Annotated in this window: 42 protein-coding genes and 1 tRNA gene (1 of these 43 cut by a window edge); 30 read left to right on the forward strand and 13 right to left on the reverse strand. The window is 70.0% G+C overall.

Annotated elements, in window-relative coordinates; all coding sequences use genetic code 11:
• Positions 1-506: the 3' end of a primary-amine oxidase gene (locus SD455_RS06545; RefSeq protein ID WP_445507592.1), read on the forward strand. Its footprint begins 1,486 nt before the window's first position; the window shows 506 of its 1,992 coding nt (coding positions 1,487-1,992); the start codon falls outside the window, past its left edge; its stop codon occupies positions 504-506.
• Here the strand turns inward: SD455_RS06545 and SD455_RS06550 are convergent.
• Together SD455_RS06550 and SD455_RS06555 are read right to left on the reverse strand one after the other, a co-directional pair.
• The gene (locus SD455_RS06550; RefSeq protein WP_070158929.1) at positions 434-1,105 is read right to left on the reverse strand and encodes a TetR/AcrR family transcriptional regulator; all 672 of its coding nucleotides are present in this window, start codon (positions 1,103-1,105) and stop codon (positions 434-436) included. The genes SD455_RS06545 and SD455_RS06550 overlap by 73 nt on opposite strands.
• Before the next feature lie 88 nt (positions 1,106-1,193).
• Entirely contained in the window at positions 1,194-2,609 is a 1,416-nt protein-coding gene (locus SD455_RS06555) for an FAD-binding oxidoreductase (protein ID WP_085437389.1), read from the reverse strand.
• A gap of 214 nt (positions 2,610-2,823) precedes the next feature.
• Between SD455_RS06555 and SD455_RS06560 the strand changes: the two genes are divergently transcribed.
• Positions 2,824-4,071 (forward strand): helix-turn-helix transcriptional regulator, encoded by a 1,248-nt coding sequence (locus SD455_RS06560; protein WP_070158927.1) that lies wholly within the window; start codon positions 2,824-2,826, stop codon positions 4,069-4,071.
• On the opposite strand, the gene SD455_RS06565 is transcribed toward SD455_RS06560, so the two are convergent.
• Entirely contained in the window at positions 3,995-4,981 is a 987-nt protein-coding gene (locus SD455_RS06565; protein WP_070158926.1) for an AraC-like ligand-binding domain-containing protein, read from the reverse strand. The genes SD455_RS06560 and SD455_RS06565 overlap by 77 nt on opposite strands.
• Positions 4,982-5,240: 259 nt before the next feature.
• Here SD455_RS06565 and SD455_RS06570 point away from each other — a divergent pair, with 259 nt between their 5' ends.
• The 8 genes from SD455_RS06570 to SD455_RS06605 all read left to right on the forward strand — a co-directional run bounded on the left by SD455_RS06570 (position 5,241) and on the right by SD455_RS06605 (position 15,311).
• Positions 5,241-6,740: an APC family permease gene (locus SD455_RS06570; RefSeq protein ID WP_085437391.1), complete on the forward strand. Its 1,500-nt coding sequence runs from the start codon at positions 5,241-5,243 to the stop codon at positions 6,738-6,740.
• Positions 6,741-6,949: 209 nt separating this feature from the next.
• The gene (locus SD455_RS06575) at positions 6,950-8,425 is read left to right on the forward strand and encodes a fumarylacetoacetate hydrolase family protein (protein WP_445507608.1); all 1,476 of its coding nucleotides are present in this window, start codon (positions 6,950-6,952) and stop codon (positions 8,423-8,425) included.
• A complete protein-coding gene (locus SD455_RS06580) occupies positions 8,422-9,108 on the forward strand; it encodes a GntR family transcriptional regulator (protein ID WP_070158925.1) in 687 nt (228 codons plus the stop codon). The genes SD455_RS06575 and SD455_RS06580 overlap by 4 nt, the downstream gene beginning before the upstream one ends.
• Positions 9,109-9,119: 11 nt before the next feature.
• On the forward strand, positions 9,120-10,661 hold the full coding sequence (hpaE, locus tag SD455_RS06585) for a 5-carboxymethyl-2-hydroxymuconate semialdehyde dehydrogenase (protein WP_445507593.1): 1,542 nt from the start codon (positions 9,120-9,122) through the stop codon (positions 10,659-10,661).
• A gap of 51 nt (positions 10,662-10,712) precedes the next feature.
• Positions 10,713-11,822 (forward strand): 3,4-dihydroxyphenylacetate 2,3-dioxygenase, encoded by a 1,110-nt coding sequence (gene hpaD / locus SD455_RS06590; protein ID WP_344682571.1) that lies wholly within the window; start codon positions 10,713-10,715, stop codon positions 11,820-11,822.
• Between the two features lie 11 nt (positions 11,823-11,833).
• Positions 11,834-12,634 carry a fumarylacetoacetate hydrolase family protein gene (locus SD455_RS06595; RefSeq protein ID WP_085437393.1) on the forward strand — a complete coding sequence of 267 codons (801 nt, stop codon included), beginning with the start codon at positions 11,834-11,836 and terminating at the stop codon, positions 12,632-12,634.
• Positions 12,619-13,410, forward strand: coding sequence for an HpcH/HpaI aldolase family protein (locus SD455_RS06600; protein WP_445507594.1), 792 nt, complete (start codon positions 12,619-12,621; stop codon positions 13,408-13,410). Before SD455_RS06595 ends, SD455_RS06600 begins: the two co-directional genes overlap by 16 nt.
• A gap of 2 nt (positions 13,411-13,412) precedes the next feature.
• Positions 13,413-15,311, forward strand: a complete 1,899-nt coding sequence (locus SD455_RS06605; RefSeq protein WP_445507595.1) for an FAD-binding monooxygenase — start codon at positions 13,413-13,415, stop codon at positions 15,309-15,311.
• 101 nt (positions 15,312-15,412) lie between these two features.
• On the opposite strand, the gene SD455_RS06610 is transcribed toward SD455_RS06605, so the two are convergent.
• Complete coding sequence (locus SD455_RS06610; RefSeq protein ID WP_085437395.1) at positions 15,413-17,383, reverse strand: FAD/NAD(P)-binding protein; 1,971 nt, start codon at positions 17,381-17,383, stop codon at positions 15,413-15,415.
• A 166-nt stretch (positions 17,384-17,549) separates the two neighbouring features.
• On the opposite strand from SD455_RS06610, the gene SD455_RS06615 reads away from it, so the two are divergent.
• Positions 17,550-17,641 (forward strand) — tRNA-Ser (locus SD455_RS06615).
• Between the two features lie 254 nt (positions 17,642-17,895).
• Here the strand turns inward: SD455_RS06615 and SD455_RS06620 are convergent.
• A complete protein-coding gene (locus tag SD455_RS06620; protein WP_139827659.1) occupies positions 17,896-18,222 on the reverse strand; it encodes a hypothetical protein in 327 nt (108 codons plus the stop codon).
• A 495-nt stretch (positions 18,223-18,717) separates the two neighbouring features.
• On the opposite strand from SD455_RS06620, the gene SD455_RS06625 reads away from it, so the two are divergent.
• The gene (locus SD455_RS06625; RefSeq protein ID WP_170922616.1) at positions 18,718-19,176 is read left to right on the forward strand and encodes a 23S rRNA (pseudouridine(1915)-N(3))-methyltransferase RlmH; all 459 of its coding nucleotides are present in this window, start codon (positions 18,718-18,720) and stop codon (positions 19,174-19,176) included.
• Entirely contained in the window at positions 19,169-19,930 is a 762-nt protein-coding gene (locus tag SD455_RS06630) for an NADPH-dependent F420 reductase (RefSeq protein WP_083277192.1), read from the forward strand. Before SD455_RS06625 ends, SD455_RS06630 begins: the two co-directional genes overlap by 8 nt.
• A gap of 78 nt (positions 19,931-20,008) precedes the next feature.
• Here the strand turns inward: SD455_RS06630 and SD455_RS06635 are convergent, their stop codons facing one another.
• Complete coding sequence (locus tag SD455_RS06635; protein ID WP_070158385.1) at positions 20,009-20,422, reverse strand: hypothetical protein; 414 nt, start codon at positions 20,420-20,422, stop codon at positions 20,009-20,011.
• A gap of 126 nt (positions 20,423-20,548) precedes the next feature.
• On the opposite strand from SD455_RS06635, the gene SD455_RS06640 reads away from it, so the two are divergent.
• The 16 genes from SD455_RS06640 to SD455_RS06715 all read left to right on the forward strand — a co-directional run bounded on the left by SD455_RS06640 (position 20,549) and on the right by SD455_RS06715 (position 43,779).
• Positions 20,549-21,154, forward strand: a complete 606-nt coding sequence (locus SD455_RS06640) for a hypothetical protein (protein WP_070158386.1) — start codon at positions 20,549-20,551, stop codon at positions 21,152-21,154.
• A gap of 73 nt (positions 21,155-21,227) precedes the next feature.
• On the forward strand, positions 21,228-26,309 hold the full coding sequence (locus tag SD455_RS06645) for an ATP-dependent helicase (RefSeq protein ID WP_445507596.1): 5,082 nt from the start codon (positions 21,228-21,230) through the stop codon (positions 26,307-26,309).
• Between the two features lie 9 nt (positions 26,310-26,318).
• The gene (locus SD455_RS06650; RefSeq protein ID WP_083277810.1) at positions 26,319-27,041 is read left to right on the forward strand and encodes a VOC family protein; all 723 of its coding nucleotides are present in this window, start codon (positions 26,319-26,321) and stop codon (positions 27,039-27,041) included.
• A gap of 77 nt (positions 27,042-27,118) precedes the next feature.
• The gene (locus tag SD455_RS06655; protein ID WP_070162631.1) at positions 27,119-28,201 is read left to right on the forward strand and encodes a pseudouridine synthase; all 1,083 of its coding nucleotides are present in this window, start codon (positions 27,119-27,121) and stop codon (positions 28,199-28,201) included.
• Positions 28,189-28,821 carry a DedA family protein gene (locus SD455_RS06660; protein WP_139827731.1) on the forward strand — a complete coding sequence of 211 codons (633 nt, stop codon included), beginning with the start codon at positions 28,189-28,191 and terminating at the stop codon, positions 28,819-28,821. The genes SD455_RS06655 and SD455_RS06660 overlap by 13 nt, the downstream gene beginning before the upstream one ends.
• 96 nt (positions 28,822-28,917) lie before the next feature.
• The gene (locus SD455_RS06665) at positions 28,918-31,236 is read left to right on the forward strand and encodes a hypothetical protein (RefSeq protein ID WP_445507597.1); all 2,319 of its coding nucleotides are present in this window, start codon (positions 28,918-28,920) and stop codon (positions 31,234-31,236) included.
• Between the two features lie 78 nt (positions 31,237-31,314).
• The gene (locus SD455_RS06670) at positions 31,315-31,854 is read left to right on the forward strand and encodes an NUDIX hydrolase family protein (protein WP_070162639.1); all 540 of its coding nucleotides are present in this window, start codon (positions 31,315-31,317) and stop codon (positions 31,852-31,854) included.
• Positions 31,855-32,126: 272 nt separating this feature from the next.
• Positions 32,127-33,086 (forward strand): sugar phosphate isomerase/epimerase family protein, encoded by a 960-nt coding sequence (locus tag SD455_RS06675; RefSeq protein WP_311025732.1) that lies wholly within the window; start codon positions 32,127-32,129, stop codon positions 33,084-33,086.
• Between the two features lie 107 nt (positions 33,087-33,193).
• Entirely contained in the window at positions 33,194-34,180 is a 987-nt protein-coding gene (gene iolC / locus SD455_RS06680) for a 5-dehydro-2-deoxygluconokinase (RefSeq protein ID WP_311025731.1), read from the forward strand.
• A complete protein-coding gene (locus SD455_RS06685; RefSeq protein ID WP_445507598.1) occupies positions 34,177-35,238 on the forward strand; it encodes a Cgl0159 family (beta/alpha)8-fold protein in 1,062 nt (353 codons plus the stop codon). The genes iolC and SD455_RS06685 overlap by 4 nt, the downstream gene beginning before the upstream one ends.
• Positions 35,235-37,223, forward strand: a complete 1,989-nt coding sequence (iolD, locus tag SD455_RS06690) for a 3D-(3,5/4)-trihydroxycyclohexane-1,2-dione acylhydrolase (decyclizing) (protein WP_170922659.1) — start codon at positions 35,235-35,237, stop codon at positions 37,221-37,223. Before SD455_RS06685 ends, iolD begins: the two co-directional genes overlap by 4 nt.
• Positions 37,223-38,770 (forward strand): CoA-acylating methylmalonate-semialdehyde dehydrogenase, encoded by a 1,548-nt coding sequence (locus SD455_RS06695; protein WP_445507599.1) that lies wholly within the window; start codon positions 37,223-37,225, stop codon positions 38,768-38,770. Before iolD ends, SD455_RS06695 begins: the two co-directional genes overlap by 1 nt.
• A gap of 198 nt (positions 38,771-38,968) precedes the next feature.
• Entirely contained in the window at positions 38,969-40,030 is a 1,062-nt protein-coding gene (locus tag SD455_RS06700) for a Gfo/Idh/MocA family protein (protein WP_445507600.1), read from the forward strand.
• Between the two features lie 48 nt (positions 40,031-40,078).
• A complete protein-coding gene (locus SD455_RS06705) occupies positions 40,079-40,954 on the forward strand; it encodes a sugar phosphate isomerase/epimerase family protein (protein WP_311025726.1) in 876 nt (291 codons plus the stop codon).
• A gap of 118 nt (positions 40,955-41,072) precedes the next feature.
• Complete coding sequence (locus SD455_RS06710) at positions 41,073-42,509, forward strand: sugar porter family MFS transporter (RefSeq protein WP_085437636.1); 1,437 nt, start codon at positions 41,073-41,075, stop codon at positions 42,507-42,509.
• A 34-nt stretch (positions 42,510-42,543) separates the two neighbouring features.
• Positions 42,544-43,779, forward strand: coding sequence for a Gfo/Idh/MocA family protein (locus SD455_RS06715; protein ID WP_445507601.1), 1,236 nt, complete (start codon positions 42,544-42,546; stop codon positions 43,777-43,779).
• Between the two features lie 36 nt (positions 43,780-43,815).
• On the opposite strand, the gene SD455_RS06720 is transcribed toward SD455_RS06715, so the two are convergent.
• Positions 43,816-44,610 (reverse strand): TIM barrel protein, encoded by a 795-nt coding sequence (locus tag SD455_RS06720; protein ID WP_445507602.1) that lies wholly within the window; start codon positions 44,608-44,610, stop codon positions 43,816-43,818.
• Positions 44,607-45,704: a Gfo/Idh/MocA family oxidoreductase gene (locus tag SD455_RS06725; protein WP_445507603.1), complete on the reverse strand. Its 1,098-nt coding sequence runs from the start codon at positions 45,702-45,704 to the stop codon at positions 44,607-44,609. The genes SD455_RS06720 and SD455_RS06725 overlap by 4 nt, the downstream gene beginning before the upstream one ends.
• A 57-nt stretch (positions 45,705-45,761) precedes the next feature.
• Between SD455_RS06725 and SD455_RS06730 the strand changes: the two genes are divergently transcribed.
• Positions 45,762-46,778 (forward strand): LacI family DNA-binding transcriptional regulator, encoded by a 1,017-nt coding sequence (locus SD455_RS06730; protein WP_445507604.1) that lies wholly within the window; start codon positions 45,762-45,764, stop codon positions 46,776-46,778.
• A gap of 21 nt (positions 46,779-46,799) precedes the next feature.
• Here the strand turns inward: SD455_RS06730 and SD455_RS06735 are convergent, their stop codons facing one another.
• From SD455_RS06735 to SD455_RS06755, 5 genes are all read right to left on the reverse strand, one after another.
• Complete coding sequence (locus SD455_RS06735; RefSeq protein ID WP_070158611.1) at positions 46,800-47,126, reverse strand: nuclear transport factor 2 family protein; 327 nt, start codon at positions 47,124-47,126, stop codon at positions 46,800-46,802.
• Positions 47,127-47,207: 81 nt separating this feature from the next.
• Complete coding sequence (locus SD455_RS06740) at positions 47,208-48,206, reverse strand: sugar phosphate isomerase/epimerase family protein (RefSeq protein WP_070158610.1); 999 nt, start codon at positions 48,204-48,206, stop codon at positions 47,208-47,210.
• 130 nt (positions 48,207-48,336) lie between these two features.
• A complete protein-coding gene (locus SD455_RS06745; protein ID WP_070158609.1) occupies positions 48,337-49,236 on the reverse strand; it encodes an ATP-binding cassette domain-containing protein in 900 nt (299 codons plus the stop codon).
• Between the two features lie 8 nt (positions 49,237-49,244).
• Positions 49,245-50,315: an ABC transporter permease gene (locus tag SD455_RS06750; protein WP_070158608.1), complete on the reverse strand. Its 1,071-nt coding sequence runs from the start codon at positions 50,313-50,315 to the stop codon at positions 49,245-49,247.
• A gap of 20 nt (positions 50,316-50,335) precedes the next feature.
• Positions 50,336-51,427: a substrate-binding domain-containing protein gene (locus SD455_RS06755; protein ID WP_445507605.1), complete on the reverse strand. Its 1,092-nt coding sequence runs from the start codon at positions 51,425-51,427 to the stop codon at positions 50,336-50,338.
• Between the last annotated feature and the right edge of the window lie 240 nt (positions 51,428-51,667).

Raw genomic sequence — 51,667 nt, forward strand, 5'->3', positions numbered from 1 at the left:
GCTCCTCAGGTCGCCTCTGGCGCATCAGCAGCACCGAGGGCACCAACCGCCTGGGGCAGCCGACCGCCTACGTGCTCCACGCGGAGGATTCACCCACGCTGCTGGCGGCCGACGATTCCCCGATCCGGCGTCGCGCGGCCTTCGCCGCGCATCACCTGTGGGTGACCCGGTACGACGCCGAGGAGCTGTACCCCGCCGGCCGGCTCGTCAACCTCAACCCCGGCGACGACGGCCTCCCCCGGTATGCGGCGCAGGACCGAGCACTCGACGGGGAGGACGTGGTGCTCTGGCACACCTTCGGCCTCACCCATTTCCCCCGCACCGAGGACTGGCCGATCATGCCGGTGGACTACGCGGGATTCCGCATGACGCCGAACGGGTTCTTCGACCGCAACCCCACCCTGGACGTCCCGCCGGAGTCCGGTGGGCACTGTCAGGCCTCGGGCGCGCCGGAAGCCTCCCCCTCCGGCGCATCACCCCAGGACGACGGCGGCTGCCACTGCTGAGCCGCCTGCTCGGTCATCCAGGGGGCCAGGTGGTGGCGCACGATCTGCCAGAGCCTGGCCTCTTGGCCCAGGCGCGTGCCGAGCACTCGTTCGAACTGTGAGGCGGTGACCAGGTACAGCAGCGCATCGGCGATGTCCTCCACCGGCGCCTCCGGGTGCAGCTCCTCCGCATCGACCGCCTCCCTGAGGTATCCGGCCATCTGCCGGCGCCATTGGTGCTCGACCGCGACCTGCAGGCTGCCCACACTGGGGTTCGCCGCGACGCGCCCCCAGAAGCTGACCACCACATAGGCCTCATCGCGGGGGACGCCGCCGATCGGCAGGACCTCTTCGAGCATGGCGCGCAGCGCGTCCAGCCCGGCGGAGTCGTCCACCCGCCGGGCGATGCGTGCGTCGGTGCGCTGGAAGATCATCTCGAAGGCCTGGGAGAGCACCTCGTCGAAGCCGGAGAAGTAGTGCCACAGGGACCCGACGGCGACGCCGAGCTCGGCGGCCAGGGCCCGCGTGGTGGCGGCCTCCATGCCGTCCCGGGCGGCGATCTTCAGGTAGGTGCGGACGATCTCTTCTCGGCGTGCGCGGCGGTCGACCTTCTTCGGCATGGGGCTGATTCTGCCGCATCGGACCATCCGGGACGGGGACGACGCCCGGACCACCCGTCACGCGTCGACCCCACACCTCCTCCGGCCCTCAGGCGAGGGGCGGCCCGCCGAGCGGAATCCCCCGGCGGAACACGTCCTGCGGGTCGTACCGGTCTTTGACCGCGCGGAGCCGCTTCGCCGTGCCGGCGTCGAAGGCCTGCCGGGCGATCTGGATCTTCTCGTGTCCCTCGACGAAGTTCAGATAGCCCGGCAGCGCCGCAAGCCGGGAGTCCACCCGCCGCCAGGTCTCGGAGAAGCGCCGTGCGAGCTCGGTGTCAGACTCCGGGCTGGTGATCAGTCCGACGAGTTCGAGCATCCGACCACCCTCTCGTGCGGCGAAGCTGACCTCCGGTCGACGCCGGCTGATGGCACCTCCTGCGTGACGGGTCTCGGCGAACAGGACGGGGGACGCCGCGCCGCCCGCGACGACGGCGTCACGCATCGCCTCGAAGACCCCTCGGTCCAGTCGGTCGAGCCACCGGCCGCTGCTGGCCGCCGGCAGGGGATCCACCGGATCCATGGAGATCTCGGCCGCCCGGGAGAACGGGATGCTGGCCCACGTGTCCATCAGGGGTCTGCGCCAGGCGCGCCATCGGTCGACGAGCCGTCGTCCCTCGCTGGGCCCCGCTTCCTCCGTGCCGGCGAAGCAGCCGCGGACGAGCACGAAGGTCTTCCCTCGCAGGGGCTCCGGGACGATCTCCAGCGGCGGGAACGCCGTGATGTTGAACGCGCTGGTGAGCTCCTCCGGGCAGCCCTCGGACCAGTCCACATAGCGGTCGAAGACCTGCTCCGCGTCCTCCACGGGGTAGAACAGGTTCCCGGCGTAGACCATGTCGACCGGCACCAGGTCCACCGTCATCTCCACGACGACGCCGAGCCCGCTGCCTGCGGTACCGCACAGCGCCCAGAACAGGTCAGGCTCGGCAGAGGGCGAGGTCGTCACGAGCCGTCCCCCGGCGACCACGACGGTCAGGGAGCGGACGGCGTCGACGGCGAGCCCGTACTTCCGCGCGAGCCAGCCGAAGCCTCCCCCAAGACTGAATCCGACGGTGCCGACATGCGGAGCCGAGCCGAGCAGCGGCGCGAGGCCGTACCGCTGTGCGGCCTCCAGAACGGGCGTCCACGTCGTGCCTCCACCGAGTGTGGCCTGCTGGGACTCGACATCGATGGCCACGCCGTCCAGCCCGCGCGTCAGGATGAGCAGCGTCTCGTCATCGGCCGGGATCGTCACTCCGTGGCCGGTGTTCTGCACCGAGACGGCCAACCCGTGAGTCTCGGCGAAACGGACGGCGTGGACGACGTCGTCGACGGTGGAGGCCGCCACGGCGATCCCCGGACGCTGGGTCCACGCCAGGTTCCATCCGGCACAGGCGCCGGAGTACGGCGGGTCGTGAGGGAGGAGAACGGCCCCGGTGCATGCCGTGCGGAGGGCGTCGACGCCCGGGAGGGAGGTCTGGATGGACATGATCGTCTCCTTGAGGATCTCCGCCGAGGCCGTTCATCGGGCGCCTGGGTCCTTCGGCAGTCCTCCGCGGGTCTCCAGCGTCCTGCGCGGAGGCTCCGCTCACCATCCCCCGGCCGGGGCATCTTCCGGTCCGACTCCCCCTCACCTGGGGGATCTTGGACAGGGGGACCCGCAACCGTTGACTCTGTCCCCGGGTGGGACGAGCATCAGGGTCATGGTGCCTTCAGGCTCGCCTCCGGTGATCCGGCGCCGACGGAGCAGGAGCGGCGCCGCCGGACGCGTCGCCGAGGTCTGCACCGATGCCGGGAGCACTGCCGAGCTCGTGGAGGGGCTGCGCGAACCGCTCCACGACGCCCTGGGGATGTCCGGGATGGTGCTCAGCGCCACTGACCCTGACACGCTCCTGTTCTCCACTGCTGCCGTGATCGAGGACCTCCCGGAGGAGATGTGCGCACCGTGGATGCACAACGAGTTCCTCGAGCAGGACTTCAACAAGTTCGCCGATCTGCATCGCACCGGGGCAGCCGCCTCGACGTTGCACCGCGTCACCCAGGGCCATCCGCAGCTGAGCCCTCGGCACGAGCGCCTGTACCGGCCCTCGGGATTCGGCCCCGAACTGCGGACGACCTTCTCGATCAACGGGGCATGCTGGGGCATGGGCAGTTTCCTCCGAGAAGACCGTGAGGAGGATTTCGACGACGGAGCCCTGGCGTGGCTGGACCAGGTCCGTCCGCTGATCGCCGCCGGATTCCAGCGGTGCACGGTCTCGTCGGTGCGTGCCGAGGCCGAGGGCTGGGTCGCAGGCGTCGTCTCCCTCGATCCGCTCGGGCAGGTCGTGTCCATGACGGAGTCTGCCGTGCAGTGGCTCGGTGACCTGTGGGCTCATCCCATCCGTGCGGGTCAGCACACGGTGCTGCCGGGCGAGGCCTATATGGTCGCCACCCGGGCCCGGGCCCGGGCGGAGGACGCGGACGGCGGCCTGGCCCCGATGACGCGGCTGCATGGTCGGTCCGGACGCTGGCTGACGATCACGGGAGACTGCACGCTGGCCAGCGACGGGAGCCTCTCCGGAATCGTCCTGGTCATCGAGCCGTCTCGCCCCACGGATGTCATGCCGATGGTGGTCTCCGCCTATGGGCTCACGGCGCGGGAGCAGGAGGTGCTCGCCGAACTCTCCCAGGGGCGGCGCACCGCGGACATCGCGACCCGACTCTTCATCTCCGAGCACACGGTGCGCGACCACATCAAGTCGACCCTGGCCAAGACCTGCACCACCTCACGCGGCGAGCTGATGAGCATGCTGTTCCATCGGCACGCGCGCCCGATGACGCAGGTCACGCACTGCAGAGCGTGCACCGCGCCGGCCGCCGCGTCGGGCCGGGCGATCATCCCGCCAGAGACAGGGCGGGCGCCTGATGCCGCCGGCGGTAGGCGCTGGGCGACTCGCCGAACTCTGCCTTGAACACTCGGGAGAAGTGGGCAGCGTCATGGAGCCCCCATCGCCCGGCCACGGCTGAGATCGGGCGATCAGCCAGCAGCGGGTCGGCGAGATCCCGCCGGATGTGCTCCAGTCGCCGTGAGCGGATCCAGGCGGAGACGGTCTGACCCTCCGCGGAGAAGATGGTGTACAGGTGACGCACCGAGATGTAATGGGCTGCGGCGATCGAGGCCGGTGACAGGTCCTCGTCGCCCAGATGCCGCAGGATGTGCTCCCTGATCTCACGGCCCAGATGCCGGGACGAGGACGCCTCAGCGGCGTGACGCTCATCCAGCTCCTGGGAGAGCATGGTGACCATCAGGTCCAGCGCCAGATGCACCAGACGCGCCGAGTAGGTGCTGGAGAGCTGGTCGAGATCCCGCCCCAGCTCCATGAAGAACGGGTTGATCATGCGCCCGAACCCGCGATCCTGGGGAAAGCAGCTCGCCGTGACCTGGGCGACCTCCTCCGGCGCGAGGTCGACCATCTCCTGGGGGAAGATCATCACCATCGCCTGGCTCGGCTCCGCGAAATGCAGCCGGTAGGGCCTGTGCGTGTCATAGATGGCGAGGTCGCCCGGCCCGAGGCTCGCCCGACGCCCGTCCTGCTCCAGGATGCCGCGCCCGGCCAGCTGCAGGCTGATCTTGTAGAACCGGGCGTCGTCGGCGGAGATCAGCCCGGGGGTTCGGGTCACGCGGTGCGGCGTGGTGACCAGCTGGAAGAGCCCGACGTCGTCCACGGTGGAGCTGCGCAGGTGGCCACGGAAGGGAATGCCACCTTCGGCCTGGATGTCCAGGGGCACCACCGAGGATCCGATGGCGGCCCGCCAGGAGGGCAGATCGAGGCCGGACCGGGGCAGGTCCAGGACTGCTCCGTTGTCACACTGCTGATTCATGGCCCCTCCTGGGACATCTGCGGAACACCTCTGATTCTTGAGCGATTGCTCAATAACGATGGCAGAAGGTGCCCGCGTCCTGACGACGACGTCTCCAGAAGTGTGACACCGCTCATATCCGATGGCAAGGTTCAGCGCACCGCTCCCGGCACCGCCCACCGCACGGACCAGGACAACGTGTGTGCACGCTGACACAAGACGCGCCCCACCATGAGGCGGAGACTGAGGCCATCCACCCCAAGACCGCACGGAGCACATCATGAGCAGACACTCCCCCACCGCCCCGACGCCCACCCCCGACGACGTCCGCACCCCTGAGGAGACAGCCCTCGCCCGGCGGACGCTCGGCGTCCCAGCCCTGGTCTTCCTGATCATCGCCGCTTCCGCACCGCTGACCGTCCTGGCCGGGGGAGCCACCACCAGCTTCGCGGTCACCGGAGAGCTCGGCGTGCCGGTCGGCTATCTCCTGCTGGGCCTCGTCCTGATCTTCTTCGCCATCGGCTACGGCAGGATGAGCGCGCTGATCCAGAATGCGGGAGCCTTCTACGCCTATGTGGCCGCGGGGCTCGGCATCCGGGCGGGCATCGGCACCTCCTTCCTCGCACTGGTGACCTACAACGCCATGCAGATCGGCCTCTACGGGGTCTTCGGATTCACTGCATCCTCCGTCCTGGGAGAGCTCACCGGGCTCGAGGCCCCCTGGTGGCTGTGCGCCCTGGCGGGATGGCTGATCGTCGGCGCGCTGGGAGTCAACACGGTGGACCTCAACGCCAAGGTGCTCGCCGTGATCGTGGCGCTCGAATTCGTCATCGTCATCGCCGTCAGCGCACTCTCCTTCTCCGTGGCACCTGAAGGCATCAGCGCGGAGGCTTTCCTCCCGGAGCACTGGCTGACCGGGAGCTTCGGGGCGCTGTTGGCCTTCGGCATCGCCGCCTTCATGGGCTTCGAGTCTGGCGCCATCTACTCCGAGGAGGCCAAGGACCCTCGGCGCTCCGTCGCCACGGCGACCTACATCGCCGTCGGCATCATCGCGGCGTTCTACGCCTTCTCGGCCTGGGCGTTCTCACTGGGCGTCGGAACCTCGCAGATGGTGGAGCAGTCGCAGCGGTGGGGGCCGGACCTGATGTTCGTCTTCCTGGGCCAGCATGTGCCGGCGATGGCCTCGAACATGGCGGCCCTGCTCTTCCTGACCAGCATCCTGGCTGCCATGATCGCCTTCCACAACGCCGCGGCCCGATACTTCTTCTCCATGGGCCGAGCCCGAGTCCTCCCCCAGGCGCTGGGGAGGACCGGACCCCGCAACGGCGCTCCCGTGGCCGGGTCGCTGACACAGTCTTCGCTGGGCCTGCTCTTCATCCTCCTCTTCACCGTGGCCGGGGCCGGCTCGGACCTCGGAGCCCTGTATCCGGTACTGACGATGTTCCCCTGGCTGACCAACGCCGCAGGGTTCGGCATGGTGATCCTGCTGTGCGTGACCTCCGTGGCGATCATGCGTCGCCTCGGCGAGGACCCCGACCAGCACCCGTTCTTCGTGCGCAGGGTGGCGCCGCTGGTCGCCGCGATCGGTTTCGGCATCATCGCGCTGCTCATCATGGCCAACTTCGACACCATGATCGAGGCCGACGGCTTCTCCGCCCTGGTGATCGTCATCCCGGGCACCATCGTCGCCTCCGGGGCGATCGGCCTCGCCTGGGCCTCGTATCTGCAGCGACGCCGGCCGGAGATCTACGAGCATGCGCGGCAGGCGAACATCGGCTGACGCCTCCTCCCGCCCCGCCCTGACCGCCAGCACAGACCTCTTGTGTCGCAGGACACGGATAATATACGATCCTCGATATGATCTGATGTCGGCATTCAGTGCCCGGCGCAGACCCGACGACGCCGCCACGCACGGCCCATGTACGGAGCGAAGGAGCTTCTTTGGACACCTCCAGCGACCTGGACACCCCCAGCACCTCGCAGGACCTCATGAGGGTCCACGCGGGCAAGGTCATCGCCGTCCACATCAGCTACGCCTCTCGGGCCGAGCAGCGCGGACGCCGCCCCGCGGCCCCGTCCTACTTCTTCAAGCCGGCCAGCTCACTGGCGCCGACCGAGGCCGCCGTCGAGCGCCCGGCCGGTACGGAGCTGCTGGGCTTCGAGGGGGAGATCGCCCTGGTCATCGGGCGCCGCGCCCGCCGCCTCGCCCGGGATGAGGCGTGGGCGCATGTCGGTTGGATCACCGCCGCCGACGACCTCGGCCTGTATGACCTGCGCGGCAACGACAAAGGCTCCAACGTCCGCAACAAGGGGCGGGACGGCTACACCCCGCTCGCCCCGCAGCTGATCCCCGCCGCCGACGTCGACCCCTCCGCCCTGCGCATCCGCACCTGGAAGAACGGCCACCTCGTCCAAGAGGACACGTCGGCCGGCATGATCTTCCCCCTCCCCCAGCTCGTGGCGGACCTCTCCCAGCATCTGACCTTGGAGCCCGGAGACATCATCCTCACCGGCACCCCCGCCGGCGCCTCGGTGGCTCAGCCCGGCGACGTCGTCGAGGTGGAGGTCGACGTCGTGGGAGACCCCGAGCAGGCCCCGCGCTCCAGCGGCCGACTGCGCACCCCGATCGTCAAAGGGCCCGGAGACTTCGATCCCGACCTCGGGAGCCTGCCGCGCGTGGACGACCTCCAGCGCGAGGAGGCCTGGGGATCGCGCCAGGCTGCCGGGCTGCCGGAGCACACCACCGGGGTCGCTGAGGCCCTGCGGGAGAAGCTGGAGTCTGCTCCGGTGGCGGGCCTGACCCAGGAGATGCGCCGCCGCGGCTACAACACCGTCACCATCGACGGTCTGCGCCCCACCCGTGCGGGACGGAAGATGGTCGGCACTGCACGCACTCTGCGCTTCATCCCGGCACGCGAAGACCTGTTCCGCAGCCACGGCGGCGGCTACAACGCGCAGAAACGCGTCTTCGACGACGTCGGCGCCGGTGAGGTGATCGTCATCGAGGCCCGCGGGGAGACCGGCTCAGGCACCCTGGGCGACATCCTCGCTCTGCGCGCCCAGGCCCGCGGTGCCGCCGGTGTCGTCACCGACGGCGGGGTCCGGGACCACGCGACCGTCGCCGAGATCGACCTCCCCGTGTTCTGCCAGGGGCCCCACCCCGCCGTGCTCGGGCGCCGACATGTCCCCTGGGACGTGGACGTCACCATCGCCTGCGGCGGGGCCGCCGTCCAGCCCGGTGATGTCATCGTCGGCGACGACGACGGCGTCGTCGTCCTGCCCCCGGAGATCGCCGAGGAGGTCGCCGACGCCGCCCTGGCCAAGGAGGCCGAAGACGCTTGGGTCGCCGAGCAGGTCACCTCCGGCCACCCGGTGGACGGCCTGTTCCCCATGAACGCGCAGTGGCGGGCCCGCTACGAGGCCGAGACGGCCGGCGGGGCGACCGTGACGCAGGACCAGGCATGAGCACCCTGCGCATCGACGAGCAGGCCTCCAAGTCGGAGAAGACCTACCGCTGGATCCGGGAGCGCATCATCGCCCGGGACTTCAACCCGGGCTACCGCCTGGTGCTGGGCACCATCGCCAAGGAGCTCGGCGTCAGCACGGTCCCGGTCCGGGAGGCTGTGCGGCGCCTGGAGGCCGAGGGACTCGTCGAGTTCGAACGCAACATCGGCGCCCGGGTGGCCATGGTGGACCAGAGCGAGTACATCGACACCATGCAGACCCTCGGCGTGCTCGAGGGCGCGGCCACCTCGCTGTCCCTCGGACGCCTGACCGAGGCTGACATCGCCCGGGCCGAGTCCATCAACGAGCAGATGCGCGCGCTGCTGGACCACTTCGAGCCCACCGTGTTCACCGCGCTGAACGAGAAGTTCCACCGCGCCCTGGTGCACCGCTGCCCGAACCCGCACATCGCCGATCTGGTGGACCGCGGCTGGAACCGACTCTCCGGGCTGCGCAGCTCCACCTTCAGCTTCGTGCCGGAACGGGCCCCGCTCTCCGTGGCCGAGCACGAGGAGATCCTGGCGCTGATCCGGGCCCAGGCAGACCCGGTGGAGATCGAGATGGCGGTCCGCCGCCACAAATGGCGCACCGTGGAGGCCTACCGCAGCCACGAGCAGAACCTGACCCCTGACACCCCGCAGTGAGAGGACGCCCGATGAACTCCCTCGAGACCCAGACCTCGACCCCCGGCACCGACGCCGACGCCCACCGCCTGCCGGAGGATCTGCCGCAGAGCATCCAGCACTACATCGACGGCCAGTTCGTGGACTCCGCCGACGGCGACACCTTCGACGTGCTCGACCCGGTCACCAACGAGACCTACATCCAGGCCGCCTCCGGCAAGGCCGCCGACGTCGACCATGCCGTGGCCGCCGCACGGCGCGCCTTCACCGAAGGGCCCTGGCCGCGCATGCTCCCCCGCGAGCGCTCCCGGGTGCTGCACCGCATCGCGGACCTGGTGGAGACCCGCGGAGATCGGCTCGCCGAGCTGGAGTCCTTCGACTCCGGCCTGCCGATCACCCAGGCTCTCGGTCAGGCCCGCCGGGCCGCCGAGAACTTCCGGTTCTTCGCGGACCTGATCGTCGCGCAGGCCGACGACGTCTACAAGGTGCCCGGCCGGCAGGTGAACTATGTGAACCGCAAGCCCATCGGCGTCGCCGGTCTCATCACCCCCTGGAACACCCCGTTCATGCTGGAGAGCTGGAAGCTCGCCCCGGCCATCGCGGCCGGTAACACGGTGGTGCTCAAGCCGGCGGAGTTCACCCCGCTCTCCGCCGGCCTGTGGGCCGGCATCTTCGAGGAGGCCGGGCTGCCGCAGGGCGTGTTCAACCTGGTCAACGGCTTCGGTGAGCAGGCCGGCGACGCCCTCGTCAAGCACCCGGAGGTCCCGCTGATCTCCTTCACCGGCGAGTCCGCCACCGGTCAGCTGATCTTCGCCAACGCGGCCCCGTACCTGAAGGGCCTGTCCATGGAGCTGGGAGGGAAGTCCCCGGCGATCGTCTTCGCCGACGCCGACCTGGAGGCCGCTGTCAACGCCACCATCTTCGGGGTGTTCTCCCTCAACGGGGAGCGCTGCACCGCCGGTTCGCGGATCCTCGTCCAGCGGGAGGTCTACGACGAGTTCGTGGAGCGCTACGCCGCCCAGGCGAAGCGGGTGAAGGTCGGGCTGCCGCACCAGAAGACCACCGAGGTGGGCGCCCTGGTGCACCCGGAGCACTACGAGAAGGTCATGAGCTACGTGGAGCTGGGCAAGACCGAGGGACGCCTGGTGGCCGGCGGCGATCGCCCCGAGGGCTTCGAGACCGGGAACTTCGTCGCCCCCACCGTCTTCGCCGACGTGCCGCCCACCGCGCGGATCTTCCAGGAGGAGATCTTCGGTCCGGTCGTCGCCATCACCCCCTTCGACACGGAGGAGGAGGCGCTCGCTCTGGCCAATGACACCCGCTACGGGCTGGCCGCCTACATCTGGACCAACGACCTCAAGCGGTCCCACAACATCGCCCAGGCCGTGGAGGCCGGCATGGTGTGGCTGAACTCCAACAACGTCCGAGACCTGCGCACCCCCTTCGGCGGGGTCAAGGCCTCCGGGCTCGGCCACGAGGGCGGGTACCGCTCCCTGGACTTCTACACGGACCAGCAGGCGGTCCACATCAACCTCGGTGAGGTCCACAACCCGGTCTTCGGCAAGGCCGACTGACCCCACCCTGCCCATCCCCTCTCACCCTCATCAGCAGCAAGGACGCTCAGCATGACAGACACGAACCCGAACCCCCTCCCGACGCCCTCCACTCCGCCGCCGGACATCCTGCGGTGCGCCTCCATGGAGCTGGTGGTCACCGATCTGCAGCGCTCGCGTGACTTCTACGTGGACGTGCTGGACCTGGTGGTCACCGAGGAGGACGAGGACGCCATCTACCTGCGCTCCATGGAGGAGTTCATCCACCACAACCTGATCCTCCGGAAGGGAGACGAGGCCGCCGTCGCCGCCTTCTCCTACCGGGTGCGCAGCCCGGAGGACCTGGACCGCGCCGAGGCCTTCTACCGGGAGCTGGGCTGCCCGGTGAAGAGGAACCCCGAGGGCTTCGTGAAGGGGCTGGGCGACTCGGTCAGGGTGCAGGACCCGCTGGGCTTCCCCTACGAGTTCTTCCATGAGGTGGAGCATGTGGAGCGGCTCGCCTGGCGCTACGACCTCTACTCCCCCGGAGCGCTGGTCCGCATCGACCATTTCAACCAGGTCACCCCGGATGTGCCGCGGGCCGTGGGCTACATGGAGACCCTGGGCTTCCGCGTCACCGAGGACATCCAGGACGACGCCGGCACCACCTACGCCGCCTGGATGCGCCGCAAGCCCACGGTGCACGACACCGCCATGACCGGCGGGGCGGGCCCGCGGATGCACCACGTCGCCTTCGCCACCCATGAGAAGCACAACATCCTGGCCATCTGCGACAAGCTGGGTGCGCTGCGGCTCTCCGACCACATCGAGCGCGGCCCCGGCCGGCACGGCGTCTCCAACGCGTTCTACCTGTACCTGCGCGACCCCGACGGGCACCGCATCGAGGTCTACACCCAGGACTACTACACCGGCGACCCGGACAACCCGCGTGTGACCTGGGACGTCCACGACAACCAGCGCCGCGACTGGTGGGGCAACCCGGTGGTCCCCTCCTGGTACACCGATGCCTCCACCGTCCTCGACCTCGAGGGCCGTCCGGTGCCCACCACCGAGCGCACCGACGACTCCGAGATGGAGGTCACCATCGGCGCCGATGGGTTCTCCTACACCCGCGCCGAAGAGGGCGAGGAGTCCATGCCCAGCTGGAAACAGGGCGAGTACAAGCTGGGCCACCAGCTCTGAGGGAGGAACCCATGCTCACCGAGACACAGATCGGCCAGATCGCCGACGAGCTCGCCGACGCCGAGCGGGACCGCACCATGGTGCCGCTGCTGACCGCCCGTCACCCGGAGATGACCGTGGAGGACTCCTACGCGGTCCAGAACGAGTGGCGGCGTCGCGGCATCGCCGCCGGGCGACGCCCCACAGGACGCAAGATCGGCCTGACCTCCAAGGTCATGCAGGCCGCCACCGGCATCACCGAACCCGACTACGGCACGATCTTCGCCGACATGGTCCATGAGACCGGTGCGGTGCTTCAGCACGGGGACTTCACCGGGGTCAGGGTGGAGGTGGAGCTCGCCTTCGTGCTCGGCCGCGACCTCGCCGGTGCAGGGCTGACCGGCCGTGAGACCACGATCTTCGACGTCCTGGACGCCACCGACTACGTGGTCCCCGCTGTCGAGATCCTCTCCAGCCGCATCGAGATGGAGGGGCGCACCATCGTGGACACCATCAGCGACAACGCCGCGATGGGTGCCATGGTCCACGGCGGTCGGCCCGTGCGGCCCCACGACGTCGACCTCCGCTGGGTCTCCGCGCTGCTGTACCGCAACGAGACCATCGAGGAGTCCGGGGTGGCCGCCGCCGTGCTGGGCCACCCCGCCCGCGGGGTCGCCTGGCTGGCCGACCGGCTCGCCGGACACGGGGACCGGCTCGAGGCCGGAGAGATCATCCTGGCCGGGTCCTTCACCCGGCCGATGTGGGTCCACCCCGGCGACACCGTCCACTGCGACTACGGAGACCTGGGAGCCGTGACATGCCGATTCATCTGACCCCCACGCTCCGCGAGCGCCTCGCCGCGGCCGACCGGCCCCTGATGGGCGGGTGGGTCTGCTCCGGATCCCCGATCATGGCCGAGGTCATGGCCGGCGGCGGGCTCGACGTGCTGCTGATCGACATGGAGCACGCCCCCAACGGGCTGGAGTCCGTGCTGGCCCAGCTGCATGCCGCCTCCGGCTATGAGGTCACCCCGATCGTCCGGGTGCCCTCCGCGGACCCGGTGATCATCAAGCAGGTGCTGGACCTGGGAGCGCAGAACATCCTGGTGCCGATGGTCTCCACCGCGCAGGAGGCCCGCGACGTGGCAGCGGCCGCGCAGTACCCGCCGGCGGGCCGCCGCGGGATCGGCAGCGCCCTGGCCCGCTCCGGCCGATGGAGCCGGGTTCCCGGGTATCTGGCCCGCGGCGCCGAGCATGTCTCGGTGTTCGTCCAGATCGAGACCGTCGAGGGCGTGGAGAACGCCGAGACGATCGCCGGCGTGGACGGCATCGACGGCATCTTCCTGGGACCCTCCGATCTGTCCGCCTCCCTGGGGCTGCTCGGCCAGCAGACCCACCCGGACGTCGTCGCCGCCGTCGAGCGGTCCTTCGCCGCCGGACGCGCCGCCGGAGTGCCGGTCGGCGTCAACGCCTTCGACCCGGACGTCGCCAGGGGCTACGTGGCCGCGGGCGCCGACTGGATCCTGGTGGGCGCCGACGTCTCCCTGGCCGCCCGCGGCGTCGAACGTCTCGCCGCCGAGTTCATCCCGTCCTCACCCGCAGGAGCATGACGATGCAGTTTCACCACCATGGCTACGTGTCCACGGATCCGCGCGTCCTCCCCGCGGAGGGGATCGGCCTGGACCGTCCCGACGAGCTGCCTGACGAGATGGACGTGCTCATCGTGGGCACCGGACCGGCCGGCATGATCGCCGCCGCCCAGCTCTCGCGGTTCCCCGACGTCCACACCCGGATCATCGAACGCCGGCCGCAGCGGCTGGAGGTCGGCCAGGCCGACGGCATCCAGGCCCGCAGCGTGGAGACCTTCCAGGCCTTCGGCTTCGCCGAGGAGCTCTCCTGCGAGGCGTACCACATCACCGAGATGGCGTTCTGGAAGCCGGACACCGCGACCCCGGAGCACATCGTGCGCACCGCCCAGCCGGTGGACGACCCCCAGGACGTCAGCGAGTTCCCGCACCTGATCGTCAACCAGGCGCGCATCCTGGACCGCTTCGCCGAGTTCATGGAGCGCTCCCCCTCCCGGATGCGGCCCGACTACGGGATCGAGTTCCTGGACCTCACCGTGGAGGACTCCGGGACCCACCCGGTGGCGGTGCGGGTCCGGCACACGGCCGGCCCCCGCGAGGGCGAGGAGCGGGTGGTGCGCGCCAAGTACGTGCTCGGCGCCGACGGCGCCCGCAGCCGCGTGCGCGCCTCCATCGGCCGCAGCCTCGACGGCGACCAGGCGAACCACGCCTGGGGTGTGATGGACGTGCTGGCCCGCACCGACTTCCCCGACATCCGCCTCAAATGCGCGATCCAGTCCCACTCCGGGGGCAGCATCCTGCTGATCCCTCGCGAGGGCGGGCATCTGTTCCGCATGTACGTGGACCTCGGAGAGGTCACCCCGGAGCGCAAGGCCCGCATCCGGGAGACCACCGTGGAGGAGATCGAGCAGAAGGCCAACGAGATCCTGCACCCCTACACGCTCGAGGTCCGGCATGTCGCCTGGCACAGCGTCTACGAGGTGGGCCACCGGCTCACGGAGAAGTTCGACGACGTCGACGACGCCTCCCGCAGCCCGCGGGTGTTCATCGCCGGCGACGCCTGCCACACGCATTCGGCGAAGGCAGGCCAGGGCATGAACGTCTCCATGCAGGACGGGTTCAACATCGGGTGGAAGCTGGGGCATGTGCTCACCGGGCGGAGCCCGGAGCAGCTGCTGAGCACCTACTCCGCGGAGCGTCAGGTCATCGCGCAGAACCTCATCGACTTCGACCGCGAGTGGTCCACGATGATGGCCAAGAAGCCGGAGGAGTTCGACGATCCCTCCGAGCTGGAGGACTTCTACGTCAAGACCGCCGAGTTCCCGGCCGGGTTCATGACGCAGTATGAGCCCTCGATGATCGTGGGCACCGATGAGCACCAGCAGCTGGCCTCCGGCTTCCCGGTGGGCAAGCGGTTCAAGTCCGCCCGCGTGGTGCGGGTCTGCGACACCAACCCGCTGCACCTGGGCCACCAGGCCGAGGCGGACGGCCGGTGGCGGATCTACGCCTTCGCCGACCGCCCGGCCGCCGGACAGCCCTCCGCGCTGACCGACTGGGCCCGGTGGCTGGCCGAGTCGCCGGACTCCCCGGTGGTGCGCTGCACTCCTGAGGGGGCGGACCTGGATGCGCTGTTCGACGTGAAGGTCATCTACCAGCAGCGGCACACCGAGTTCGAGGTCACCGACGCCCCACGGATCTTCCTGCCGGAGGTCGGCCCGTACCAGCTGCTGCAGTACGAGAAGGTCTTCGCCGTGCTGGAGGGCGAGGACATCTTCGAAACCCGCGGCATCTCCCGAGACGGCGCCGTCGTCGTGGTCCGGCCCGACCAGTACGTGGCCCATGTGCTGCCGCTGACGGACACCGCGGGGCTGGCGGCGTTCTTCGCGCAGAACACCCTGGACGCGCGGACGCGGGTACGCGCCTGAGGGGCGCCTTTCCCAGTGGCTCTGCGGTTCGGGCCCTTATGAAGACGAACATCGCGTCATAAGGGCCCGAACCGCAGAGCCAACTGCTGTGCCGGGGCCGTTCAGCGCCCCAGCACGGTCTGCAGGATACTGCCAGCTGCGGCGTCGGCGTCGGCCAGGGTACGCGCCCCTGAGCGCGGATCCCCACCGGATTCGGCGGCGATGGCGGTGCCCCATTGCACGGAGCTCAGCTGCAGCCCCAGCACGTAGACGCCGTCCAGCGGGTGTCCGGCGGCGTCGATGAGGCGGTGGGGCGTCTCGGTGACGTCGAAGCCCTTGCCGGCCCGAGCGGTCCCGGAGACGTCGACCAGCTCCTTGGCACGGGCAAGACCGTCCTTCAGCAGCCCGGCCACCAGGGGCGAGCGGGACAGCTGCACCCGGTTCGCCGGCATCATCGCCTCGATCAGCCAGCGGGCGCGGAACGGCTCGGCGGCGACCCAAGGGGACTCGGCCGTGAAGGTCCGGCTCTCACGGTCGACGTCGTAGACGGGGTCCGGACCCAGGAAGTCGATCACACCGGCGCGGGTCAGGGCGGCGAGCTCCTCGATGCGCTGCAGCGGCGGGCCACTGGCCAGGCCCTCCACCAGAGACTCGAACCAGCCCTCGATGTCACCGACCTGACTGGCCGTGGACACACGCCCGTCGCTGATCAGCGCCTTGAGCTCCATCCGGGCCGCGTGCAGCGCCCCGATCGCCATCTTCACCGGGCTCGCCGCGCCGGCGGCAGAGGACGCCGCGTCATCCTCCAGGTAGGCGAGCATGTGGTCTCGGTGATGGTCGGCGGAGTCGAAGACGACGTCGTCGAAAGGTCTGCCCAGCGATCTGATGTCGAACCACAGCACATCCGGAGCGTGCTCGTGCAGCAGGTGCTGCCCCTGCACCGCCAGCACCTGTTCGCCGACTCCGGGGTCTTCCAGCAGCCGGTCGAACTCGTCCAGGAACGCCTCCGGCCGCGCCGGGAACAGCTCCGGGGACACGGCGGCCAGCGTCCGATAGTAGGTCCGCAGCACGTCCCGGTGGATGAGCGGCCACAGGTGCGCGGCGAAGTCCAGCACATCGTGCCGCCGTTCCGCCTCCTCGACGGCCTGCTCCGTGAAGTGGACCAGCCGGATGCCTGCCGGGACGAACCCGGCGGCGGTGGTCTTCGCCCGGTAGGGTGCGCCCCGGCGGGACCCGGCTATCAGGTGGGGCTCCTCCCCGCTGGGGTGGTACTCCAGACGGCGCCCCGGCGGGTTGTCCGGCAGATGGCGGAACCGGCCGCCGCGCCCGGCGGTGGCCTGGATCATCAGGTCGAAGAAGTTCAGGCCCATCCCCCGGACCAGCACGGCCTCCCCGGCCGGGATCGCGTCGACGTCGACATCGGTGGGGATGGCCGGCGGCGAATAGTGCAGGCCCAGGTCTACGGCGACGTCGGCGAGGTGCTGGGCGGAATCGGAGAGTCTCGCCGGCACATGCCCGAGCGCCAGTACGACGGCGTCCGCCGTCAGCTCGGTGCCGTCGTCGCAGCTGAGGCAGTAGCGCTGGTCGACGGCGTCGTCGCCACCGTGCTGGCTCCCGCCCACCTGGCGCAGCCCTATGACCTGGGAGCGCCGGGACTCCACGGTGACGCCGTCGCGGGCAGACAGCAGTCCCATGGTCCGTTCATGGAGGTCGGCGAGGTACTGCCCGTAATCGGCGCGGGTGGGATAGTCGGCGTCACCGGTCTCCCCGGAGCGTTCCCGGCGCCATTGGGCGAAGCTCTGGGAGACCTCAGAGGGGGCGAGCCCCTGCTGGGTCTCCCCCGCCGGTGCCACGGTCGGGTAGCTGGCCGGGGTGTTCATCAGGTAGAGAGGCGACTGGTCCGGGTCCCAGACGCGACCCGGCCCGTGCGCAGCGGGGTCCAGGACCACGATGCGCAGTTCCGGTACGGGGTCGGGGATGTGGTCAAGGTGGGCCAGCAGGCGCTCCAGGAACGAGGTGCCGCGCGGGCCGGCCCCGACGACGGCGATGACGAGCTCCGTGGTGGCTGCCGCCTGTCCCTGGACCTCACTCATCGGCGGCCGCCTCCTGTCTGCTGATGCCCACTGCTGATCTGACCAGGGTACTGCGCCGCCCAGCCAGGAGCGTCATGCCGCTTTTGTGCTCCGGCAAGGATTGCCGCTACCCTGGTACAGCGCCTGGACGAGGCATGGGCGATCCCCGTGGGGTCTCAGGCGCACAGGAGGCGTGCCGGAGCGGCCGAACGGACTTCACTGCTAATGAAGGGTCCGGTTAAACCCGGACCGGGGGTTCAAATCCCCCCGCCTCCGCCAGATGTGAGATGCCCCGCTCGGACTGATCCGAGCGGGGTATCGTCGTCTGCACCGCGCGCGTCGTCCGCCGCTGGACGTTCCGACGACCGCGTTCAGAGAATCTTCGGCTCAGCTCAGGCTCGCGCTCAAGAACGGGTCGTAGCGTAGGGAACGCCTCATGGAGGTGCGAGTGATTCGGACCCCCGGGCTGGCCTTCTGCAGCGTCCCCCCTCAGCGCTGGTCAGCCCGGGGGTCTTCTCTGCGCACGGCCGCCTTCAGTCGTCTCGCCGTGACAGCAGCTCACGGACGCGACCTGTCACGGTGATCGCATAGCCGAAGGCCTTGAGGCTGTCTGCCGTAACCGGCAGTCCGATGTCGCGGACGAACATCGCCAGCTCGTCCCAGTCGTGTTCCTCGTCGGACACCGTCCCGTCGGCTCGCACCTCGGGGCCCGTGGTGACGCGTACTTCGTCGATCACGTCCTCGAGGCTCAGCCCTGTCGCCGGGTCCTCCTCCGGCGCCCTTCCGTCGGTGTACCTGATGGACGAGAGCGTGAATCCGAGGTCCCGCAGCATCACGCGTCGCCCATCATCCACGTCCACGAACTCAGCGACGTAGAAGCGGATCGCAGGATCGCAGGATCTCCCACACGCGGCACCCGCTCCAGATCGCACACCGCCCCGAGGCCCACGACGACCTCATCGCCGGACAGGGCCGGCCGATCCATGAGAGGCCTCGTCGGGCGCCCGAGGCCGTCAGGCAGGGGTGCGAAGTGCATGCGGTGGGGACCTCTCCGTGGGTTGAGTCGACCAGTGTGAGCCAGTCTTCCAGAACCCTCGGTCCCGGGACGGCACATGCTCACCGCCGGGACGAGGTCCGACGTCCAGATGATCCCCAGCTCAGCTCAGGCTCGTACTCAAGAACGGGCCGTAGCGTAGGGATCACCTCATGGAGGTGCGAGTGATTCGGACCCCCGGGTTGGCCTTCTGCAGCGTCCCCCCTCAGCGCTGGTCAGCCCGGGGGTCCTCTCTGTGCGGGATCCCCTCATCCGTCGTCTTCTGGACGCCCCTCCAGCGCCCCGCATAGGCTCATGGCTCATGAGCATCAGCGTGGTCGCCATCGGCAAGAAGCATGAGAAGTGGGCTGTGGACGGCATCGAGCGGTACACCCAGCGCCTGCGCAAGCCCTATGACCTCAGCTGGAAGCTGCTTCCCCACTCCTCCCGCGACGGCGAGGCCGCCCGCGCCGAGGAGTCCGGGCGCATCCTGGGCACCATCAAGCCGCAGGACCACGTGGTGCTGCTGGACGAACGCGGCAAGAACATCGACTCGCCCGCCCTGGCGAAGCATCTGCAGAGCCAGTTCGACCTGGGTCACCCGGTGGTCCTGGTGATCGGTGGCGCCTACGGGGTCGACCATGAGCTGCATGCGCGCGCGGATTTCGTCTGGTCGCTCTCCAAGCTGGTCTTCCCACACCAGCTGGTTCGGATGGTCCTCGCCGAGCAGGTCTATCGGGCCCAGGAGATCTCCGGAGGAAGGCCGTACCACCATGTCTGAACCCACTCCGTCTGAACCCACCCCGCCTGAGCACAACCCAGAGCGGCCCTCCGATGCCAGCCCGGACTACGACGTCGCCCGCGGGCCCGACGGTGAGTCCCTGCTTCCCCCGGTGGTGGGGATCCTCGGCGCGGGCCGGGCGGGCACCGCCTTCGCCCGGGCGCTGCTCGCCGCAGGCTTCGGGGTGGACATCTGTTCCACGCGGCCGCCGAAGGCGCTGCGCCACCACCTGAAGATCTACGCACCCGGGGCCACCGCCGTCGATGCTGAGGAGGTGCCCGCGCGTACCCGGCAGCATCCGCGCGGCATCGTCATCCTCGCGGTGCCGCAGGAGGAGCTCGATGAGCTTGACCCCGCGCTGGTGGACGGCTGCGTGCTGATCGATGCGACCAACACGTGGCAGGACGAGCTGCTGCCGCCCTGGCTGCAGGCCGCCGTGGACGAGCAGCTGCCCACTTCTCTGGCCATCGCCGGACGTTTCTCCGGCGCGCGGGTGGTCAAGGCGCTCAACCACGTCGCCCACACCGAATTCGACGACGCCGCCGCTCGCGACATGCCCCTCGACCAGCGTCGCGCCCTGGGTGTGGCCGGAGACGACGACGCCGCCCGGGGCTTGGTCATGGCGCTCATCTCCGCCATGGGCTTCGACCCGGTGTCCCTCGGACCGCTGGCCGCCGGACGGGTGCTGGAGCCGGAGGGCCCGGTGTTCAACCGGCCCGTGCGCCGAGCGGACCTGCTGCCCTACGCCCGATGAGATGCTGCGGGGCGAGGGTGCGACCGCCGCTGGAGTCGCGCCCAGATCCCACGGAGGCCGGTGCGCCGGCGCCCGCCGTCACCTCGACACAGCCTCGATGCGGCCCAGGGCCTCCCGCAGCGCCTCTCTGGCACCGGGGGCGTCGAGGGCATGGCAGCTGACCTCGGTACGATCCTCCTGTCCCACCACCTGGACCACGATGGTTGAGGAACCAGCGACTCCCGCTGCGAGTACGGCGAGGAACAGCCGGTCTTCCATCGCCGTGGCGACTCCGGGCTGGTCTGATGGCAGGACATCGTCGACGAGCTCAGTCAGTGCCTCCTGACGCTGAACGCTCCACTGCACGGGGAACACCACGTTCAAACCCACCACAGGAGTCAGGCGTGAACGGAGGGCCGCAGCATTGCCCAGCAGGCTGTCGGCCAGCGCCTGGCGGAGGACATCAGTCGGCAAGGCAGGAGAGGGGGCGTCCTGGATCACGTCACCAGTCATGGATCGATCCTGCTCCAGGAATCTCCAGGCAGCAACCCCTGGGTGACGACGGCGGAGCGTCGCCGAACTCCCGACCGGCCTGCAGCTCTCCGCTCCGGCCGCTGCCCCGCAGTAGCATCGGCCTCCATGAGCACCATCTCCCATATCCTCATCGAAGCCGCCGACCCCGCGCCCTCAGAGCGCCTCTGGGAGGCCCTCGGCATCAGCGACCGAGTCCAGGTTCGGGCCTCTGAGGCGGAGCCCGACGGCTTCCGGGGATTCACCGTCTCCCTGGTGGTCCCCGGCCCTTCCGACGTCGACGCCCTGATGGACACCGCCCAGGCCGCCGGCGCCACGGTCACGGATCCGGCGTCGAGATCCCTGTGGGGGTATGGCGGTGCGGTCCGCAGCGCCGACGGCACCTCGGTCACATTCGCCTCCTCGTCCAAGAAGGACTCCGGCGCTGCCACCGGTGTGCTGGAGCGGCTGATCCTGCAGCTCGGCGTCGACGATGTGGCCGCTACCCGGACGTTCTACACCGCACAGGGGCTGAGCGTGGGGACCAGCTACGGCAAGCGGTACGTGGAGTTCGAGACCGGATCCGTGACCCTCACCGCGGTGAGGAGGAAGACGGTGGCCAAGGTGGCCGGCGTGGATCCGACCAGCTCGGGCGCCCACCGGATGGCGATCGTCGGCGGCATCGGCCCGCTCACGGACCCGGACGGCTTCGTCTGGGAATCGCTCGAGGCCTGAGCCCTCCCCGTCCCGGGGTAGGGGACCAGCAGGCCGCGCGGACGCGTCAGCTCTCCTCGATACAGTGACGTCCATGGATGCCTCACCCGATCTGAGGGAAGCGCTCGCGCCCTTCACCGCGCCCACCCGGGAGTGGTTCACCGCCTCCTTCGGAGCGCCGACCGCCGCGCAGGCCGGCGCTTGGGACGCGGTCTCCCAAGGTCGCCATGCCCTGGTGGTCGCGCCCACAGGTTCCGGAAAGACCCTCTCCGCGTTCCTCTGGTCGGTGGACAGGCTCTTCGCAGAGCCTGCCGAGGGCACCACGGTGCTCTACATCTCCCCGTTGAAGGCCCTCGGGGTGGACATCGAACGGAATCTGCGCAGCCCGCTGGTGGGCATCGCGCACACGGCGCGCCGCCTGGGCGAAGAGCCCGCCGAGATCACCGTAGGGGTGCGAACCGGAGACTCCACCTCCAAACAGCGCCGAGATCTGGTGCGCCGCCCTCCGAACATCCTGATCACCACCCCTGAGTCGCTGTACCTGATGCTGACCTCTCAGGCGCGACAGACGCTGACGGGGATCTCCACGGTCATCGTGGACGAGGTGCATGCCCTGGCCGGTACCAAGCGGGGAGCCCACCTGGCGGTGTCCCTGGAGCGGCTCGACGACCTGCTGGACTCCCCCGCCCAACGCATCGGCCTCTCCGCCACGGTGGAGCCCCGCGAGGAGGTCGCACGCTTCCTGGGAGGCCGGCAGCCGGTGGAGATCGTCGCGCCGCCGGCGGAGAAGCAGTGGGACATCACCGTGTCGGTTCCGGTGGAGGATCTGGCCAATCCGCACGGCCCGCTCCCCGGTCAGGACTCCGACGGCGCGGACTGGGCCGGGCTCGCTGAGCTCCCCGACGGCAGGCTCACCGACGGCGGGGGCACCCAGCCGCTGCAGCCCTCCGTCTGGCCGCATGTGGAACACAGGATCGTGGACCTGGTCGCCTCGCGCCGCTCCACAATCGTTTTCGTGAACTCCCGACGGCTGGCCGAGAAGCTCACCGGCCGGCTCAACGAGATCTGGCACGAACGGCAGCAGCCACACGACGCGGCGAGCGATGGCGGCGGTGGGGGCGGTGAAGTCGCCGGCGGCGCTGAGGGCGACGACGCGCCGCCTCCGGATCTGGCCCGTTCCCACCACGGCTCGGTCTCCAAGGAGCAGCGCAAGATCGTGGAGGAAGACCTCAAAGCCGGTCGGCTGCGCTGTGTGGTGGCCACATCCTCCCTGGAGTTGGGCATCGACATGGGCGCGGTGGACCTGGTCATCCAGGTGGAGGCCCCGCACGCCGTCTCCTCGGGACTGCAGCGCATCGGCCGCGCCGGTCACCAGGTGGGTGAGGTCTCGATGGGCTGGTTCTTCCCCAAGCACCGCGGGGATCTGGTGTCCACCGCCGTCGTCGTGGAGCGCATGCTGGCCGGGCAGATCGAGGCGCTGCACATCCCCCGCAATCCGCTGGACGTCCTGGCTCAGCAGACGGTGGCCGCCGTCGCACTGGACTCGCTGGACGTGGAGCACTGGTTCGAGACGCTGCGGCGCAGCGCACCGTTCTCCTCCCTGCCGCGCTCCGCCTATGAGGCCACGTTGGACCTGCTGGCCGGGAAGTACCCCTCCGACCGGTTCGCGGAGCTGCGGCCGCGCATCGTCTGGGACCGCGACGCCGGCACCCTGACAGGCCGCCCCGGCGCCCAGCGGCTCGCAGTGACCTCCGGCGGCACCATCCCGGACCGGGGCCTGTTCGGCGTGTATCTCGCCGGCGGCGAGGAGTCCGGCTCCGCGCGGACCGGAGGCCGTCGGGTCGGAGAGCTGGACGAGGAGATGGTCTATGAGTCCCGGGTGGGCGACGTCTTCGCCCTGGGGGCCACCAGCTGGAGGATCGAGGAGATCACCTTCGACCGAGTGCTGGTCACCCCAGCCTTCGGGCAGCCGGCCTCCCTGCCGTTCTGGCGCGGCGACGGGCTGGGACGTCCCGCGGAGCTGGGTGAGGCGCTGGGGCGGTTCCACCGGGAGGTCCACACCGAGGACGACGACGCCGTCGGCGCCCGCCTGCGCGCACTGGGCATGGATCTCTGGGCCCGGGAGAACCTGATCCGGTACCTGGCCGAGCAGCAGGAGGCCACCGGCACCCTGCCCTCGGACACCGCCCTGGTGGTGGAGCAGACCCGCGATGAGCTGGGCGATTGGCGGATCATCCTCCACTCTCCCTATGGCATGCAGGTCCATGCGCCATGGGCGCTGGCGGTGGGCGAACGCCTGCACGAGCGCTACGGGCTGGACGGCTCGGCGCTGGCCTCCGACGACGGCATCGTGCTGCGGGTGCCGATGATGGCCGACGATCCCCCAGGGGCGGAGCTGTTCCGGTTCGAGCCTGAGGAGCTGGAGGAGGTCGTGACCGCTCAGGTCAGCTCCTCGGCGCTGTTCGCCGGACGTTTCCGGGAGGCCGCTGCGCGCGCGCTGCTGCTGCCGCGGCAGAACCCGGGCCAGCGCACCCCGTTGTGGCAGCAGCGCCAGCGGTCCTCCCAACTGTTGGAGGTCGCCTCCGGGCACCCGGACTTCCCGATGATCATGGAGGCCATGCGGGAGGTCCTGCAGGACGTCTACGACATGCCCGCACTGCTGGAGGTGATGGGCCGGATCGGCCGACGGCGCATCCGGATGGTGGAGGCCACCACCCAGCGGCCTTCGCCGTTCGCCCAGTCGATCCTCTTCGGCTACATCGCCCAGTACCTCTATGAGGGTGATTCCCCGCTGGCGGAACGGCGGGCGGCCGCCCTGTCGGTGGACCCGGAGCTGCTCGGCGAGCTGCTGGGCCGGGTGGAGCTGCGGGACTTCCTGGACGCCGGCATCATCGCCGACGCGGTGGCCCACGCGCAGCGTCTGGCACCGTCACGGCGACTGCGCGGCAAGGAGGGGGCCGCGGATCTGCTGCGCCTGTTGGGACCGCTGAGCGCCGAGGAGCTGGCGGCGCGCCTGCGCGGGTCCGAGGCCGAGGCGCCGGCAGTGGATGACGAAGGACTCGCGGAGGGCCCGGAGACGCCCTCCTTGGACGTGGACGCCGCCCGGGACCATGCCGAGGCGCTGGTGACGGCGCAGCGGGCGTTCCGCGTACGGTGGCGCGGAACGGAGCGCTATGCCGCGGTGGAGGACGCCTCACGCCTGCGTGACGGGCTAGGCGTCCCTCTGCCTCCGGGCATCCCTCAGGTCTTCCTGGATCCGGTCGAGGACCCGCTGGAGGACCTGGTCTCCCGCTACGCCCGGACCCATGGACCCTTCACCACGGAGGAGGCCGCTGCGGAGCTGGGACTGGGGGCCGCCGTCGTCGCCGGGGTGCTGGAGCGGCTGGCCGATCAGGCCAGGCTGGTGCGAGGGCTGTTCCGCCCCGATGTGGAGCCGGACCGCATGGCACCGGGCCAGTCCGAGTGGTGTGAGGTGGAGATGCTGCGCCGCATCCGCCGCCGTTCCCTGGCCGCTCTGCGGGCCGAGGTGGAGCCGGTCCCGCCGCGGGCCTTCGCCCAGTTCCTTGCGGAGTGGCAGTCGGTCACCCCGCAGACCCGCATGGAGGGGCAGGGAGCCCTGACGGAGGTCCTCGCCCAGCTCTCCGGCGTCGCCGCGCCGGCCAGCGCCTGGGAGGCGTTCATACTCCCTGCCCGGATCCGGGACTATCGCCCGTCGATGCTCGACGAGCTGGTCAGCGCCGGGGAGGTGGTGGTGGCCGGTCGGGGGGCCCTGTCCGGGCACGACGGGTGGGTCGCCCTGCACCCACGCGAAGACGCCGAGGCGGGCCTGCTCGTGCGGGCCGACCACACGCCCACGGCGCTGCAGCGCTGGATCCTGGAGATCCTCGACGGCGGCGGCGCCTGGTTCCCCGAGGCGCTGGCCGACCAGCTGGCTCGGAGACGCCCCGCCGAGACCGCGGACGCCGGTGGTGAGGGTGGAATCGATGCTGCGGGCGAGGCCAGCGCCGCCGGTGACGGCGGGCCCGTGAGCACATCGGCTGAGAAGGTCTCGGAGGCGCTCTGGGAGCTGTTCTGGGCAGGATGCGTGGTCCCGGACAGCTTCTCCGCGATCCGCGGGATGCTCACCGGCGGGCGGACGGCGCACAAGGCCACCGCCCGGCCCACGCGGAGTCGGCACACCTCGCGGCGCATGGCGCTGCGTCAGGCGGTGGAGACACGCCGGTCGCTGCGCGGCGTCTCCGCCGGTGCCCGGACTCCGGGGGGCCGGGGCGCACCCGGCCAGCCCGCGGGAGTGCGGTGGTCCTCCGCGCCCGGGGCCGCGGACGGGACCGCGGCCGAGCAGCAGACCACCCTGGCCTACGCCCGGGCGGAGATCCTGCTGGACCGGTACGGCGTGGTGACCCGCGGCTCGGTGCTCGCCGAGCAGCAGACCGGTTCCCCTGGGACAGGGACCGCGCCCGGCGCGTCATCCGGGACGGCGTCCGGCCTCTCATCCGAGAGGGTGCGCGCCGTCTCGCCGCTGTCCGGAGGCTTCGCCGCCGTCTACAAGGTGCTCGCCGGCGCGGAGGACGCCGGGCAGGTGCGTCGCGGCTATTTCATCGAGCAGCTCGGTGCCGCCCAGTTCACCACCTCCGCCACCATCGATTCTCTGCGGGCCACCGCCGACGCCCTCGAGGACCGGGCGGCCTCTGAGGCCTCTCCGGGACCCTCCGGGACCACGCACGGCACCCGCTCCGCTGACCACCCTGGCGGCGGGCCGCGTTCCGCCTGGGAGCACTCCTCCCCCAACCCGGTGGACCCGGAGACCGCCCGAGAGGTGCTGGTCCTGGCGGCCACCGACCCGGCCAACGCCTACGGCGCCGCCCTGGATTGGCCCGCCCTGGAGGACAGCCGACACCGTCCGGGACGCAAGGCCGGCGCCGTCGTCGTGCTCCACCGCGGCGAGCTCCTGCTGTATATGGAGCGGGGCGGCCGGACTCTGCTGGTGTTCACCGAGGAGGAGCACCTGCTGGAGGCCGCCGCGCAGGCGCTGGTCGAGCGCCTGCGCCAGGCCCGCACCGGCCGCGTGGCCGTGGAACGTGTCAACGGGCAGCCGGTGCTCGGCACCCGGCTCGGGGACGCCCTGCGCCGTGCAGGTTTCCACTCCTCACCGTCGGGGCTGAGGTTTTCCGGTTAGGCTGATGCCATGACTCTCTGCCTTCCGTTCCTGATGTTCCAAGGTCAGGCCCAAGAGGCCATCGACCTCTACCTGGAGACGTTCCCGGACGCCGAGCTCATCGAGATCCAGCACCACCCCGAGGGGACCGAGATCTTCGACGCAGGCAACGGCGACGAGGACGAGGTCGCCGAGGTCGAGGAGGACACGGCGAGTGAGGAGCACGAGGGCGCCCCGGCCGACGAGACAGACCTCGATGCCGATGACGACACCGATGACGAGGGCGGCGTCGAGCATGACGACGCCGAAGGGACGGCCCCGGACGAGGGCGACACCTCAGCGGGCGACGGCGCTGTGACGCCCACCGACGAAGACCCCTCGCCGGCCACCGGCACGGACCTGACCACGGTGGATGCCGAGGCGACGCCCGCGGCCCCCACCCGGCTGGTCGCCACCGCCCAGGTGCTCGTGGGTGGACAGGTGCTGATGATCCAGGACAGCCTGGTGCGGCACGAGTTCAGCTTCACACCGTCGGTCTCGGTGGCCGTGGTGGTGGACACCACCACCGAGTTCGACGAGATCGTGGAGAAGCTCAGCGAGGGCGGCAGCTTCCTCATGGAGCCCGGCGACTACGACTTCGCGAAGAACTTCGCCTGGGTGCAGGACCGCTTCGGCATGTCCTGGCAGGTCAACCACCCGCTGACCGCACCCGACGAGAACATCGCCCAGGCCCAGGCCCCCGACTGGGGCTGAGCCCGCAGCCGCAGGCGGCTCGGCGACGGCCGAGCGGCCGGGTTCGGCGTGCTCAGCTCAGACGGTACGCTGGTCAGGTGGCTCAGACGTCTCCCCTCCCCGTTCGCGACGGGGTCAATGCCACCCGCCTGCGGCTCCCTCGCACCGGCCCCTGGGAGACCATCCACGACTACGTGCTGGAGACCTTCGGCCACATCGACCACGGCGGCATCACCCGCAGGTTCGACGACGGCGAGGTCGTCGACGCCGCAGGCCGGCCGTTGACGACCTCCACCCCGCTGGGCGCCTGCGAGTTCCTCTGGTACTACCGATCCGTCAGCGACGAGCGTCCGCTGCCCGTGACCGAGGAGATCCTCCACGAGGACGAGCACCTGGTGGCGGTCGACAAGCCGCACTTCCTGCCCACCACCCCGGCGGGCCGATACGTCCAGGAGTCCCTGCTGGTGCGCCTGCGCCGCCGCCTCGACCTTCCCGACCTCGTTCCGATCCACAGACTGGACCGGGGCACCGCCGGCGTCGTGATCTTCTCCAAGGAACCCAGCACCCGTGGGGCCTATCAGCTGCTGTTCGAGAACCGGCAGGCGGACAAGACCTATGAGTGCGTCAGCGCCCTGCCTGCCGAGCCGCAGCACCAGCTGAGGTCCAAGGATGGTGGTCCCCCGTCGTTCGCCTCCCGGTTCCCGCTGACCGTGCGCAACCGCATCACCAAGACCAAGGGCGTCGTGGTCTCCGAGCTGCAGCCCTATGAGGTCGCCGACTCCGGCAGACGCCCGCAGGATCGTCGCGCCCCGAGGCGCGGGCGCCGGCGCACCACTCCGGTGCCCGGGCCCAACGCCTCCTCGCGCATCGAGCTGCTGAGCACCGGCCGGAACCGAGCCGGGGACGCCGTCGGGCACTTCCGGCTGATCCCGCACACCGGCAAGACCCACCAGCTGCGCATCCACATGGCCCTGTTGGGACTGGGCATCCTGCACGACCGCTTCTACCCGGAGCTGCTCGACGACGCTCCCGACGATTTCGACCGCCCGCTGCAGCTGCTGGCCCGCACCCTGAGCTTCATCGATCCCCTCAGCGGGGAGCCCAGGACGTTCACCTCCCGCCGGTCGCTGGTGGAAGCACCGACGACGAACCCCCTGGAGGCAGCCCCGTGGACGGACTGATCGCTGCAGCCCAGGCCCTGGACGACCCTCAGCTGCTCGAGGAGTGGGGCTGGTGGTACTTCGCCGCGCAGCTGATGGCCGTGGCGTTCACCGCCTTCGTGCCGCCCTTCCCCTCCGAACTGATGGTGATCGCCTCCGGGTCCATGGCCGCCGAGGGGCTGATGCCCCTGGGCCTCGTGCTCGCCGTGACCACGCTGGGCTGTCTGCTGGGCGACATCGGCGTCTACCTGCTGTTTCGGTACCAGCTGATCCGGGTGCTGCACCGGTGGAAATGGGGACGGCTCATCCACCGCAAGCTGCTGCGCCTGTCCATCAGAGCCGGCGGGGCCTCCACCTGGGTGGGGCTGCTGCTGATCCGAGCGATCCCCGGCGGCCGCTGCGCCTCCATGGCCACCGCCGGCATGATGCGGCTGACCTGGCCGTTCCTCGTGCCGCTCGCCCTCGCCGGGGCCGTGACCTGGTCGTTGTGGCTGGTCGGGCTAGGTTACATTACGGGAACAACTACGGGACTCCCCCCGTGGGCGAGCACGGTCGCCGCCGTCGCAGTAGGTACTCTGGTGGGGTTGATCATCGCCGTGGTCTCCGCGCGACGGCGACGATCACGTGCGAGTTCGGCCTGAGCCTCGGCAGAGGGCTGCTGGCCGGTTCCGCACGCCTGACACAGCTGGACCTCCGCTGTCCCGCACATCCTGTTCCTCACGAGGGGAGAACGCACCGTGACTGACCGGTCCTCAGAGTATTCACCGTCGGTCACCGCCCCTGCAGAAGAGCACCCCGAGCCGCATCCTGATGAGCTCCAGGGCGCCGACGAGCAGGGAACCGACGAGCAGATCGACGACGAACAGGGCGCCGACGAGCCAGTCGACGAACCTGGCGACGAGGCGACCGCCGACGACGCCGCAGCGGATCCTGGACAGGACAGCGAGTCCGGCGCCGAAGCCGATGACCTGGAGGCTCCCGCCGAGTCCGGAGTGATCGGCGCGGAGGCCGCCGCCCACGAGATCACTGAGCCCGCCCAGCACGAGCCCGCCCCGTCCGAGCCCGCGGATCCGACGTCAGAGTCGGACGTGACCGGGCCCGAGAGCGCACAGTCCGACGACGACGGCGCTGCTCGTGACTCCGAGGCGGGCCCCGGCACTGACACGCAGCCGGCAGTGTCCTCGGACACCGGTGAGGTGCGGATGAGCCGCCCGACTCCTGTGCTTCCTCCCGAGGCCCGCCCGGAAGAGAAGGAGGCCGGGCTCAGCGAGTTCTTCGACACCCTGGACGCGCGTTTCGCCGCGGCCACGGAGAAGCTCGCGCACGCCTTCCGCCGGCCCGAGCCCGGGGAGCAGATCGCCGCTCCCCTGGACCCGCGCCGAGCCCAGGGCCATGTGGTGGACCCCGATTCCGACGGGGAGGCCGCCCTGGAGGAGCAGGCACTCCCCCAGGACGTCGATGACGCCTGGACCGGGCAGGACTGGCCCCACCAGGACTGGACCCACGACGACTGGCCCGCCCAGGACTGGACGCACCAGAGCTGGAACCCCCAGGCAGAGGCCGACCCTGACGCCGACCAGCCCCACGCCGACCAGCCCCACGCCGACCAGCACCACGCCGACCAGCCCCGCGCCGACCAGCACGAGCCGTCGGTGGCTGCGCCGCCGACCGCCGTCGCCGAGGACACCGACCGCCCAGCATCGGATGCCGCGACTGATGCCTCCCAGGGGGCCGCAGAACCGGAGGCCACGGCCCAGGACCTGCCACCGCACCTGGAGGAGGACGAGGCCGACGACGTCGACCTCCCCGACGAGCAGACGGCCTCCGAGCTTGACTCCTACACGCAGCGGGCGCAGGAGCATCCCCCGCTGCCGACGTCGGACATCCTGCCGGACGAGGATGCCACCATGGTCACGCTGCCGCCGATCGACGCCCAGACCGGCGACCCGCGCACCAGCCGCATCCCCCTGCCGCGACCGCCCAAGCACGACGGCCGCCCGCTCCCCTGGGAGGCTCGGGAGCAGGAGGCCGAGGAAACGCGCCTGCAGGATGCCAGCGCCGCCCGTCGGCGCGCCGTGATCATGGAGAAGGCCGCCGCCATCGAGGCCGCCACCGACCATGAGGACGACGACGCGGACGAGTACGCGGATGACGAGGAGGACCTGTACACCTACATCCCGCCGTACAACCTCCCCTCCCGGGACCCCGACCCGCGGCCGGGAGCCGTCGACCTGGCTCGCCAGATCTTCGTCAGCGTCAGTGCGGTGGCCGCGCTGGCCTCCGCGCTGTGGATGCTGGGAGCCTTCGGCGGTCCGGCCATCATCGGGGGCAACGGACTTGAGACCCTGGTGGACGGCTGGTATTCGGGCGACGCCGCGCTGCTGACCCCCGACGCCGGTCACTACTGGCTCTGGCCGGTCATCGCGCTGGGACTGCTGGGACATGCGGTCCATCAGTGGACCACCACACAGATCTCGACTCCCCGGCAGCGTCGCTCGGGCTGGCTGGTCGGCATCGCCTCGCTGATGATGCTGGTCTGGACGGCCGCCGTGCACGCGGGCATGCTCGCCGTCGCTGTGCTGGCCGCACTGGCCGCGGCCCTGGCCCTGGTGGACGCCGTCCGTCAGTTCACGCTCCATACCGCGCGGAACACCATCGAGCGCCGCTTCACCGACTCCACGGTGGGGCTGTTCACCGGCTGGGCCCTGGTCGGGGCGATGTCCTCCGTCTCGGCCGCCCTGACCGCCATGGGCGTGCGGATCCCCGGCTTCCCGGCGATCCTTTGGGCCATGATCGGCCTGGTGGTATGCATCTGGATCACCGCGTTCTACGCCATGACGGAGCGCGGCCGGATGACCATCGCGCTCGGCCTCGGCTGGGGCATGTTCTGGCTCGTGTTCCCCCGTCTGCTCTCCGAGACGCCCTCGGTGTGGGTGGCGATCGGGGCGGCCATGGGCGCCTTCGTGGTCATCCTGGCCACCGAGTCCCGACGGCACCGGATCAATCACGCGGAACGCCGCGCGGCCATGGGCCGCCCGGTGGACGACATCATCTGACACCGTCCGGCATACTCATCCGGCGTGCCCAGGGTGCGCCCATGGGCGGAGAGGCCCGGGGTGCGGTATGAATGGACTATGAGCGTGCGCACCCCCGATCCCAACCCGGGATGGCTGAACGAGGCAGACCTCTACGAGGCTCGCCGTCGACTCCCCATGGTCTACGTGGAGGCCATCCCAGTCCGCCAGGACTCCCTGGGCTATGTCACCGAGGTCGGGCTGCTCTACACGGCCGATGACGACGGCCGCTTCTACCGCACGGTGGTCTCCGGTCGCGTGATGTACCGGGAGACGATTCGGGCAGCCCTGCTGCGGCACATCGAGAAGGACCTCGGCTCCCTGTGTCTGCCGCAGATCCCGCCGTCGCCGACACCCTTCACCGTGGCGGAGTACTTCCCCTACCCGAGCGAGACCGGGCTGGTGGACGACCGGCAGCATGCCGTCTCCCTGGCCTACGTGGTCCCGGTCTCCGGCGAGTGCCAGCCCCGCCAGGATGCCCTCGAGCTGTCCTGGCTCTCTCCGGAGCAGGTGCTCAGCGACGAGGTCCAGGGAGAGTTCGTCGGCGGACGCGGTCAGCTGGTCCGCCAGGCCCTGGCGCACGTCGGCTTCGCCGGCTGACCGTCCTCGTCCGCGGCACCCGGGCGGCTGACGTCGCCACTTGCCCCCGCGCCCTCCCTTCCCCCGCCCTCCCCTCCCGCTGAGTTGGTCCGGAGTTGTGGAAACTCGAGTCGATCGAGCCGAGTACCCACAACTCCAGACCAACTCACCGCTCCTCAGTGACCGCTGACGCAATATGTCTTGACATTAGAACATCCACGCGACAGAGTGGTGCACACCACGTCATCACCAGCTCGTCGCCGCCACCGGCCGACGACGTCGAGGAGGCCGCAGTGACCACCACTCCCGCCCGCACCCCCAGCACCGCCGAGGACGGCACCCGCTCTCCCATCCTCATCGGCACCGCCCCGGACTCGTGGGGCGTCTGGTTCCCGGACGACCCGCAGCAGACCCCCTGGGAGCGGTTCCTCGACGAGGTGGTGGAGGCGGGCTATCACTGGATCGAGCTCGGCCCCTACGGATACCTGCCCACCGACGCTTCCCGCCTGGCCGATGAGCTCTCCGCCCGGGATCTGAAGGTCTCCGCCGGAACGGTCTTCACCGCCTTCCACCGCGCCGGGGCCGACGAGCGCCAGGCCACCTGGGATCAGATCCACCGCGTCGCCGAGCTGACCTCCGCTGTGGGCGGGGAGCACATCGTGGTCATTCCGGCCATGTGGCGCGACGACGTCACCGGCGAGGCGGTGGAGCCCGGAACCCTCGACGCCGACGGCTGGCGACGCCTGGCCGAGGGCCACGACGAGCTGGGCGCGGTGCTCGAAGAGAAGTACGGCCTGGCCCAGCAGTTCCACTCCCACGCGGACTCCCATGTGTGCTCCATGGACGAGATCCTCCGTTTCCTGGAGGAGACCGACCCACAGCGGGTCAGCCTGTGCCTGGACACCGGCCATGCCGAGTACGGCGGTGCCTCCTCCGCCGAGCTCATCCGGCGCCATCCGGACCGCATCGGCTACCTGCACCTGAAGCAGATCGACCCGGAGGTCATGGAGGTCGTCCGCCGCGACGACCTCACCTGGGCCGCCGCCAACAAAGCCGGTGTCATGGTCGAACCGCCCGGCGGCCTTCCGGACCTCTCCGAGGTCATCGATGAGCTCGAGCAGCTCGGCCGCTCCTTCTTCGGCATCGTCGAACAGGACATGTACCCGGTGACGTCCTTCGACGACCCCCTGCCGATCGCCGCTCGCACCCGGAAGCACCTCTGCGGCTGCGGCTCCCGCACGCGCATCCGCTGACGGGGCCGGAGCCGCAGACGAAGCCGCAGACGCAGCCGCAGACGCAGCGCACCGAATCTCCTCACAGCAGACCCCACATCACTCCTGGCACACCCGAAGGAGCACCCATGACCCACGAGCTCATCACGATGGGACGCATCAGCGTCGACATCTACCCTGACGACATCGGCGTCGGCCTGGCCGACGTCACCCGCTTCGGCAAGTACCTGGGCGGTTCGCCGGCGAACGTGGCCGTGGCCGCCGCCCGGCACGGACGACGCACCGCGGTGATCACCCGCACCGGGGACGACCCCTTCGGCGAGTTCCTCCACCAGGAGCTGCGGCGCTACGGCGTCGACGACCAGTGGGTCACAGCGGTGCCGGAGCTGCAGACCCCGGTCACCTTCTGCGCCATCCGGCCGCCCGAGGACTTCCCGCTCTACTTCTATGGACGCTCCCCCAGCGCCCCGGATTGGGAGATCGAGGCGAACGAGCTCGACACCGATGCCATCGCCGCGGCCCGGATCTTCTGGTCGACCGTCACCGGGCTCTCCCGCCCACGTTCCCGCCAGGCGCAGGTCACCGCCCACGAGGCCCGCCCGCAGGCCTCGCTGACGCCTGGCCAGCACACGGTCCTGGACCTCGACTACCGTCCCATGTTCTGGGACTCGGTGGAGCAGGCTCGAGAGCAGGTCGCCCGGATCCTGCCGCATGTCACCGTGGCGGTGGGCAACTCCGAGGAGTGTGCGGTGGCCGTGGGCGAGGGCACCCCTGACGACCAGGCGGACCGCCTGCTGGAGGCCGGAGTGAAGCTCGCCGTCGTCAAACGAGGCTCCGACGGCGTCATGGCCGCCACCGCCGAGGAGCGGGTGGTCTCCAAGCCGCTGCCGGTGGAGACCGTCAACGGGCTCGGCGCCGGTGACTCCTTCGGCGGCGCGCTGGTCCACGGCCTGCTCGCCGGATGGCCGCTGGAGCAGGTCCTGGACTACGCCAACGCCGCCGGCGCCCTGGTCGCCACCCGGATCGCCTGCTCCGATGCGATGCCCACCCCCGACGAGGTCACCGCGCTGCTGGCCGAACGCGGCCGCCCCGTCCCCCAGGAGGTCCGGGCATGAGCCGCACCGACCCGCCCCGCACCTCCGAGACGCTGACCCCGGTCCACCAGCTGCGCCGCGAGATCTCCCCTCCGCAGAGCACATCGCCCGACGACGAGGATCCGCGCCGCTATGAGCCGCTCACCCGCCTCCGACTGGAGCACCCGGAGTCCGTGGCGGCCGCCGCGCAGTCCCGACGACGCCACCCAGGCCCGGTGCACGGACGACAGAGCTTCATCATCGCCGCAGACCATGCCGCCCGCGGCGCCTTGGCGGTGAAGTCCGATCCGCAGGCCATGGCGGACCGGCGCCGGCTGCTCGACCGCCTCCGCATCGCCCTGGCCCACCCGAAGGTGGACGGCGTGCTGGCCTCCCCCGACGTGCTCGACGACCTGCTGCTGCTGGGCGCCCTGGACGGCAAGCTGATCTTCGGCTCCATGAACCGAGCCGGCCTGCCGGGCCTGGTCAATGAGATCGATGACCGCTTCACCGGGCACACCGCCTCAGCCCTGAGTGCCCTCGGGGCAGACGGCGGGAAGATGCTCACCCGGATCGCCTTCGACGACGCCGCCACCACCTCGGTGCTGGAGAGCACCGCCCAGGCGGTGGACCAGCTGCACGCCGACGGACTGATCGCCATGGTGGAGCCGTTCATCTCCCGCACCGAGGCCGGCCGCGTGGTCAACGACCTCTCCACCGAGGCGGTCATCCAGTCGGTGGCCATCGCCCAGGGGCTCGGTGCCAGCTCAGCGCGCACGTGGATGAAGCTGCCGGTGGTCGAGGACATGGAGCGCGTCATGGCCGCCACCACGCTGCCCACGGTCCTGCTCGGCGGAGACCCCTCCGGGCGCACCGACGAGGTCCTGGAGACCTGGCGCCGCGCCCTGGCGCTTCCGGGCGTGCAGGGACTCACGGTGGGCCGGACCCTGCTCTACCCTGACGGCGGTGACGTCGCCGCCGCCGTCGACGCCGCCGCCTCGCTGCTCAACGACAGCACACCCGGCGGCTCACCCGACGCCACAGATCCTGCACCGACCGGAGGACTCGCCCCGGCCGGCGCCACGAAGGAGGACCGATGACCACCCGTGAGATGTCCGTGGCCCAGGCCACCGTGGAGTTCCTCGCCAACCAGCGCACCGTGGACGTCGTCGACGGCGTCCGGACCGAGGTCCGCACGATCCCCGGCATGCACGGGATCTTCGGTCACGGCAATGTCGCCGGCGTCGGGCAGGCGCTGAAGCAGGCGCAGACTCTGGCGCCGGGGCTGATGCCCTACCACCAGGGCCGCAACGAGCAGGCCCTGGTCCACCAGGCCGTGGGTTATGCCCGGCACACCCGCCGCCGACAGACCTACGCGGTCACCGCCTCCATCGGACCCGGCTCCACCAATATGGCCACCGGCGCCGCCCTGGCGACGACCAACCGCCTTCCGGCCCTGCTGCTGCCGTCTGACGAGTTCGCCACCCGCGCCCCGGATCCGGTGCTGCAGCAGCTGGAGCTCCCCCATGCCTATGACGTCACCTGCGCGGACCTGTTCCGCCCGATCAGCCGGTACTTCGACCGCGTGCAGCGCCCCGAGCAGCTCTTCTCCGCCCTGCTGAACGGCATGCGGGTGCTGATGGACCCGGCGGAGACCGGTGCGGTGACCATCTCGCTGCCGCAGGACGTGCAGGCCGAACGCATCCTGGTGCCCGAGGAGTTCCTGGCACCTCGCGAATGGCGGATCCGCCGTCCCGCGCCCGAGGAGGTGGACCTCGCCGCCGCAGTGGAGGCCATCCGCGGGGCCCGGCAGCCGCTGATCATCGCCGGCGGGGGTGTGCACTACGGCTTCGCCACCGACGCGCTGCGCACGCTCGCCGAATCCACGGGCATCCCGGTCTCCTACACCCAGGCCGGGGTCGGCACGCTGCAGTGGGATCATCCGCTCTGCCTGGGGGCGATCGGCTCCACCGGATCCACCGCCTCCAACACCTACGCGCGGGACGCCGACGTCATCATCGGCATCGGCACCCGCTACGAGGACTTCACCACCGCCTCCATGACGGCCTTCCGACACCCAGGCGTACGATTCGTCAACATCAACATCGCCTCCCTGGACGCCTACAAGATGGGTGCCGGCGTGCAGATCGTCGCCGACGCCGGCACCACGCTGCCCCTTCTGCGTGAGCGCCTGGAGTCGGTGGGCCACCACACCTCCGCAGAGGTCGCTGAGCTGGTGCGCCGGGAGAAGGCCCGCTGGGACGCCACCGTCGACGAGGCCTTCACCGTGAGGAACCAGCCGCTGCCGGCGCAGACCGAGATCATCGGGGCCGTCAACGAGGCCATGGACGCGCGCGACGTCGTCATCTGCGCGGCCGGATCCCTCCCCGGAGACCTGCACAAGCTCTGGCGGGCCGAGGACCCCTACGGCTACCACGTGGAGTACGCGTTCTCCTGCATGGGCTACGAGATCGCCGGCGGCCTCGGGGTCAAGCGCGCCGCCCTGGCCGAAGCCCAGGCCCAAGGGAAGGCCCCGGAGGACGGCCGCGACGTCGTCGTCATGGTCGGTGACGGCTCCTACCTGATGATGCACACCGAGCTGGTCACCGCCGTGGCCGAACGCATCAAGCTCATCGTGGTGCTGCTGCAGAACCACGGCTACGCTTCGATCGGCTCGCTGTCCGAATCCCTGGGCTCCCAGCGCTTCGGCACGAAGTACCGCTACCTGGAGGACCAGCGACGGTTCGACGGCGCCCATGAGCTGCCCATCGACATCGCCACCAACGCTGAGTCGCTCGGCGTCGACGTCATCCGCGTGGAACCGGGCGAGGACGCGATCGACCGGCTGAACGCCGCCGTCGCCGAGGCCAAGGCCCGCCCGGAGGACTCGGGCCCGGTGCTGATCCACATCACCTCCGATCTCTACCTCGACGCCCCCGACTCCGAGTCCTGGTGGGACGTGCCGGTCACGGGCGTCTCCGAGCTGGACACCACACAGAACGCCTACCAGACCTACCGCGACCACAAGTCCCGGCAGCGGCAGCTGCTCGGCGACGGCCGCGACACCGACGAGAGGAACCACTGATGACCACCACCGAGACGACTCCCCAGACCACTGACGTCCAGAGCGCCGGCGTCGCCGAGATCACCCACTGGATCGACGGCACCGCCGACGCCGGCCACGGCACCCGCCGCCAGGACGTGTTCAACCCTGCCACCGGTCAGGTCAGCGGCACCCTGCACCTGGGCGACGGCGAGGACCTGGAGAAGACCCTGCTGGCCGCGCGGCGCGCCGCCGACCTCTGGGCGGAGACCTCGCTGTCCAAGCGCATGGCCGTGCTGTTCCGATTCCGCGAGCTGGTGGCCTCCCACACCCAGGAGCTGGCCGCGCTGATCACCGCCGAGCACGGCAAGGTGCTCTCCGATGCCGCCGGGGAGGTCGCTCGCGGCCTGGAGGTCGTGGAGTTCGCCTGCGCGGCCCCGCAGACGCTGAAGGGCGACTACTCGGACCAGGTCTCCACCGGGATCGACGTCTTCTCCTTCCGGCAGCCCCTGGGTGTGGTCGCCGGAATCACTCCGTTCAACTTCCCCGTCATGGTGCCGCTGTGGATGGCTCCGGTGGCGATCGTGACCGGCAACGCGTTCGTGCTCAAGCCCTCGGAGCGGGACCCCTCGGCCTCCCTGCTGCTGGCCCAGCTGTGGAAGGAGTCCGGGCTGCCCGACGGCGTCTTCCAGGTGCTGCACGGCGACAAGGAGATCGTGGACGGCCTGCTGACCCATGAGCTGGTCGACGGCGTCTCCTTCGTGGGGTCCACTCCGATCGCGCAGTACGTCTATGAGACCGGCACCCGGCACGGCAAGCGCGTCCAGGCCCTCGGCGGGGCGAAGAACCACGCGGTGGTCCTGCCCGACGCCGACCTCGACCTCGCCGCCGATCACCTCTCGGCCGCGGCCTTCGGCTCCGCCGGCGAGCGCTGCATGGCGATCTCCGTGGCCGTGGCGGTGGGCGACGCGGCCGACGCCCTGGTCGAGAAGGTGGGCCAGCGCGCCCGGGACATCACCGTCGGTGACGGCACCCAGGCCGAGGCGGAGATGGGCCCGCTGATCACTCCGGCCTCCAAGGAGCGCGTGCAGCGCCTCGTGGGCGAGGCGGAGGCCGACGGCGCCGCCGTCGTCGTGGACGGGCGTGATCTGGTGGTGGACGGCCGGGAGGAGGGCTTCTTCGTGGGCCCGACCGTGCTGGACCGGGTCCAGGAGCACATGTCTGCCTATGAGCAGGAGATCTTCGGGCCGGTGCTCGCGGTGGTCCGCGTGGACACCCTGGAGGACGCGATCCGGGTGATCAACGCCAACCCATATGGCAACGGCACCGCGATCTTCACCGGCTCCGGCCATGCGGCCCGCACGTTCCAGCGGCAGGTCACTGTGGGCATGATCGGGGTGAACGTGCCGATCCCGGTGCCGGCGGCGCAGCACTCCTTCGGCGGGTGGAAGGACTCGCTGTTCGGGGATCACCACATCTATGGCCCCGACGGCGTGCACTTCTACACGCGCGGGAAGGTCATCACCCAGCGCTGGCCGCATCAGAACGACGAGTCGACCGCGTCGCTGAACTTCCCGTCCAACGGCTGAGACCCTCCCCGCCCGAAGATCGTCCCTCCGTGAGAGATCGTGCCTGAATCCACAGACGATCTCTCACGGAGGGACGATCTGTGTGGCGGGGCACCGCACTGAAATCCATTTCGTCCGAATGTCTGGACAAAGTAATGTGATGCGTCCTACAGTGAGTGACATCACGGAACATCGCACGATCGAGGAGAGCTGAGACCAATGTCGACACCGCAGCAGTCCGAACTCCGCGTCGCCGTCGTCGGCGCCGGGCGCATGGGCTCGGACCACGTGGACCGCCTCGCCCACCACACCCTGCGCGCCCGGGTCAGCGCCGTCGTGGACGTCGACCGCGAGCGGGCCGCCGCCGTCGCCGCCACCGCCGGGGACGCCGCCGGAGAGCCACAGGTGTTCTCCAGCGTGGACGAGCTGCTGACCGCCGAGGCGGCCGACGCCGTCGTGCTGGCCACCCCGGGATTCCTCCACGAGGAGGCCCTCCTGAAGCTCCTCGACGCCGGGATCCCCGTGCTGTGCGAGAAGCCGCTGACCCCGGACCCCGACTCCGCCCTGCGCGTGGTGGAGGCCGAAGTCGCCGCTGGCCGCCAGCTCATCCAGGTGGGCTTCATGCGCCGCTTCGACGCCGGCTACCGCCGGCTGAAGGACGCGATCGCCTCCGGCGAGCTGGGCGAGCTGCTGATGCTCCATCACCAGCACCGCAACCCGGAGGCGCCGGCCGAGTTCACGGACGAGATGGTCATCCATGACTCCGTGGTCCACGAGTTCGACGCCGTCCGGTACTTCACCGGCGAGGAGATCACCGACGTCTCCGTGCGGATCGGACGGACCACCTCCCGGACCGGCAACGTGCGGGACCCCCAGCTGGTCACTGTGCAGACCGAGTCCGGACTGCTGGCCACCGTGGAGATCTTCGTCAACGCCCAGATCGGCTACCAGGTGCACACCCAGGCCACCTTCGAGAACGGTCTGGTGAAGATCGGCGAGGGCTCCGAGGTCGAGGTCACCACCGCCGGCCGCACCGGCGTCGAGGTCGACGCCGGATTCGTCACCCGGTTCCGCGACGCCTACGACCTCGAGGTCCAGCAGTGGGTGGACGCCACCCTGCGCGGCGAGATCGCCGGGCCCAGCGCCTGGGACGGATACGCCACCGCCGCCTGCTGCGCCGCCGGCGTCGCCGCCCAGCAGAGCCGCACGGTCGAGCATGTGGCGCTGGCGCCCAAGCCCAGCTTCTACGCCGCCGCCACAGGCTCCCCCGCCCTGGCCTGAGCCCGACCACTCGCAGACCCTGCCCCCACCTGCCCCGAGGACCCCTCCATGAAGTACGCCCTGGACCCCACCCCCTTCCACCGGACTCACTCGCTGCTGGAGTTCCCGCGGCTCGCCGCCGACCTGGGATTCGACTGGCTGCAGATGACCCCGCACCCGGACTTCATCCCGTTCTTCAACCACCCCAAGGCCGACGACGACCTCGTCGCCCGCTTCCGCGCAGCCTGCGCGGATGCCGGCGTCGGCGTCGCCTCCGTGCTGCCGGTGCTGCGCTGGTCCTCCCCCGACCCGGACGCCCGCGAGGCCGCCGTCCGGTACTGGAAGCGGGTCATCCAGATCACCGTGGACCTGGGAGTGGAGCAGATCAACACGGAGTTCTCCGGCCGGCCCGAGCTCGCGGAAGAGTCGGAGCGCGCCTTCTACCGCTCCCTGGAGGAGCTGCTGCCGATCATCGAAGCCGAGGGGCTCAACGTGGCCATCGACCCCCACCCTGATGACTTCGTGGAGCAGGGGCTGGCCGCCTGGCGGGTGATCCGCGGAGCCAACTCGAAGAACCTGAGCTTCGTCTACGTCGCCCCGCACACCTTCCACTACGAGGATCCGATGGCCGCCATCCTCGACGAGGTCGGCGACCGGCTGCGAGTGGTCCACGTGGCCGACACCTATGACCACCACCGCTCGGACGGCCTCCGGTACATCACCAACCCCCCGGGCAACGCGGCCCGGGTGCACCAGCACAACAAGATCGGCGTCGGCGACGTCGACTGGGACCACTTCTTCGCAGAGCTCGCCCGCAACGGCTTCGACCAGCGTGAGGACACGGTCATGGTCACCAGCGTCTTCGGCGAGAACGAGGACGCCATGGAGGTCTCCGCCTATCAGCTGCGTCAGATGCGCGAGCGCATGGCGGCGGCTCGGGGCTGACCCGCCCCCTTCCCGCCCCGACCGGGCCCCGCGCCCGGATTCCCCTCCAGGCGCCCGACGTCGCGTCGGGCGTCCGTGAGGCGCACCCACCACCCGGCACAGACAGGATCGCCAGATCATGGACACACACCGCACACGCCCGGCCCCTGACGGGAGCGTCGGCTCCGGGCGGAAGAAGAGCACCGTCCTCATCTACCTCTTCGGGGCTCTCGGAGGGCTCAACTGGGGCTATGACACCGGAGTCATCTCAGCGGCCCTCGTGTACCTGCGCCCCGAGTTCGAGCTCAGCAGCTGGGCCGAGGGCTGGATCGTCACCGGCCTGATCATCGGTGCCGTCTTCGGCGCTGCCGTCGGCGGACGTCTCTCGGACAAGTACGGCCGATGGAAGATCCTCATGGCCACCGCGGTGACGTTCATCGTCGCGCCCATCGGCATGGCGCTGGCCCCGGACCCCAACACGCTGTTCGTCTTCCGTTTCATCGTCGGCCTCGGCTCCGGACTGGCTGCGGTGACGCTGCCGGTCTACCTCTCGGAGATCTCCCCGGCGCGGATCCGCGGAAAGGTCACCGCCTTCTACGCCCTGGCGATCGTCACCGGCCAGTTCATCGGCTTCATCATCGGACTGGCCTTCGCGCCGCTGGAGTCCTGGCGATGGATGCTCGGGCTCTCGGTGGTCCCGTCGCTGCTGTTCGCCGTCGGTCTGGCGTTCATCTGGGAGACGCCCCGCTGGCTGGTCAAGAAGGGCCGAGAGGCCGAGGCCCTGACCATTCTGCACTACGACCGCACCCCCGAGGAGGCCGAGCGGGAGCTGCAGGAGATCCACATCATCAATGAGGCGGAGAAGGCAGCCGGCGCTCAGAATCTCAGGGCACTGCTGCAGCCCTGGGTGAAGCCGATCCTCTTCGTCGGCCTCGGTCTGGCGATCCTGCAGCAGATCATGGGCATCAACACGATCATCTACTACGCGCCCACCACGCTGCAGAACGTCGGCTTCACCGACCAGGCGGCCATCGCCGCCAACCTGATCATCGGCGTCATGAACGTGCTGGCCATCTGGCTGGCCCTGACCTACGCGGACCGCTGGGGGCGCCGGCCGCTGCTGCTCGCAGGGGCCGCGGGCACGTGCCTGAGCCTGGCGGTGCTGGCGCTGACCAACCTGCTGCTGCCCGAGCCGGACGGCTTCGGCGTCGTCGGGATCGTCACCCTGACCTGCATGGCCGTCTACATCTTCATGTTCCAGGCCAGCTGGGGCTCCATGGTCTGGGTGATGCTCGGGGAGATCTTCCCGCTGGGCGTCCGTGCTGCGGCCATGGGCCTGGCCACCACCGCCCTGTGGTTCGCCAACGGCGTCGTCGCCCTGGGGTTCCCTCCGGTGCTGGAAGCGGTCGGCGTGGGCTGGCTGTTCGCCGGGTTCTCCGTGATCTGCTGCGCCGCCCTGGTGTTCACCTACCGGCGAGTGCCGGAGACCAAGGGAAGGTCGCTGGAGGAGATCGAGTCCACCTTCCGCAACACCGCCGGCATGCCGGTGGTGCCGAACCCGAAGCGCATGCGCTGAGTGGCTGCAGGACCTCTCATGAAGGAGACCAGTGATGAGTGAGCAGAGAATCGGCGTCGCCGTCATCGGCGCCGGGATGGCAGGGGCGGCCCACGCGGCGGCCTGGCGAGCCGCCACCACGGTGCGCAGCCCTTTCCCCCGCCCGGTGAAGCTCGCGGCGATCGCCGACCTCGCCGAGCCGCTGGCCCGTGATGTCGCTGGCCGCTACGGGTATGAACGGGTGGAGACCGATTGGCGCGCACTGCTGGAGGCCGAAGACGTCGACGTCGTCTCCGTGGTGGTGGCCAACCGGCTGCACCGGGAGATCGTCGAGGCTCTGGTGGCCGCCGGCAAGCATGTGCTGTGTGAGAAGCCGCTGGCCGACACCCTCGACGACGCCCGTGCCATGGCGGAGACCGCGCGGCGAGCCGAGGACGCCGGCCAGGTGGTCCGCATCGGCTTCACCTTCCGCCGAGCCCCGGGACTTGCCGCTCTGCGTGAGCTGGTGACCTCGGGAGCATTGGGCGAGGTGGTGCATCTTCACGGCCGGTACCTGGCCGACTACGGCTGCGATCCGCAGGTCCCGATGACGTGGCGCTACCGGGGCGGCCCAGGCTCTGGGGCCCTGGCCGACGTCGGCAGCCACCTGCTCTATGCCGCGGAGTTCCTGGCCGGGCCGATGCGCTCCGTGGCCGGGGCACAGTTCCGCACCGTGATCCAGGAGCGTCCGCTGCCGGTGGGGTCCACGGTGGGACATGGGAAGGCGGAGGTCAGTGAGGAGACAGAACCGGTGACCAATGACGATTGGGCTGGTTTCACGGCGCAGTTCGACGTCGCCGCCGGCACCTTTGAGGCCTCCCGGGTGTCCCCCGGGCACCCCAACGGTCTGCGCCTGGAGATCTCCTGCCGCGACGGAGCCGCCGTGTGGGACCAGGAGCGTCCTGCGGAGATCCAGGTCCACACCCGGGACATCGGCGGCAACCGCCAGACCGACAACGGCTTCCGCACCGTGAACCTCGGACCCGGACACCCCTATGTGGGTGAAGGTTTCGCGATGGCCGCCCCGGGCATCGGCTTCGGCCAGAACGACGGCTTCGTGTTCCAGGCCCGCGCGTTCCTGGAAGAGGTGGCCGGGCTGGCCGCGGAGGACTCCTGGCCGCGGAACGCCAGCGTCGAGGACGGCGTGCACAATATGGAGCTGATCGAGGCGATCGCCGCCTCGGCTGCCGCCGGCGGGTCCGAGGTCAGGGTTCCCCGACCTCCACACGTGACGCCCGCACCTGAGGCCTGAGACCCACCCAGCTCACCAGCATCGGGAAAGTGCCGCTCAGCCGAACGTCGCCTGGAAGTCCTTCAAAGCATCGCGGGGATCCCCGGAGGCGAAGGCCTCCATCGCCACGACGCCGCCGTATCCCACGTCGGTGAGGGCGTCGGCGACGGCCGCGTACCGGATCTCCCCGGTCCCCGGCTGACATCGGCCCGGGACGTCCGCGACCTGGACCTCCCCCACCCAGGGCAGCGCCTGCTCGATCAGTCGGATGAGGTTCCCCTCGCCGATCTGGGCGTGGTAGAGGTCCAGGTTCAACCGCAGGTGAGGACTGTCGACCGCCTGGACCAGCGCCAGCGCCTCAGCCGCCGTCGCGAACGGCACTCCTGGGTGATCCACCGCTGTATTGAGATTCTCCAACGTGAAGACCCGTCCGTGCTCCTCGCCGAGCGTCGCGACTCTCTCCAGCGTGCGGGCGGCAGCCAGGTGGTCCGCACCGGTGGGGTGCGGCCGAGGCACCACAGGCATGCCCTGCCCGTCCAGACCTGTGCCGTGGAGGTTCAGCGCCGCGGCATCGATGACCTCGGCCGCTTCCAGCGACCGCTCGGCAGTCTCCACCAGCCTGTCGGCCCCCGCCCGGGTGATGAGATCGCCCTCCAGGTAGCCGGTCATCGAGGAGAACCGTGCTCCGGTGCGGGCCAGGGCCGGAAGGTCCTTGGCCGACCAGTCCCAGATCTCGACGACGAATCCTGCCTCGTGCAGGATCCGGACTCGTTCCTCGACAGGGAGGTCGCGGAAGATCATCTCCGCATTGGCGGCCAGCGTGTAGGGCCTCTCCTCCGGCGACCGCATCATGGACGATCTCCGCCCGGGGCCGCGTCGTGCGGGGCCGCCTCCGACTCGACCGCTTCTGTCTGACCTGAGGCGGCGCTGCGCAGGGAGGCCAGCGCAATGGCCAGCGCCGCGCGTGCGTCCCGTCCGGTGGGGACGTCCGGGGCCTCACCACGGATGGACCGGGTGAAGGCGATCAGCTCATCGGTGTAGGCCTGGCGGAACAGGTCGATGTTCTGCCGGGTGGTCTCCGCCTGCTGGCCGGAGGCCCCGTAGAGGCGGGCGCTGGATGTCCTCACCTCTCCGGCGGTGACCATCCCTCCACTGCCGAAGGCCTCACCGCGGATGTCATAGCCATAGGCCGCCTGGAACGAGGCCTCCGCGATGCCGATCGCGCCGTCCTCGTAGCGGATGGTGACCACGGCGGTGTCCAGGAGGCCGGCATCCTTGTGCGCGGGGGCGATCAGTGCGTCGGCCATGACGTGAACCTCGTGAGCGCGTGCCCCTGGGTGGAACCAGTTCAGCGTGTCGAAGTCATGGATGAGGGTCTCGAGGAAGATGGTCCCGGGCCGGATTCTCTCGGGGTTCTTCAGCTCCGGATCCCGAGTCAGCGAGCGCATCAGCTGCACCTTCCCGATTCGACCGTCGTGGATGTGCTCGCCGGCTTCTCGGAAACCTGTGGCGAAGCGTCGGTTGAAGCCGACCTGCAGCGGGATTCCCGCCCGGTCTGCGGCGGCAGTGGCCCGGTCCGCGTCCTCGAGTGTGGTGGCCATGGGCTTCTCCACGAAGACCGGGACCCCGGCCTCGGCGGCGGCCACCACCAGACCTGTATGGGTGGCGGCCGGCGAGGAGATCACGACGCCGTCGAGATCTGCAGTTCGCAGGGCCTCGTACGGGTCGGTGAAGGCGGCGGCACCGGAGGCGGCGGCAACTCGGCCGGCAGCCCCTGCATCGACGTCGACGACGGCGGCGAGGTGGGCGCCTGGCACCCGCTCGCGGATCGACTCCGCGTGGAAGCGTCCGATCCATCCGGCGCCGATGACGCCGAGGCGCAGGGCCGGTGCCAGAGGGCATGGCGCCTCGGCGACCGTCTGGTGCTGTGCTGTGATGTGCGTCATGGGAAACAATCTAGCACGTGCTAATAGCTCGTGCTAGAGGCGTGCCACAATGGTGCCATGAGCACCCGGCCCACGATGAGCGACGTCGCCCAGCAGGCCGGTGTCTCCCGGCAGCTGGTCTCCATGGCCCTGCGGGGGCTGGACGGACCGAGTGACGAGACACGTCAACGCATCCTCGCCGCAGCCGAGCAGATCGGGTATCGCCCTGACCGCGCGGCTCGCCTGCTGCGTGGACGCCACAGCCACTTGCTCGGGGCGATGTTCTCCATGCGTGAGCCGTTCGAGGTCGACATGGCCGAGGCCCTCGTGGGCCGCGCGCACCAGCGTGGCTACACGATGGCGCTCGGACCTGTCACGCCCGGACGCAGCGAAAAGGAGGTCCTCGACGAGCTGCTCAGCCAGCGGATCGCCGGACTCATGGTCCTCTCCACCGCCGGAGGTTCCGCAGAGCTCGGCACCCTGCCGAGCGACATCCCCGCCGTCCAACTGGGCGGGCCGTCCTCCGCCGAACGTTCACTTCCCGACGTCCGCGCCGACGCCGACGCTGGCATCAGCGCCCTGATGGAACACCTCATCGACCTCGGCCATACGGAGATCACGCACGTCACTGGTGGCACCGGACCCAACGCCAGCGCTCGGCGCCAGGCCTATCGGGAAGGCATGCACCGCCACGGGCTGACCCCCCGGGAGGTCGAGGGCGACCTCACCGAAGAGGGCGGATACGCATCTGCCGTCCGTCTCCTGAGTGATGGGCCTCCCCCCACGGCACTGATGGCCGCGAATGACCGCGCCGCCGTCGGAGTGTTGGCCGCAGCCCGGGACAGCGGGCTCCGGGTGCCGGACGACATCAGCATCACCGGGTTCGACGACAGTTCCGTCGCATCCTGGCCGTTCATCCGGCTGACCACCGCGCGGGTCGATCCGCAGGCCATGGCGGACGCCGCCGTGGAGGCGCTGCTGGAGCAGATCGCCTCCGAAGCCGGCAGGGACCAGAGCGCACCGCGCTCCGACACCGTCACGGTCCGCCCGGAGCTGGTCATCCGCGCGACGACGAGCCGCCCGAACTCAGCCTGACGGCGCCCCACAGGGTCGCCGTCAGTGGGCCCCGCGGATGCGCATGGACCGCAGTCGCTCGCCGTCGACGGCGAAGGTGAACTCCGAACGCCCGTTGGCGTGGTTGCTGCGCCAGTCGGCGATCACGGTGACGGCCTCGCCGTCGGCCTCCACAGATTCGACATCCATGGTGCCGCGCGCGCCGATGAACTCGACGTCGCTCCAGGCCTTGATCTCGTCCCGGCCGGTGAAGATGCGGCCGAAGTCGTCGACGAACCCCTCCTCGCCGAACGCGGCGAGAAACGCCTCCTCATCGTGGCGGTTCACGGCGGCGACGAAGCTGCCCACAGGTTCGGGGATGTCCGGCATGATGCCTCCTGCGTGGGTCGTAGAACTGGTCGTGCCCAGGACCCTACGTGCCCTGCCCGCAGGAGCGAAAGAGCCTGCGCCTCACCGCAGCCCGGCCACACGTGCCGCCTCCATGAGCACCGCCGCCGCCTCCTGCACACCCTCCACAGCACCCAATGAGGTGTCTTCGTGCTCGATGTGCACAGCCATGTCGGCGTCCACGTCCGCGAGCGCGGTGAGGAATTCGGCCCACCAGGCGGCGTCGTGCCCGCGCCCCAGCGCCACGAAGTCCCAGGCGGAGGCGGAGGGCCACTCGTTGACGTACTCCTCCGCACCGATCTGCGTGCGGGGCTCGTCGGGACTCAGTCGGCGGAAGCTGTTGTCCAGCACTCCGCACCAGGCGGCCTCGGGATTGATCCGCACGTCCTTGACCGCCGCGTGCGCCACATGCCTGCCCAGCCGGCGCACCACATGGACGGGGTCCATCTGCTGCCAGAACAGGTGGCTGGCGTCCAGCTCCACCCCCAGTCGGCGCGCTCCGGTGCGCTCGAGCAGCTCCAGGAAGCTCGGCGGGTTGAACACCAGGTTCTGGGGGTGCAGCTCCAGGGCCACCGTGACGCCGTGCTCGGCGGCGAGCGCGTCGATCTCCGTCCAGAACGGGACGGCCACCTCCCACTGGTGCTCCAGGACGTCCAGCGCGCGGGAGGACCAGGCGTTGACCACCCAGGTGGGCTGGCCGGCACCGGGCTCCGCACCGGGCAGCCCGGACATGCACACCACTCGGGTCTGTCCCAGCGCCCCGGCCACTCGGATGCTGCGCCGCAGGTCCTCGGCGTGCCGTTCACCGGTGCGTGGGTCCGGATGGAGCGGATTGCCGTTGCAGTTCAGGCCCTGCAGCGACACCCCGGTGTCCTCGAAGATCCGCAGCCATTCGCGGGCGGCGGCGGGGTCGCCGTCGAGCTCCTCCACCGGGATGTGCGCGGCGGGAAGGAACCCGCCGGTGTTGAGCTCGGCGGCGTCCAATCCGGCTTCTGCGACGATCTGCAGCGCGTCGGTCAGCGGACGGTCGTGCAGCGGCGCGGTGTACAGGCCCAGGTGCATCAGGTCCTCCTCAGGGGTCGATCATGTCGTCATCGTCGCGCGAGGTGGTCTGGAGTTGTCGGTACTCGACTCGATCGACTCGAGCATCGACAACTCCAGACCACCTCGCCGAGGGCCTCGACAGGGCGCCTCACTGGGCGGGGCGCCCGCCCAGGGTCTGCTCCAGGTCCGCCTCGACCTGCTTCAGCTCGGCGGTATGGCCGCCCAGCTGGGCCAGCTCATGGCTGAGCTCCTGCAGCTCCGCACCCCCGGCCATCTGTGCGGTGAGATCATCGATGCTGATCTCGTCCTTGACGTGGTACCCGATGGAACGGCCACGTTTGAGGACCATGAACCGGTCCCCCACGGGGAAGGCATGGTGCGGGTTGTGGGTGATGAACACGACCCCCAGGCCCCGGTTCTTGGCCTGCATGATGTAGCGCAGCACGACGCCGGACTGCTTGACCCCCAGCGCGGCGGTCGGCTCATCGAGGATCAGCACCTTCGCGCCGAAGTACACCGCCCGGGCGATGGCCACGCACTGCCGCTCACCGCCGGAGAGCGTGCCGATGGGCTGGTCGACGTCGCGCAGGTCGATGCCCATCTCGAAGAGCTCCTCCTTGGCGATGCGCTTCATGGCCGGCACGTCCAGCCGCTTCAACGGCCCCCAGCCCACGGTCAGCTCCGAGCCGAGGAAGAAGTTCCGCCACACCGGCATGAGCGGCACCACCGCCAGATCCTGGTACACGGTGGCGATGCCCACCTCCAGGGCGTCGCGCGGAGAGTCGAAGACGGTCTCCTCCCCGTTGATCCGCATGACGCCGTCGGTGTGCTGGTGCAGCCCGGCGATGATCTTGATCAGCGTGGACTTCCCGGCGCCGTTGTCGCCCAGCACGCAGGTGACCTGCCCGGCGTGGACGTCCATGGTGACGTCCCTCAGGGCGATGATGTTGCCGTAACGCTTCCCCGCTCCTTCGAGCCGGACCAGCGGGGTCGCCTCGACGCCGTCGGCGACGTCGTCGTGGGGTGACTGCGATGTCGTCTCACTCATGGCCCCTCCTATTTCTTCTCGACCCGACGGCGGACCATCAGGTTCACGATCGTGGCCAGCAGGAGCATCACACCCAGGAAGAAGCGGAACCAGTCCGGGTTCCATTCGGCGTAGATGATGCCGCGGGAGGCCATGCCGAAGATCAGCGCGCCCAAGGCTCCGCCGATGGCCGAGCCGTAGCCGCCGGTCAGCAGGCAGCCGCCGATGACGGCGCCGATGATGTAGAGGAACTCGTTGCCGATGCCCTCACCGGACTGGACGGTGCTGAACGCGAAGAGCTGGTGCATGCCCAGCACCCAGGCGCAGAACCCCACGCCCATGAACAGACCGATCTTGGTGGCGGTGACGGGCACACCGACCGCGCGGGCGGCGTTCTGATCCCCGCCGACGGCGAAGATCCAGTTGCCGATCCTGGTGCGCAGCAGAATGAAGGAGGCCACGGCCACCAGCAGGATCCAGTAGAAGATCGTGATGCGGAAGTTCACCCCGAAGATCGTCACGGAGGAGGCGAAGATCGCCTGGGCGGAGGCGAATCCGTCCATGGTGGAGATCGGCGGGGAGGAGACCGAGCCGCCGATAAGCCGGGTCAGCGCCAGGTTGAGTCCGGTGAGCATCAGGAACATGGCCAGCGTGACGATGAAGCTGGGCAGCTTGGTCTTGATGAAGATCAGCCCGTTGATCGCCCCGATGGCCAGCGAGACGACCAGCGCCAGGGCCACGCCGACCCAGATGTTCGTGGCGAAGTACCAGCTGAACAGGGAGGCCATCAGCGCTGAGGAGATCACGGCCACTCCGGTGGAGAGGTCGAACTCTCCACCGATCATCAGCAGCGAGACGCCGACGACCATGATCCCGATGGTGGAGGCCCCGTAGAGCACCGTGGAGATGCCTCCGGGGGTGGTGAAGGGCGGCGCGACGACGGCGAAGAAGATGAACACCACCATGGCGCCCACCGCCGCCCCGACCTCGGGGCGCGCCATCAGGGTGCCGATCAGACTCCGCTTGCTGACCCGCTCGTCGGCGCCGTCGTCGGGAGCCGCGGGTGCCGCCCCGGCGGGGGCGGTGGATGTCGTGGTCATGAGTCTTGTCCCTTCCGGTCTCAGCGCAGTCCGGCGTCGGCGAACTCGAGCACGGACTCGGCGTTCTCGACGTCGACGATGTTGGGTCCGGTCAGCACCGGCAGTCCGCCGCCCGGCTCGAAGGCGCCGTGGAAGTGCAGCCACAGCGAGTCGACCGCCAGGTAGCCCTGCAGCCAGGGCTGCTGGTCGACGGCGAAGAGGATCTCCTCGTCGACGACAGCCTGAGCGATGTCCGCGTTGAGGTCGAAGGAGCCGACGTTGATGTCCGAGCCGGAGGACTGGACCTCGTCCAGGATGGTCATGGTGAAGGGACCCCCGAGGCCGATGATCGCGTCGGCGTCGCCCGCGGAGTCGACCTTCGCCCGGACCGTGGAGGCGACCTGCGTCATGTCCGAGCCCTCCACATAGAGGTTCTCGGTGTCCGGCAGGACATCCCGGATCCCGTCGCAGCGGGACTCGAGGCCCACGTGTCCCTGTTCCTGGATCACGCAGATGGGGTGCTCGATGCCCTGCTCGTCCAGGTACTCGCCCACGGCCTCGCCGGCCACCGACTCGTTCTGTCCGAAGTGGGCGAAGGCTCCGGCGTCGAAGGCCTCCTCCTCTCCGGCGTTGAGCGAGACGACCGGGACGCCGGCGTCGATGGCGCGCTGGACAGCGGGAGTCATCGCGTCCGGCTTGGCCATGGTGACCGCGATGCCGTCAGCGCCGGCGTCGATGGCGGACTGGATGAGCTCCGCCTGCTGGGCGCCTTCGCGGTGAGAGTTGTAGACCAGGTTGATGTTGTCCTTGGCGGCGGCCTCCTCGGCGCCGCTGCGCACGTAGTCCCAGAAAGTGTCGCCTTCCACCGCGTGGGTGATGAGGTAGACGGTGCGCTCCTCGGTGTCCACGCCGCCGGCGCGCTCGGCGTCGTCGCCTCCGGCGTCGGCCCGGCCCCCTTCGGAGGAGCAGGCCGAGACGAGCAGAGCGGCGATGCCCAGCACGGCGGCGAATCGGACCGAGGCCCGACGACGGGTGCGACGAGATGTGGAGACGGCCGGGGAGGCAGGGCCGGGAGGCGCGGGTTCAGCGGAGGTGGAGGGGGATTCGAGGGTGCTGCGAGTGATGCGAGGCATGATCTCTCCTTCGAGCCTGCGGCCACGGGGTCGCTGCCGCCGTGGCCGTCGTAGGCTCCATCCTGAGTGACTCGCATCACAATGTCAATAGGATGTCAGGACATATGCACAAATTGCGCCCTCGGCCTGGCCCCGCCTCCCGACGTGAGTTGGTCCGGAGTTGTGGATACTCGAGGTGTCTTTCCATACCTCCGACGCTAGGCGCCGGCGCAGGCGGGAGGACATCGCCTCCGGGCGACA

This window comes from Nesterenkonia sp. K-15-9-6, assembly GCF_052656005.1.

Bases quoted from the DNA above. Each gene is read 5' to 3' on its own strand.
- SD455_RS06670 (WP_070162639.1), top strand. From the start codon at position 31,315: ATGAGCGTGCGCACCCCCGATCCCAACCCGGGATGGCTGAACGAGGCA.
- SD455_RS06750 (WP_070158608.1), bottom strand. From the start codon at position 50,315: ATGACCACGACATCCACCGCCCCCGCCGGGGCGGCACCCGCGGCTCCC.
- SD455_RS06650 (WP_083277810.1), top strand. From the start codon at position 26,319: ATGACTCTCTGCCTTCCGTTCCTGATGTTCCAAGGTCAGGCCCAAGAG.
- SD455_RS06720 (WP_445507602.1), bottom strand. From the start codon at position 44,610: ATGATGCGGTCGCCGGAGGAGAGGCCCTACACGCTGGCCGCCAATGCG.
- SD455_RS06705 (WP_311025726.1), top strand. From the start codon at position 40,079: ATGAAGTACGCCCTGGACCCCACCCCCTTCCACCGGACTCACTCGCTG.
- SD455_RS06710 (WP_085437636.1), top strand. From the start codon at position 41,073: ATGGACACACACCGCACACGCCCGGCCCCTGACGGGAGCGTCGGCTCC.
- SD455_RS06640 (WP_070158386.1), top strand. From the start codon at position 20,549: ATGAGCACCATCTCCCATATCCTCATCGAAGCCGCCGACCCCGCGCCC.
- SD455_RS06550 (WP_070158929.1), bottom strand. From the start codon at position 1,105: ATGCCGAAGAAGGTCGACCGCCGCGCACGCCGAGAAGAGATCGTCCGC.
- hpaD (WP_344682571.1), top strand. From the start codon at position 10,713: ATGACAGACACGAACCCGAACCCCCTCCCGACGCCCTCCACTCCGCCG.
- SD455_RS06730 (WP_445507604.1), top strand. From the start codon at position 45,762: ATGAGCACCCGGCCCACGATGAGCGACGTCGCCCAGCAGGCCGGTGTC.
- SD455_RS06635 (WP_070158385.1), bottom strand. From the start codon at position 20,422: ATGACTGGTGACGTGATCCAGGACGCCCCCTCTCCTGCCTTGCCGACT.
- SD455_RS06565 (WP_070158926.1), bottom strand. From the start codon at position 4,981: ATGAATCAGCAGTGTGACAACGGAGCAGTCCTGGACCTGCCCCGGTCC.
- SD455_RS06700 (WP_445507600.1), top strand. From the start codon at position 38,969: ATGTCGACACCGCAGCAGTCCGAACTCCGCGTCGCCGTCGTCGGCGCC.
- SD455_RS06735 (WP_070158611.1), bottom strand. From the start codon at position 47,126: ATGCCGGACATCCCCGAACCTGTGGGCAGCTTCGTCGCCGCCGTGAAC.
- SD455_RS06695 (WP_445507599.1), top strand. From the start codon at position 37,223: ATGACCACCACCGAGACGACTCCCCAGACCACTGACGTCCAGAGCGCC.
- SD455_RS06575 (WP_445507608.1), top strand. From the start codon at position 6,950: ATGAGGGTCCACGCGGGCAAGGTCATCGCCGTCCACATCAGCTACGCC.
- SD455_RS06595 (WP_085437393.1), top strand. From the start codon at position 11,834: ATGCTCACCGAGACACAGATCGGCCAGATCGCCGACGAGCTCGCCGAC.
- SD455_RS06570 (WP_085437391.1), top strand. From the start codon at position 5,241: ATGAGCAGACACTCCCCCACCGCCCCGACGCCCACCCCCGACGACGTC.
- SD455_RS06645 (WP_445507596.1), top strand. From the start codon at position 21,228: ATGGATGCCTCACCCGATCTGAGGGAAGCGCTCGCGCCCTTCACCGCG.
- SD455_RS06740 (WP_070158610.1), bottom strand. From the start codon at position 48,206: ATGCACCTGGGCCTGTACACCGCGCCGCTGCACGACCGTCCGCTGACC.
- SD455_RS06630 (WP_083277192.1), top strand. From the start codon at position 19,169: ATGTCTGAACCCACTCCGTCTGAACCCACCCCGCCTGAGCACAACCCA.
- iolD (WP_170922659.1), top strand. From the start codon at position 35,235: ATGACCACCCGTGAGATGTCCGTGGCCCAGGCCACCGTGGAGTTCCTC.
- SD455_RS06715 (WP_445507601.1), top strand. From the start codon at position 42,544: ATGAGTGAGCAGAGAATCGGCGTCGCCGTCATCGGCGCCGGGATGGCA.
- SD455_RS06755 (WP_445507605.1), bottom strand. From the start codon at position 51,427: ATGCCTCGCATCACTCGCAGCACCCTCGAATCCCCCTCCACCTCCGCT.
- SD455_RS06685 (WP_445507598.1), top strand. From the start codon at position 34,177: ATGAGCCGCACCGACCCGCCCCGCACCTCCGAGACGCTGACCCCGGTC.
- hpaE (WP_445507593.1), top strand. From the start codon at position 9,120: ATGAACTCCCTCGAGACCCAGACCTCGACCCCCGGCACCGACGCCGAC.
- SD455_RS06610 (WP_085437395.1), bottom strand. From the start codon at position 17,383: ATGAGTGAGGTCCAGGGACAGGCGGCAGCCACCACGGAGCTCGTCATC.
- SD455_RS06555 (WP_085437389.1), bottom strand. From the start codon at position 2,609: ATGTCCATCCAGACCTCCCTCCCGGGCGTCGACGCCCTCCGCACGGCA.
- SD455_RS06725 (WP_445507603.1), bottom strand. From the start codon at position 45,704: ATGACGCACATCACAGCACAGCACCAGACGGTCGCCGAGGCGCCATGC.
- SD455_RS06600 (WP_445507594.1), top strand. From the start codon at position 12,619: ATGCCGATTCATCTGACCCCCACGCTCCGCGAGCGCCTCGCCGCGGCC.
- SD455_RS06745 (WP_070158609.1), bottom strand. From the start codon at position 49,236: ATGAGTGAGACGACATCGCAGTCACCCCACGACGACGTCGCCGACGGC.
- SD455_RS06560 (WP_070158927.1), top strand. From the start codon at position 2,824: ATGGTGCCTTCAGGCTCGCCTCCGGTGATCCGGCGCCGACGGAGCAGG.
- SD455_RS06625 (WP_170922616.1), top strand. From the start codon at position 18,718: ATGAGCATCAGCGTGGTCGCCATCGGCAAGAAGCATGAGAAGTGGGCT.
- SD455_RS06605 (WP_445507595.1), top strand. From the start codon at position 13,413: ATGCAGTTTCACCACCATGGCTACGTGTCCACGGATCCGCGCGTCCTC.
- SD455_RS06580 (WP_070158925.1), top strand. From the start codon at position 8,422: ATGAGCACCCTGCGCATCGACGAGCAGGCCTCCAAGTCGGAGAAGACC.
- iolC (WP_311025731.1), top strand. From the start codon at position 33,194: ATGACCCACGAGCTCATCACGATGGGACGCATCAGCGTCGACATCTAC.